This is a genomic window from Paenibacillus sp. MER 180 (assembly GCF_023713665.1).
Taxonomy (GTDB): Bacteria; Bacillota; Bacilli; order Paenibacillales; family Paenibacillaceae; genus Paenibacillus_B; species Paenibacillus_B suaedae.
Window position 1 is genome coordinate 1 of record NZ_JAMAVT010000026.1, and the last position, 57,671, is coordinate 57,671.

General features: G+C 47.3%; 52 protein-coding genes, 9 tRNA genes and 1 rRNA gene (1 of these 62 running past the window's edge). 56 read left to right on the forward strand and 6 right to left on the reverse strand.

Annotated features, from left to right (window positions below; translation table 11 throughout):
• From M3661_RS27070 to M3661_RS27125, 12 genes are all read left to right on the forward strand, one after another.
• Positions 1-114: ribosomal RNA gene (locus tag M3661_RS27070) — 23S ribosomal RNA — on the forward strand; the annotation flags it as partial.
• Positions 115-226: 112 nt separating this feature from the next.
• Positions 227-315: transfer RNA gene (locus tag M3661_RS27075), tRNA-Ser, on the forward strand.
• A 33-nt stretch (positions 316-348) separates the two neighbouring features.
• Positions 349-425: transfer RNA gene (locus M3661_RS27080), tRNA-Met, on the forward strand.
• Positions 426-448: 23 nt separating this feature from the next.
• A tRNA-Val gene (locus tag M3661_RS27085) sits at positions 449-524 on the forward strand.
• 6 nt (positions 525-530) lie between these two features.
• Positions 531-606, forward strand: a tRNA-Thr gene (locus M3661_RS27090).
• Between the two features lie 13 nt (positions 607-619).
• Positions 620-696: transfer RNA gene (locus M3661_RS27095), tRNA-Asp, on the forward strand.
• Between the two features lie 53 nt (positions 697-749).
• A tRNA-Phe gene (locus M3661_RS27100) sits at positions 750-825 on the forward strand.
• Between the two features lie 9 nt (positions 826-834).
• Positions 835-920 (forward strand) — tRNA-Tyr (locus M3661_RS27105).
• 5 nt (positions 921-925) lie between these two features.
• Positions 926-1,001, forward strand: a tRNA-Lys gene (locus M3661_RS27110).
• 77 nt (positions 1,002-1,078) lie between these two features.
• Positions 1,079-1,276, forward strand: a complete 198-nt coding sequence (locus M3661_RS27115) for a hypothetical protein (protein ID WP_142545123.1) — start codon at positions 1,079-1,081, stop codon at positions 1,274-1,276.
• Between the two features lie 107 nt (positions 1,277-1,383).
• A complete protein-coding gene (locus M3661_RS27120; protein WP_251490085.1) occupies positions 1,384-2,502 on the forward strand; it encodes a PucR family transcriptional regulator in 1,119 nt (372 codons plus the stop codon).
• A gap of 112 nt (positions 2,503-2,614) precedes the next feature.
• Positions 2,615-3,736 carry an ABC transporter ATP-binding protein gene (locus M3661_RS27125; protein ID WP_021252862.1) on the forward strand — a complete coding sequence of 374 codons (1,122 nt, stop codon included), beginning with the start codon at positions 2,615-2,617 and terminating at the stop codon, positions 3,734-3,736.
• A gap of 174 nt (positions 3,737-3,910) precedes the next feature.
• Here M3661_RS27125 and M3661_RS27130 read toward each other — a convergent pair whose 3' ends face one another.
• Entirely contained in the window at positions 3,911-5,734 is a 1,824-nt protein-coding gene (locus M3661_RS27130; protein WP_083189301.1) for a fibronectin type III domain-containing protein, read from the reverse strand.
• Positions 5,735-6,112: 378 nt separating this feature from the next.
• On the opposite strand from M3661_RS27130, the gene hprK reads away from it, so the two are divergent.
• The 22 genes from hprK (at position 6,113) to M3661_RS27240 (ending at position 28,609) form a co-directional block, all read left to right on the forward strand.
• Positions 6,113-7,051: an HPr(Ser) kinase/phosphatase gene (gene hprK / locus M3661_RS27135; RefSeq protein WP_021252860.1), complete on the forward strand. Its 939-nt coding sequence runs from the start codon at positions 6,113-6,115 to the stop codon at positions 7,049-7,051.
• A gap of 38 nt (positions 7,052-7,089) precedes the next feature.
• Positions 7,090-8,256: a prolipoprotein diacylglyceryl transferase gene (lgt, locus tag M3661_RS27140; RefSeq protein ID WP_251490027.1), complete on the forward strand. Its 1,167-nt coding sequence runs from the start codon at positions 7,090-7,092 to the stop codon at positions 8,254-8,256.
• 9 nt (positions 8,257-8,265) lie between these two features.
• Positions 8,266-8,913, forward strand: coding sequence for a pyrophosphatase PpaX (ppaX, locus tag M3661_RS27145; RefSeq protein ID WP_251490087.1), 648 nt, complete (start codon positions 8,266-8,268; stop codon positions 8,911-8,913).
• Between the two features lie 2 nt (positions 8,914-8,915).
• On the forward strand, positions 8,916-9,425 hold the full coding sequence (locus tag M3661_RS27150; RefSeq protein ID WP_251490029.1) for an acyltransferase: 510 nt from the start codon (positions 8,916-8,918) through the stop codon (positions 9,423-9,425).
• A gap of 157 nt (positions 9,426-9,582) precedes the next feature.
• Positions 9,583-10,812, forward strand: a complete 1,230-nt coding sequence (locus M3661_RS27155) for a polysaccharide deacetylase family protein (protein WP_251490031.1) — start codon at positions 9,583-9,585, stop codon at positions 10,810-10,812.
• 92 nt (positions 10,813-10,904) lie between these two features.
• On the forward strand, positions 10,905-12,083 hold the full coding sequence (locus M3661_RS27160; RefSeq protein ID WP_251490034.1) for an acyltransferase: 1,179 nt from the start codon (positions 10,905-10,907) through the stop codon (positions 12,081-12,083).
• An 89-nt stretch (positions 12,084-12,172) separates the two neighbouring features.
• The gene (locus tag M3661_RS27165) at positions 12,173-13,354 is read left to right on the forward strand and encodes an acyltransferase (protein ID WP_251490036.1); all 1,182 of its coding nucleotides are present in this window, start codon (positions 12,173-12,175) and stop codon (positions 13,352-13,354) included.
• 277 nt (positions 13,355-13,631) lie between these two features.
• Complete coding sequence (locus tag M3661_RS27170) at positions 13,632-14,849, forward strand: ATP phosphoribosyltransferase regulatory subunit (RefSeq protein ID WP_251490038.1); 1,218 nt, start codon at positions 13,632-13,634, stop codon at positions 14,847-14,849.
• Positions 14,850-14,869: 20 nt separating this feature from the next.
• On the forward strand, positions 14,870-15,523 hold the full coding sequence (hisG, locus tag M3661_RS27175; RefSeq protein ID WP_251490040.1) for an ATP phosphoribosyltransferase: 654 nt from the start codon (positions 14,870-14,872) through the stop codon (positions 15,521-15,523).
• 72 nt (positions 15,524-15,595) lie between these two features.
• On the forward strand, positions 15,596-16,924 hold the full coding sequence (gene hisD / locus M3661_RS27180) for a histidinol dehydrogenase (RefSeq protein WP_251490042.1): 1,329 nt from the start codon (positions 15,596-15,598) through the stop codon (positions 16,922-16,924).
• 443 nt (positions 16,925-17,367) lie between these two features.
• A complete protein-coding gene (gene hisB, locus M3661_RS27185) occupies positions 17,368-17,976 on the forward strand; it encodes an imidazoleglycerol-phosphate dehydratase HisB (protein WP_251490044.1) in 609 nt (202 codons plus the stop codon).
• Positions 17,977-17,979: 3 nt separating this feature from the next.
• Complete coding sequence (hisH, locus tag M3661_RS27190; protein ID WP_251490046.1) at positions 17,980-18,624, forward strand: imidazole glycerol phosphate synthase subunit HisH; 645 nt, start codon at positions 17,980-17,982, stop codon at positions 18,622-18,624.
• A 33-nt stretch (positions 18,625-18,657) separates the two neighbouring features.
• Entirely contained in the window at positions 18,658-19,401 is a 744-nt protein-coding gene (hisA, locus tag M3661_RS27195; protein WP_251490049.1) for a 1-(5-phosphoribosyl)-5-[(5-phosphoribosylamino)methylideneamino]imidazole-4-carboxamide isomerase, read from the forward strand.
• Between the two features lie 24 nt (positions 19,402-19,425).
• Positions 19,426-20,184 carry an imidazole glycerol phosphate synthase subunit HisF gene (gene hisF / locus M3661_RS27200; protein WP_072730305.1) on the forward strand — a complete coding sequence of 253 codons (759 nt, stop codon included), beginning with the start codon at positions 19,426-19,428 and terminating at the stop codon, positions 20,182-20,184.
• Positions 20,181-20,888 carry a bifunctional phosphoribosyl-AMP cyclohydrolase/phosphoribosyl-ATP diphosphatase HisIE gene (gene hisIE / locus M3661_RS27205; RefSeq protein ID WP_251490051.1) on the forward strand — a complete coding sequence of 236 codons (708 nt, stop codon included), beginning with the start codon at positions 20,181-20,183 and terminating at the stop codon, positions 20,886-20,888. The genes hisF and hisIE overlap by 4 nt, the downstream gene beginning before the upstream one ends.
• Before the next feature lie 414 nt (positions 20,889-21,302).
• Positions 21,303-23,114 (forward strand): tetratricopeptide repeat protein, encoded by a 1,812-nt coding sequence (locus M3661_RS27210; RefSeq protein ID WP_065292228.1) that lies wholly within the window; start codon positions 21,303-21,305, stop codon positions 23,112-23,114.
• 39 nt (positions 23,115-23,153) lie between these two features.
• Positions 23,154-24,119 carry a thioredoxin-disulfide reductase gene (trxB, locus tag M3661_RS27215; RefSeq protein ID WP_065292229.1) on the forward strand — a complete coding sequence of 322 codons (966 nt, stop codon included), beginning with the start codon at positions 23,154-23,156 and terminating at the stop codon, positions 24,117-24,119.
• A gap of 288 nt (positions 24,120-24,407) precedes the next feature.
• Positions 24,408-25,358 carry an ROK family glucokinase gene (locus M3661_RS27220; protein WP_021252842.1) on the forward strand — a complete coding sequence of 317 codons (951 nt, stop codon included), beginning with the start codon at positions 24,408-24,410 and terminating at the stop codon, positions 25,356-25,358.
• Positions 25,359-25,388: 30 nt separating this feature from the next.
• Positions 25,389-26,285, forward strand: a complete 897-nt coding sequence (gene rapZ, locus M3661_RS27225; RefSeq protein ID WP_021252841.1) for an RNase adapter RapZ — start codon at positions 25,389-25,391, stop codon at positions 26,283-26,285.
• A gap of 12 nt (positions 26,286-26,297) precedes the next feature.
• The gene (locus tag M3661_RS27230; RefSeq protein ID WP_021252840.1) at positions 26,298-27,284 is read left to right on the forward strand and encodes a gluconeogenesis factor YvcK family protein; all 987 of its coding nucleotides are present in this window, start codon (positions 26,298-26,300) and stop codon (positions 27,282-27,284) included.
• 6 nt (positions 27,285-27,290) lie between these two features.
• Positions 27,291-28,223: a DNA-binding protein WhiA gene (whiA, locus tag M3661_RS27235; protein WP_021252839.1), complete on the forward strand. Its 933-nt coding sequence runs from the start codon at positions 27,291-27,293 to the stop codon at positions 28,221-28,223.
• A gap of 119 nt (positions 28,224-28,342) precedes the next feature.
• A complete protein-coding gene (locus tag M3661_RS27240; RefSeq protein ID WP_005545782.1) occupies positions 28,343-28,609 on the forward strand; it encodes an HPr family phosphocarrier protein in 267 nt (88 codons plus the stop codon).
• 207 nt (positions 28,610-28,816) lie between these two features.
• Here M3661_RS27240 and M3661_RS27245 read toward each other — a convergent pair whose 3' ends face one another.
• On the reverse strand, positions 28,817-29,311 hold the full coding sequence (locus M3661_RS27245; protein ID WP_251490053.1) for a hypothetical protein: 495 nt from the start codon (positions 29,309-29,311) through the stop codon (positions 28,817-28,819).
• A gap of 285 nt (positions 29,312-29,596) precedes the next feature.
• Between M3661_RS27245 and M3661_RS27250 the strand changes: the two genes are divergently transcribed.
• The 6 genes from M3661_RS27250 to M3661_RS27275 all read left to right on the forward strand — a co-directional run bounded on the left by M3661_RS27250 (position 29,597) and on the right by M3661_RS27275 (position 34,742).
• Positions 29,597-30,364, forward strand: coding sequence for an SIMPL domain-containing protein (locus M3661_RS27250; protein WP_065292232.1), 768 nt, complete (start codon positions 29,597-29,599; stop codon positions 30,362-30,364).
• 454 nt (positions 30,365-30,818) lie between these two features.
• Entirely contained in the window at positions 30,819-30,959 is a 141-nt protein-coding gene (locus M3661_RS27255; protein WP_175400538.1) for a hypothetical protein, read from the forward strand.
• A 7-nt stretch (positions 30,960-30,966) separates the two neighbouring features.
• Positions 30,967-31,938 (forward strand): ABC transporter ATP-binding protein, encoded by a 972-nt coding sequence (locus M3661_RS27260; protein ID WP_028533457.1) that lies wholly within the window; start codon positions 30,967-30,969, stop codon positions 31,936-31,938.
• Positions 31,935-32,786 carry an ABC transporter permease gene (locus tag M3661_RS27265; protein ID WP_021252835.1) on the forward strand — a complete coding sequence of 284 codons (852 nt, stop codon included), beginning with the start codon at positions 31,935-31,937 and terminating at the stop codon, positions 32,784-32,786. Before M3661_RS27260 ends, M3661_RS27265 begins: the two co-directional genes overlap by 4 nt.
• Entirely contained in the window at positions 32,783-33,601 is an 819-nt protein-coding gene (locus M3661_RS27270; protein WP_065292234.1) for an ABC transporter permease, read from the forward strand. Before M3661_RS27265 ends, M3661_RS27270 begins: the two co-directional genes overlap by 4 nt.
• A 94-nt stretch (positions 33,602-33,695) precedes the next feature.
• A complete protein-coding gene (locus M3661_RS27275) occupies positions 33,696-34,742 on the forward strand; it encodes an ABC transporter substrate-binding protein (protein ID WP_044354024.1) in 1,047 nt (348 codons plus the stop codon).
• 74 nt (positions 34,743-34,816) lie between these two features.
• Here M3661_RS27275 and M3661_RS27280 read toward each other — a convergent pair whose 3' ends face one another.
• The gene (locus tag M3661_RS27280; RefSeq protein WP_065292235.1) at positions 34,817-35,497 is read right to left on the reverse strand and encodes an alpha/beta fold hydrolase; all 681 of its coding nucleotides are present in this window, start codon (positions 35,495-35,497) and stop codon (positions 34,817-34,819) included.
• A gap of 457 nt (positions 35,498-35,954) precedes the next feature.
• Between M3661_RS27280 and M3661_RS27285 the strand changes: the two genes are divergently transcribed.
• The 3 genes from M3661_RS27285 (at position 35,955) to M3661_RS27295 (ending at position 39,664) form a co-directional block, all read left to right on the forward strand.
• Complete coding sequence (locus M3661_RS27285) at positions 35,955-36,911, forward strand: ABC transporter permease (protein WP_021252831.1); 957 nt, start codon at positions 35,955-35,957, stop codon at positions 36,909-36,911.
• Between the two features lie 18 nt (positions 36,912-36,929).
• The gene (locus M3661_RS27290; RefSeq protein WP_021258708.1) at positions 36,930-37,841 is read left to right on the forward strand and encodes a carbohydrate ABC transporter permease; all 912 of its coding nucleotides are present in this window, start codon (positions 36,930-36,932) and stop codon (positions 37,839-37,841) included.
• A gap of 215 nt (positions 37,842-38,056) precedes the next feature.
• Positions 38,057-39,664 (forward strand): extracellular solute-binding protein, encoded by a 1,608-nt coding sequence (locus M3661_RS27295; RefSeq protein ID WP_251490055.1) that lies wholly within the window; start codon positions 38,057-38,059, stop codon positions 39,662-39,664.
• 108 nt (positions 39,665-39,772) lie between these two features.
• Here the strand turns inward: M3661_RS27295 and M3661_RS27300 are convergent, their stop codons facing one another.
• On the reverse strand, positions 39,773-42,082 hold the full coding sequence (locus tag M3661_RS27300; RefSeq protein WP_251490058.1) for a helix-turn-helix domain-containing protein: 2,310 nt from the start codon (positions 42,080-42,082) through the stop codon (positions 39,773-39,775).
• Between the two features lie 696 nt (positions 42,083-42,778).
• On the opposite strand from M3661_RS27300, the gene M3661_RS27305 reads away from it, so the two are divergent.
• On the forward strand, positions 42,779-43,945 hold the full coding sequence (locus M3661_RS27305; protein ID WP_251490065.1) for a cytochrome P450: 1,167 nt from the start codon (positions 42,779-42,781) through the stop codon (positions 43,943-43,945).
• Positions 43,946-44,051: 106 nt separating this feature from the next.
• Here M3661_RS27305 and clpP read toward each other — a convergent pair whose 3' ends face one another.
• Together clpP and M3661_RS27315 are read right to left on the reverse strand one after the other, a co-directional pair.
• Positions 44,052-44,633, reverse strand: a complete 582-nt coding sequence (clpP, locus tag M3661_RS27310; protein ID WP_021252826.1) for an ATP-dependent Clp endopeptidase proteolytic subunit ClpP — start codon at positions 44,631-44,633, stop codon at positions 44,052-44,054.
• Between the two features lie 203 nt (positions 44,634-44,836).
• A tRNA-Arg gene (locus M3661_RS27315) sits at positions 44,837-44,911 on the reverse strand.
• Between the two features lie 674 nt (positions 44,912-45,585).
• Between M3661_RS27315 and M3661_RS27320 the strand changes: the two genes are divergently transcribed.
• From M3661_RS27320 to rnr, 12 genes are all read left to right on the forward strand, one after another.
• Positions 45,586-46,635 (forward strand): sugar-binding transcriptional regulator, encoded by a 1,050-nt coding sequence (locus tag M3661_RS27320; protein WP_065292240.1) that lies wholly within the window; start codon positions 45,586-45,588, stop codon positions 46,633-46,635.
• Between the two features lie 41 nt (positions 46,636-46,676).
• A complete protein-coding gene (gap, locus tag M3661_RS27325; protein ID WP_021252824.1) occupies positions 46,677-47,681 on the forward strand; it encodes a type I glyceraldehyde-3-phosphate dehydrogenase in 1,005 nt (334 codons plus the stop codon).
• A 279-nt stretch (positions 47,682-47,960) separates the two neighbouring features.
• Complete coding sequence (locus tag M3661_RS27330; protein WP_021252823.1) at positions 47,961-49,142, forward strand: phosphoglycerate kinase; 1,182 nt, start codon at positions 47,961-47,963, stop codon at positions 49,140-49,142.
• A 60-nt stretch (positions 49,143-49,202) separates the two neighbouring features.
• Positions 49,203-49,955: a triose-phosphate isomerase gene (gene tpiA, locus M3661_RS27335; protein WP_251490067.1), complete on the forward strand. Its 753-nt coding sequence runs from the start codon at positions 49,203-49,205 to the stop codon at positions 49,953-49,955.
• Position 49,956: 1 nt separating this feature from the next.
• A complete protein-coding gene (gene gpmI / locus M3661_RS27340; protein ID WP_072730292.1) occupies positions 49,957-51,495 on the forward strand; it encodes a 2,3-bisphosphoglycerate-independent phosphoglycerate mutase in 1,539 nt (512 codons plus the stop codon).
• Between the two features lie 67 nt (positions 51,496-51,562).
• Complete coding sequence (eno, locus tag M3661_RS27345; protein ID WP_072730291.1) at positions 51,563-52,849, forward strand: phosphopyruvate hydratase; 1,287 nt, start codon at positions 51,563-51,565, stop codon at positions 52,847-52,849.
• A 393-nt stretch (positions 52,850-53,242) separates the two neighbouring features.
• Positions 53,243-53,584, forward strand: a complete 342-nt coding sequence (locus M3661_RS27350; protein ID WP_094183167.1) for a PadR family transcriptional regulator — start codon at positions 53,243-53,245, stop codon at positions 53,582-53,584.
• Between the two features lie 14 nt (positions 53,585-53,598).
• Entirely contained in the window at positions 53,599-54,336 is a 738-nt protein-coding gene (locus M3661_RS27355; protein ID WP_251490089.1) for a DUF1700 domain-containing protein, read from the forward strand.
• On the forward strand, positions 54,333-55,268 hold the full coding sequence (locus M3661_RS27360; RefSeq protein ID WP_251490069.1) for a DUF4097 family beta strand repeat-containing protein: 936 nt from the start codon (positions 54,333-54,335) through the stop codon (positions 55,266-55,268). The genes M3661_RS27355 and M3661_RS27360 overlap by 4 nt, the downstream gene beginning before the upstream one ends.
• A gap of 83 nt (positions 55,269-55,351) precedes the next feature.
• Positions 55,352-56,173, forward strand: a complete 822-nt coding sequence (gene pdxK, locus M3661_RS27365) for a pyridoxine/pyridoxal/pyridoxamine kinase (RefSeq protein ID WP_251490071.1) — start codon at positions 55,352-55,354, stop codon at positions 56,171-56,173.
• A gap of 165 nt (positions 56,174-56,338) precedes the next feature.
• On the forward strand, positions 56,339-56,575 hold the full coding sequence (gene secG, locus M3661_RS27370) for a preprotein translocase subunit SecG (protein WP_021252815.1): 237 nt from the start codon (positions 56,339-56,341) through the stop codon (positions 56,573-56,575).
• 203 nt (positions 56,576-56,778) lie between these two features.
• A protein-coding gene (rnr, locus tag M3661_RS27375; RefSeq protein WP_251490073.1) for a ribonuclease R crosses the window boundary here: on the forward strand, positions 56,779-57,671 show its 5' portion. The gene runs 2,329 nt beyond the window's last position; only the first 893 of its 3,222 coding nucleotides appear in the window; its start codon is at positions 56,779-56,781; the stop codon falls past the right edge of the window.

Consider the following 57,671-nt stretch of genomic DNA (forward strand, 5'->3'; position numbering starts at 1 on the left):
ATGAGATTTCCCAATTAGTAAGACCCCTTGAAGACGACGAGGTAGATAGGTTGGAGGTGGAAGCACAGCAATGTGTGGAGCTGACCAATACTAATCGGTCGAGGGCTTATCCTATTGATTCAGAGCACGACACTTTCGCATTCAGTTTTCAAGGTTCAAACCTTGTAATTGTATCATGAATCGCGTATAATACGGTGGACAAGCGTATTGCGCACCTTAACGAATTGGAGAGATACCCAAGAGGCCGAAGGGGACGCTTTGCTAAAGCGTTAGGGTGTAACAGCCGCGAGGGTTCGAATCCCTCTCTCTCCGCCAGTTATATTCTGGTGATACAATTGATGATAATATGGCGGTGTAGCTCAGCTGGCTAGAGCGTACGGTTCATACCCGTGAGGTCGTGGGTTCGACTCCCTCCGCCGCTACCATATTACCTTTCTTACAACAACATGGACGCTTAGCTCAGCTGGGAGAGCATCTGCCTTACAAGCAGAGGGTCGGCGGTTCGATCCCGTCAGCGTCCACCATAATATGCCGGTGTAGCTCAGTTGGTAGAGCGGCTGACTTGTAATCAGTAGGTCGAGGGTTCGACTCCTTTCGCCGGCACCATTTTAACCATCCTGGAGCTGTGGTGTAGAGGCCTAACATGCCTGCCTGTCACGCAGGAGACCGCGGGTTCGAATCCCGTCAGCTCCGCCATTTTTATCTCAAGTAAAAGTGGAGGTCAACCCCCACTTTTTTTAATTGAATACGGCTTGGTAGCTCAGTCGGTAGAGCAAAGGACTGAAAATCCTTGTGTCGGCGGTTCGATTCCGTCCCAAGCCACCATTGCAAAATGGAGGATTAGCGAAGTGGCCAAACGCAGCAGACTGTAAATCTGTTCCCGTCCGGGTTCGGTGGTTCGAATCCATCATCCTCCACCATTTGCGAGCCATTAGCTCAGTTGGTAGAGCACCTGACTTTTAATCAGGGTGTCGAAGGTTCGAGTCCTTCATGGCTCACCAGTTTATTCAATCAATCTCAGCGGAAGCTGAGGTTTTTTTGTATGTTCACAACTATACCGAATGTAGGTGAAGACAGCATGAACAAGTGGATCATACGAGTGATTGTGTTTGTAGCAACTACGTTTATTGGCTTTGGTATTGCAAAATGTTTTGACGCAATCGGGAAGCCAAGGATAGCGGGTATTATTTATGCGTGCAGTATAGTGGCCGTGTTGGCTGCAGAAGAATGGATGAGAATGAAACAAAACAAACAGGCTGCTAAACAACGCATATAACACTCATCATACATAAGTACCGGACTGGGAGTAGCCAGTCCGGTTTTTTTGTATCTTGATATGGTACAATGGAAGTAATTTATGCTGGATGAAATGGGTTGAGAGCGATGATGGATAAGCAAGCATTACAACTGCAAATCGAGCGACTAACAGGTATGCGCTTAGAGTCGCAACACATATCAACGGCACAGTGGGAAGATTGGATATCAGCAGCTGTGGGAGTGAAGGATGGAACTCCATCTCCTCGTACGATGGTGAAGCATGATGAGGAATGGTATTTGTTATGGAAGCAAGGTAAGACAACCACCGAAGTCATGAAGCTGCAAGGGAAATCGCTATCGGGACAAGAGCTGCAATGGCTTGAATTAGTGCTGTTGATGCAGCATCAACCGAAATCGGGGATGGATACGGTTCATGTCACGGATGAGCAGCAGGCCTATCTAATCGGTCAATGGATCATCGAGCACATGCGAGATGGAGATACGGCCGCGGAAATTCCGGACTCCTTCTCATGGAAGACGAAAATGTTCACACAGACAGTGCCTTTCTTGCTTGTTGCGGAACATGCTCATCGAGATGGGCCAGGGTACAAGCATTTATATAAACTGCTCAAGTCTTATTTTGGCGGAGAATTGATCCTCCTTCCTTTATCGGATAAGGAGTGGCTGATCTTATGTCCCGAGCAACTGATTCAAGTTAGTGAGGCAGATGAGGATGTAGAAACGAAGGAGACGATGGAAGAGCAACTTACTTCTTTTTGTCTGGGACTGTATGAGCTGGTGGCCAGTGAATGGGTAGGTGACAGCCAGCTGTCCATTGGGTATCCTTTTGCACCGGTGAAGGGTATGCCGTCGGTCGTTAGCCAGCTGAGAGAAACGATGTACTTGGGGCGGACGTTCCATGTCACAGACAATATTCATCTTCCATGGGAGCTGCATCTAGAACGGCTTGTCAACAGTATACCAGATGCGGTTCGTAAGCAGTTTCTGCAGCGTGTCGTTACGAAGGCAGACAGCTTCAATGATGTAGAGACACTGTCTACGCTGGATACGTTCTTCCAGCATGACTGTAGTGTAAGCGAGACAGCCAAGCGTCTCTATATCCATCGTAATACGCTATTATACCGATTAGATAAGATTAAACATGAGACCGGGTTGGACGTTCGTCAATTTACGGATGCTGTGTTGGTAAAATTGATATTGCTATTGTACAAAGTAACAAAATAGGCCATTCATTTTTTGTGCAGTTTGTGTATGGTCATTTGTACAGGGTTCCGGTAAGATAAATGTATCGAAAGTAACCGATTACATTGTATCTAACTATAAGGGGGAAACGCACATGGCAGGCGTACGTTTAGAACATATTTACAAGAAGTATTCAGGTTCAGATAATCCAACAGTTAAGGATGTTAACCTGGACATTCAAGACAAAGAGTTCCTCGTATTGGTAGGCCCATCTGGTTGCGGTAAGTCGACAACACTGCGTATGATCGCAGGTCTTGAAGAAATCTCTGAAGGTAAATTGTTCATTGGCGACCGCCTTGTGAATGACGTTGCTCCTAAAGATCGCGATATCGCGATGGTATTCCAATCTTACGCGTTGTACCCGCATATGAACGTGTATCAGAACATGGCATTCGGTTTGAAACTGCGTAAGTTCAAAAAAGAAGATATCGACAAGCGCGTTCGTGAAGCAGCTCGCATCTTGGACATCGAGCACTTGCTTGATCGCAAGCCTAAGGCTTTGTCCGGTGGTCAGCGTCAGCGTGTTGCCTTGGGTCGTGCGATCGTTCGTGAACCACAAGTATTCTTGATGGACGAACCACTTTCCAACTTGGATGCAAAATTGCGCGGTCAAATGCGCGCGGAAATCTCCAAGCTTGCTAAGCGTTTGCAAACAACTGTTATCTACGTAACGCATGACCAAATCGAAGCGATGACGATGGGTGACCGTATCGTTGTTATGAAAGACGGTATCATTCAACAAGCAGCTTCCCCGGACGTATTGTACAATCATCCGGTTAACATGTTCGTTGCAGGATTCATCGGATCCCCTACAATGAACTTTATTACAGGTGTATTGTCTGAAGAAGGCGGCAACTTCCGCTTCAAGGCGACTGGCTTGGATGTAGCAGTTCCTGCAGGCCGTGCACAAATTTTGAAGGAAAAAGGATATGTAGGCAAAGAGGTTATTCTCGGCGTGCGTTCCGAAGATATCCATGAAGAGCCGGTATTCTTGGAAGCTTCCCCTAGCAGCATCTTCTCTGCAGCTATCGAAGTTACAGAGAACATGGGTCATGAAATGTTCTTGTACTTGACAGGTGTAGGCAAGGAAACGGTTATCGCTCGTGTAGACGGACGTTCTAACGCGAAAGAAGGCCAAAACGTGAAGCTTGCTATCGACATGAACAAAATCCACATTTTCGACAAAGATTCCGAGTTGAACTTGTTCGAAAGCTAATTGGATTCAATAAATAGAAGGCTGGCCCTGAGGGCCAGCCTTTTTTGCATGTTTTTGTTTCGCAATCTGTATGTTCAGTGAAGTATGGATGTTCGGATCGTGGAAGATTGAACCGCTTTTATTTTTGCTCAAAATCGAGGCCAGTTTTTTGAATGTCTTAGATCCATAGTCTTTCTATTGCTGCAAGCCATTCAATGTGGTGCGAACAGGCTGGGAGAAGTTGTTCCCACTTGCTTGATCCCAGTTGATGGACCAGGTCATGACTCCGCGGAAGTTACGATAGCCTGAGGATTTTATCAATTGATAGGTACCTCCGTATGCCGTTCCCTTGACGAGATATTGCAATGCCTTATCGATATTTGCAGGTGACGTATAACCGCCGCCTGCTGCAGCTGGAGCAGCTGGCAAGCCGATGGCGATTTGGTCTTCGCGCAATGCTGGGAATCGGTTGGATGCGTTGCCGTTGACCGGGAAGCCTTGCAGCAGCATTTCAGCCATAGCTACTTGGAAATCCGCTGTGCCCTGGCTATAGGAACGTCCATCCAGTGCGGTTATGGAGCCTGTATTGTAATGTTGAACATGAAGGATGTTCAAGCGATCATTAAACGCATAAATTACAGGCAGATAAGCTCCCCATGGGCCACCGTATGCAACCATGCCACCCTGTACATATGCAGTTTCTGGCGCCATAGTTAGCATGAAGTCTGAGGATTTTCCTTGTAGAATCGTCCGGATTGCGCTAATGAGATTAACAATCTTCGGTGTTGTTGGGTATTTAAAGTCGGTATCGGCACCAGTCAAGGCAAGCGAGCTTCCTTCCAAATCAATGTCGATTCCGTTGAATCCATATTCTTGAATGAGATCATTCATAGAGCGTACGAAACTATCTCTAGCTGTGGTAGAGGTGAGTTCGACGGTTCCATTTGCCCCACCAATCGAAATAAGCACTTTTTTGCCTTGGGATTGAAGTAAAGCGATATCAGCCTTGAATTGTTCCTTCGTTGCGTTGTAAGGAGTGAAGGCCATCGTTACTCGATCGCCGATTGGCTCAGCGAATGCAACCTGGATGATATCGTAGCGCGGAGATATATCCTTTAAGCGGATATTGGTCGATCCATTATCGAAGTTATGCCAGTAGCCGATTAATTGTTTTGAGCCGCTGCCAATCGGAACTTGAGGGGTATCAGCAGTAAGAATGTTGCTGTCCGCAGAACGATTGCCGGCAGCGTCGTAGGCACGAACGAGAATCGTGTAAGAGGTGGCTGCAGTGAGCCCAGTCAATGTGTAGGTCGTGTTGGATGTTGAAGCAGCGTTGGTTCCGTTAAGGAGAACATCATATCCGGCGACGCCAATATTGTCGGTCGATGCATTCCACGAGAGGGTTAAACTGGTTGGTGTAGCAGACAACAGTTGTAATCCTGTTGGGGCAGTTGGGGGTTCTGTATCCACAGGGGCCATATTCGTATGGACGGCCAGACTGTTGCTCGCTTCTGACCGGTTGCCAGCAGCGTCGAGGGCTTTGATACTGAATGAGTAGGCTGAGTCTGGGGTAAGTCCTTTGGCAGTGTACGATGTGGTATTCGTAGTGCCTGCCAGTTGTGAGCCATTATACACTTCGTAAGATACGACGCCCACATTATCCGTAGCTGGGTTCCAGGCTAATACGACTTCAGTAATGCCAATTGAAGATGCGCGCAGATTGGTTGGGGCTGTAGGAGGTGTCGTGTCAACAGGCTCATCTGCTGACAGCTTCCATAAAGCAGGGACATTCGGTGGTTCCCAGCCGGTTAGTGAAGTATGCGGCTGAATGCAAGCATAAGTCTTGCCGCTATAGGAGACGAGATCCCCGGTTTTGTAGGCGGTATTCGGTGACCATGGGGCTGCTGCCCCTAAGACAGTGGCAGGGAAGAGTGACAACAAGAGGATAAAGACGAGAGCAAGGGATGAAAATGATTTTGGAAGCGGATTCATTGACAGACGTAAGGAACTTCGTTTCATATGATTGCCTCCTTCGTTCAAATATAAGGTTATGGACGAATGGGTCTGACAAGGAAGTCGTCATAGGTGGATTTCGGATTCATCGTCCTGCTCGCTTAACCTATTTATCAGCCAGGTACGGGAATCGGGATAAATATCATACACCTCCTTATCGATAGGTAGTTTGGAATATTCGTGGAGATAGGGTGATTTTCCTGCATCCCTTCAACAAATATGGAAAAAATCGTGGAATATGCCAAGGTTGTGCTTGCGAAAGAAGGAACGTTGAAAAAAGCTAGTTTTTCCTATACGATGAATACAAAGAGATACGGCATTATTGGCATCATAACAGGACGTAATCGATTGTGAGCAATGCCGGAGACGAAGGAGTGAACGACGATGGCCAAAAAGGTAAAGGTCTCCGAAATGGTGGAACAGTTCCACCTGGAGGTGCTGGCTGGCGATACAGGCTTGAAGCGAACAATTACTGTTGATGATTTACATCGCCCAGGCCTCGAGATGGCCGGATATTTCGAATATCACCCGAAGGAACGAGTACAGCTTCTTGGTAAGACTGAGCTTGCCTTCTTCGAAATGCTCTCCCCCGAGACGAAGCGAGAGCGTATGCAATTGTTCTGCTCGGAAGAGATGCCTTGCATCATCGTAACAAGAGGACTCGAGGTTCCGCAGGAAATTCTCGACGTATGTCAGGAGCAGGGAGTGCCTCTGCTGCGCTCGCGCACCGCAACAACGATTCTATCGAGCCGCATTACGAGCTTCCTTGAGAAAAAGCTGGCACCAACGGCTACCATTCATGGTGTACTGGTCGATGTATACGGTGTTGGTATGCTAATTACTGGCGGCAGCGGGATTGGTAAGAGTGAGACTGCCTTAGAGCTGGTTAAACGCGGACATCGTCTAGTAGCGGATGACGCGGTAGAGATCCGTCAAACTTCTGACAATGTATTGCACGGTTCGGCACCAGAGCTGATCCGCCATCTGCTTGAAATTCGCGGTATCGGCATCATCAACGTGATGACGTTGTTCGGGGCAGGTGCTATTCGGAACAATAAGCGAATCAGCGTGGTCATCTCTCTAGAGAATTGGCAGCAAGATAAGCAATATGATCGTCTTGGCATTGATGAAGAGACAACGAGAATTATTGATACGGATGTCCCTCTCGTTACCGTACCGGTTCGCCCAGGTCGGAACTTGGCCGTTATTATTGAAGTAGCAGCCATGAACTATCGCCTCAAGCGTATGGGTTACAATGCGGCATTGCAGTTTACGAACAAGCTGACGGAAACGATTGCCGAAGATATGGACGATTTCGATTGATCATCAGTGTAGCCTAATATAATGAAGGAGTGTAGAGCATGGCAACGATGCTGCTAGACCCGATAGCCATTCAGCTCGGACCATTGAAAGTGCATTGGTACGGGATTATTCTTGGTACCGCTGCACTGGTTGGGCTGCTGCTTGCGATTCGGGAAGGGAAGAGATTTGGCATATCCCAAGATTTCTTTATGGATTTGGTATTGTTCGGTGTACCCTCCGCATTGATCGGGGCACGCGCGTATTATGTCGCGTTCAAGTGGGATGAATATAAGGATAATTGGGTAGATGTCTTTAAAATATGGAACGGGGGCATTGCCATCTACGGTGCTCTCATAGGTGCAGTCATCTGCGCGCTCATCTATGTCCGTAAGAAAGGATATACTTTTTGGCGGATTGCAGATATTTGTGCACCAGGACTTCTCATCGGACAAGCGATTGGACGGTGGGGGAACTATGTGAATCAAGAAGCATATGGAGGGCCGGTTGAGGAATCATTTTTGCGCAATAGCTTGCACCTCCCTGATTTTATTGTGAATCAAATGAACGTCCAAGGCACATTCCATCACCCAACCTTTCTGTATGAGTCTCTGTGGAGCTTCATAGGAGTGTTGCTATTATTCGGCTTGCGACGTCTGCGCAGTGTTCGCAGTGGTGAAGTATTCATCAGCTACCTTATCTGGTATTCCATCGGCCGATTCTTTATCGAAGGCCTTCGCACGGATAGCTTGGCTTACCAAGGTTCAGACTGGGTAGTGTCGCTTATTGATGGATTGTGGTCGCCAATGACGGTCGTATTCGAGCCAGGCTTCCTTGATCCTGCGTATGGAAATGTACGTATCTCGCAGCTGCTTGCGATCTTCTTGATTGTAGCCGGTGTAATTACGATTATTATTCGTCGTATGACTGGTGCCGCGCGAGTTCCTTATCATGCGCCGATTGTGTCAACCCTTGGTACGGAGGCTGCTGCTGGTAGCACGGAAAAAGCGGTGACTACACAGGTGGATAAGGCCGAAGAGAATGTACATGAGACAGGGGCATCTGCGGAAGAGCATTCAGACAATGCACAATCGGAAACTGTGAAAACCGAAACTGCACAAACCGAAACTGAACAAACCGAAGCTGTGCAGGAATCATCAGACATTGATGATGCGAATGAAGCGAAAGATAATCAACAAAAAGATCATAACGAGAGCAAGAAGGAGTAATTAATGAAAATGATACGAACGGTACTGTTTGACTTAGACGGCACGATTATCGATACGAACGAGCTGATTATCGAGACATTTCTCCACGTTCTGCGGGACAAGACGCCGTCACCGTTCACTCGTGAACATATTATCCCGAGTATGGGATTAACGCTTGAAGAGCAGCTTCGAATTTTTACAGGGCAGGATCAGGTGGATGAACTGGTAGCAGCATATCGTAAATACAATTTAGCACGCCATGATGAGCTTGTTCGTGAGTTTCCTTATGTGAAGGGAGTGATGGCGGACTTGCATGCATCAGGCATTCAGCTTGGTGTCGTGACGACAAAAATGCGGGCGACAACAGAGCGGGCGCTGCGTATGTTCGGACTCATTGATTACTTAAGCACGATTGTTACTGTACAAGATGTCAATCATCCGAAGCCGCATCCTGAACCGGTGCTGCGAGCCGTTGAAGCACTGCAGGCAAATCCTGCACAGACGATTATGGTTGGTGATAGTCCGGCTGATATTCTATCTGCGAACGCTGCCGGCGTAATATCATGCGGCGTAGCTTGGTCGCTGAAGGGAGAAGCTGTCCTTCGCCAATACGAGCCACGCCATATTATTCATGACATGCGGGATCTGTACGCATTGGTCGGATTGGAGCGGAAATAGAAGTGAGAGATGTGGAGCGGCATCCTGTCGAAGGGTCGAACAGTCTATGGCAGATCTACCGAACCGTCAGTCCTTGGAAGGGAATGTGGAATTTCATTTGCATTCAACTTGCACGATACAGCCCCTCCTTGCGTATGAAATTGTGGATTTATCGCAAGCTGCTGCGCATGAAAGTAGGTGAATGCACGGCCTTCGGTTTAATGGCGATGGTGGATGTCTTTTTCCCTGAACGAATCGAGATTGGGGATAATACGATAATCGGCTATAATTCCACGATCTTGGCACATGAGTATTTGACACACGAATATCGGCTTGGAACGGTTCGGATTGGCAGTCATGTGATGATTGGAGCTAATAGTACGATCTTGCCGGGTGTCACGATTGGGGATCACGCTGTTGTCGCGGCGGGAACGGTCGTGCACAAAGACGTATTGCCTGGTCAAATGGTTGGCGGCAATCCCATGCGGGTTATTCGTGATGCAGCTCCCATGATAGAAGCATCCTCACAATAGAAGGATAAGCTGAGAAGTGGTAGGAAAGGGGTTCCCCACCTGCCACTTTTTTTGGTATTTACAAACAATTTGAATACGGAAACAAAAATGACAACACTTGCGAAGTATGTTAGATTAAAATAAATGTAATGTTACTGGAAGAAGAGGGAAGTTCGACATGCGAAAGAAACGCACTGTAGGTGTCATATTGCTCATAGCTCTTCTAAGCAGCACGTTGTTCTTGAATACGGATGGGGTACAGGCGCTATCACATCGTATTGTATGGGACGGGTACAACGGTTCGGAAGAGCAGGCATTGTTAATGGGGAATGAATGGTATGTCCCAGCCGACGCCCTGAAGAAAGCCTTCGGCATTCAAGTGCGTACGACAGACAAGCAATTAGACCTGGCACCAACAAATAATCTGGACTCACAATGGGTGTATACACCAGTACATTATCGTGATGAAGTAGTGACACTGATGTACCACAATGTTCAGAAGAATCCGGATAACGTCACATTTATTTCACCGAATCAGTTGGAAGAGCAGATTCAGGCTTTACTCCATAATAACTATCATTTCATTTCCATGGATCAGTATATGAACTTTATGCTTCATGGGGGGGCGGTTCCACCGAATGCGGTCTTGATGACCTTCGACGATGGGTACGAATCTTTCTATACAGAAGTGTACCCGATCATGCAGAAGTACCATATACCTGCGACGAACTTCGTCATTGTCTCTACGATTGACAATCGCAAGAGTGCCGGACGACCGAAGCTGACATGGGAACAGATGCGTGAGATGAAGAGAAATGGAATGAGCTTCTTCAGCCATACGTACAATTCGCATGTATATACGGTGGTTAATGAGCAGGGTTCCTTGAGACCGATGTTGTCCAAGCCAGAATATTTGAAGAAGCTGCATCGCAAGGAGACACGCACGGAATTTACAGCGAAGGTTAAAAAGGATCTTAAGCGAGCTGAAGATCGCTTAAAGCAGATGCTTGGCAATACGTATAGTGTGGTTGCTTTCCCGTACGGGGCGTATAACAAGGATGTATTGGAAGTGTGCAAGCAGCTAGGTATTCATGTTACCTTCACGGTAAAGCCAGGTATCAATCAACGGACGACAACAAATGGATTCCGTATAAATGCAGGCAATCAGAAAATTCGAACATCAGAATTATTAGAACGCATGGGGAACAAGGGGAAAAATGTGCAGCTTGGGCGTGCAAAGACTTCCTATACAGTAAGTTGGGATCAAGCACCCATATATTCCGAGCTTACGCCGGTTAAAAAAAAGGACATTTGGTACCTGTCACTGCACCAGCTTCATCAACTGTTCGGTATAAAATACGAAATTGACGACGTTCAACAAATTGTGAGGTTGTTTCCCGGGAAATAACCTCGAACGTTGTCTTACGATAAACTTATTATTTGCCGAGTACCGCTTAGATTCGACACCCTTGATTCCTCGGTATGGGGAGAATAGATGACATGAGCAATAAGTCGAGCATTTCATCTTTATCGATATATAGAGCTATCGCGATGATGGCAGTTCTGTGCATCCATGCAACATCTCAGACGATTAAGGCGACACAGACAACCGATTCATTTGTTGTCTATAATTTTTTAAATGTGTTCAGCAAATTTGCTGTTCCTGCTTTTTTGCTGCTGACAAGCTTCGTCATGTTTTATAATTATTGTGACAAAGGATTAACTTCATGGATCTCCTTAAAGGAATTCTACACTAAACGATTAAAACTAATTCTTCTTCCTTATGTAATCTGTTCTACTTGCTATTTTTTGTTGAATCATTGGCTTGCCTATCGCAGTCGTGGTCTGGGAGATACTTTACAGGCCTATGTTGTCAGCTTAATTAAAGGAACAGCATACACACACCTATACTATGTCATTATTCTAATTCAGTTTTATTTGATATTTCCGGTTATATTGTACTTCTTTCGCTCCGTAAAATCAGCGATATGGGCCATTCCTATTGGCTTTGCCCTACATTGGGGCTTTGTCATTTGGAACAAGCTAGACCTGCATATTGTATACAAGGGGAGCCTGCTTGTGTCCTACTCGATCTATGTCATGGTAGGGGCGTTCATCGGTGTGTATTGGAACCGCATACAAGGTTGGTTCAATGCACTAACTCCTGAAGGCAGCAGACGTGATCGCTGGATTACAGCGCTGGTGTGGCTCGTGTGGATTGCGGCTTCACTCGGCCATGTCCAGCTATGGTATGCAACTTATAAATATGGTATGCGCTTCAATACGTTATGGTATGAGGCAGCTTGGAATGCTCACGCTTTGCTGTCGTGCGTCGTACTCATTCAATTATCTCAATACATTGAACGCAGATTTCCTGAGAGATTCGTGAAGTTAATTACTAGATTCGGAGATGTCTCATTCGGCATTTATCTGATTCATCCCGTGATCTTATATCTCTATCGCAAGATTCCGCTAGGAGGCGGAGACTCGATTAGTTATGCGCTGTATATCGGGGGAGGGTTCTTGTGTGCGTTCCTTCTATCTTGGGCTATTGTAGAATTATGCCATCGCTATATTCCGTTCAGTTGGATGTTCTTTGGGGCGGTTCCGAAAAAAAGAAGCGGGAGTGTGCAGAGGCAGAACCAACCAACACAGACGACAGTGCATCCTCCCAATTAGGTTATCACAATACACGCAAAGGCAAAGGTCTATCCTCATGAAGTTGGATCGTATAACGAACCCCACAAAGTGAATGGAGGGATGCAATAGTGGCACGGAAAGAACGGATTTCGACTCTTTCTATCGTGCGCGCACTTGCCATGCTTGGTGTTATCAGTGTTCATGCAACTTCGGAAACCGCAGCGATGATGAAGACATCAAGCTTATTTTACGGGTATACCTTTTTCAACATCTTTTTCAAGTACGGTACACCAACATTTATTTTACTTAGCAGCTTGGTGCTCTTCTATAACTATGGTGGTGGAGATAAGTTGCAGCCTCAGGCGCTGGGGAAGTTCTATAAGAATCGATTTCGCTATGTATTCATACCTTATCTAATCTGCTCAGTCTTCTATTTTATGCTTGTGCAGGTAACTTGGTATCCAGATCGTTCGTGGAGTGAAGCAGTGCCTGTGTTCGTTACGAAGCTATTAACAGGAACTGCTTATACGCACTTGTATTTTGTGTTTATTAGTATACAGTTCTACTTATTGTTCCCGTTGCTGCTAATGCTATTTCGCTCCCGGCGAGTTGTCGCTTGGGCCATCCCACTCGGCTTGGTCTTGCAATGGGGGTATGTATTATGGAACAAATATGGCGTGCAAATTCCGGCAAAAGGGAGTATTTCGCTGTCATACATAAGCTTTTATTTTGCAGGTGCTTACTTAGGAATTAACTTTCATAAAGTACGCCCTTGGCTTGATTCTTGGGGACGAGTCTGCTCGGTACGCTATAAGCTGATAACAGGTTCAATCTGGTTGTTATGGCTTGGATTCGCGCTGCTGCATGTGCAGATATGGTATTGGACACGCTCCACGGGCAAAGAGATGAACTCACTTATTTATGAACTGCTCTGGAACGGACATACGTTGTTATCTGCAATTGTACTCATCCAACTTGCCTTCTATCTGGAACGCCGTCTACCAGAGCTCGGAAGAAGACTACTGTCTCAGCTTGGGGATCTATCCTTCGGCATTTACCTCATTCATCCCGCGTTCCTTGCCCTGTATCGACAGTTTCCGTGGCATAAGGGGAGCGCATCGTTATATCCAATATTCATCTTTATTGGTTATGTGTTCGCCCTCGGGATGTCATGGATCATCGTGTATGGGGCACTTCGATTTATACCGGGCGCTTCATTTGGATTAGGGGCCTCGCCACGCGATTGGATGCAGAATCGAAAGAATCCAGCTGCAGCAGTTGAAATGATTAGGAGCACGAATGCTTCTTAACGTCACCGGAAGAGCAGAAAATGTATACATCTTCTACACTCAAGGAACACCCTGTATTCTTGCAGATTGCAAGAATACAGGGTGTTCCTTTTCTTTTATGGAGGAAGCTCGGGCTAAGGATTGTAAGGGAGGCAAGAGATGAAGGGAATTGCGTTGAAAATGGATTGACGATGAGAATATTACGTGATAATATTACCAGTAAAATTTCTTTGGTTTGCTAATAAGGTAACATGTTAACATATTAACTCATTAAAGCATCTAATTCCGAGGTGACGCAATGACAAAGCCGAGAATGTTCGAGAAGCCTTCGGGTGTTCGTGATTATTTGCCAGAAGCTGTGCGCCGGTTGCGTGCAGTAGAAAGGAAAGCACTATGCACAATGGATAGCTGGGGCTATGCGCAAATTATTACACCGACAATGGAATATTACGAGACGGTAGGTACGGCGAGCTCTACCTCTGATCACAAGCTATTCAAGTTGTTGAATCAACGCGGCACAACAATGGTGCTTCGTTCTGACATGACTGCACCAATAGCGCGAGTTGTGGCATCCTTGCTCGGCAAGGAACCGTACCCTATTCGATTGTCTTACCATGCGAATGTGTTCCGCTCAATGGAGGAGGAGGCGGGACGTGAAGCTGAATTCTACCAGACAGGGGCAGAGATGATTGGGGATGGGTCTCCTGATGCTGATGCTGAGGTAATAGCGCTGTCGATTGCTTGCTTAGAAGCAACGGGGATTGAACGGTTTAAGGTCGCACTGGGACATCATGGCTTTTTGAAAGGGCTGCTCGAATATGCACTCCCTCAGCAGGACGAGGTACAGACACAATTGAAGCTGCGCCTAGTGCAACGGGATGTAGTTGGTTATCGAGAGCTCATTCATAACTTGCCTATAGATCAAGAGCATCGAGGCTGCCTGGAGCAAGTGCTGCACTTGCGGGGAGTCCGAGATGTACTGAAGTCAGCTCGCGGTATAGCTGATGTGCCAGCGATGATGGAATCCATCCATCATTTAGAGAAAGTGTGGGATGTGCTGGAAGCCTACGGGGTGGAAGACCATATAGTATTGGATTTAACGATGCTAGGTGACTTTTCCTACTATACAGGTACGATATTCGAAGGTTATGCGGCGGATACTGGATTCCCTGTCTTAAACGGAGGACGATATGATAATTTGCTGCAGCAGTTCGGTCGCTCGGCGCCCGCAACTGGCTTCGCCCTTCAGACGACTCGTATTGTGGATGTTCTGTCTACCAGTGGTGATGCAACAGATGAAGATATAGCAACACTCACCATTCAATATGATGAATTTCACCGTCAGGAGGCATTCCGGGAAGCGGCACGTCTGCGGAAGGAAGGCAAGAAAGTGGTAACGCAATATATCGATTCTGAAGGTGAGAAACGATTGGATGGAAGTGTTGAGCCGGTGGTGCAGCCCGATGCATGTGGTAATCGAGGAAGCAAGGTGCTTGCCTTCACGAATCGCGCTTGACGACGAAGGAGGAACGACTTATGGAAGATTGGCTTAAGGTTGCAATGCCTAAGGGCCGCATTTACAAGCAGGCATCTGCCTTGTTCCGTCAAGCTGGACTCTATGTTCCAGAGGATGAGGATGAGTCGCGCAAGTTGATTATAGATGTGCCGGAAGCGAGCATGCAGTTCATTATGGCGAAGCCTGTTGATGTCCCGACTTATGTGGAGTATGGAGCGGCTGATATCGGCATCGTCGGCAAAGATGTATTAATGGAGGAAAACAAGGACGTATACGAGCTGCTGGATCTAGGGATTGCACGCTGCCGGATGTCGGTCATCGGATTGCCATCATGGAAGCCGGTCAGCCACTTGCGGGTCGCAACGAAGTATCCGAATGTAGCCTCTCAATATTTTCGTGAGCAAGGTCAGCAAGTAGAGGTGATTAAGCTCAATGGTTCCATCGAGCTGGCTCCCTTGATTGGTCTGGCTGATCGAATTGTGGATATGGTGGAGACAGGCAAGACACTGAAAGAGAACGGCTTGGTAGAGCTAGAGGAGATGTTCGGCATTACAAGCCGACTGATAGCCAATCAGGTAAGTTATCGCATGAAGAGCGAGGCCATTCAGAGCTTGTGTGAACGGCTTCAACGGATTGTGCCCCAGACATTGGAGAAGTCAGCGGCCATTCGTTAGGATGTTCTTAGTCATCAGTATGGATGAGCAACGAAGTCTATTGCAGCAGAGGATTAGGAGGGAGAGAGTGAGATGCGGATCATACAAGCAGCGGATTGGAGCCTGGATCGGAAAATTGATTTCGGCACCCCCGAGCAATTGAGCAGCGTAAAGCGGATTGTGAGCGATGTGCGGCATGAGGGAGATGCAGGACTAATCAAATATACTAGGGAGTTCGATAAGACCGTCCTTACCCAAGAACAGCTTCGTGTAGAAGAGTCGGATATTGCATTGGCTTACGAGCAGGTTGATCAAGCGTTCTTAGTGGCCATTCGTCAAGCTGCAAGCAACATCAGACGGTTCCATGAGCGACAAAAGCGGACATCATGGATGGAGTTCGAACCAGATGGGACTCTGCTTGGACAGATTGTGCGTCCACTGAAGCGCGTAGGTGTATATGTGCCAGGCGGCAAAGCTGCATACCCGTCATCTGTTCTCATGAACGTGATCCCTGCTCAAGTAGCAGGTGTACCGGAGATCGTAATGGTCACTCCTCCAGCTACTGGTGGGACAGAAGGGATCAATCCATACATACTCGTAGCGGCTGCCGAAGCGGGTATAAAGGAAATGTATCGGGTTGGCGGTGCACAGGCGATTGCTGCATTAGCTTATGGGACGGATACAATTGCCCCAGTAGATAAAATATGCGGCCCGGGGAACATCTTCGTAGCATTAGCGAAACGCGAAGTGTATGGGGTCGTTGATATCGATAGTATGGCAGGGCCCTCAGAGATTGTCGTGTTAGCGGATAAGCAGGCTAATCCTGTATTTGTGGCAGCTGATTTATTGTCCCAGGCTGAACATGACGAGATGGCATCGGCTGTCCTGGTGACAGACTCCATGGATCTGGCTCAAGCTGTGTCAATCGAGGTTGAACGTCAATTGAAGGAACTGCCTCGCCGTCACATTGCCTCTGCTTCTATAGAACAATACGGGGCAATTATCGTGGTTGAGGATCTGCGCGAGGGCGTCAAAGTCGTGAATCGATTGGCTCCTGAACATTTGGAAATTATGACAGAAGAGCCGATGGAGTGGCTCGGGCTCATAGAGAATGCTGGGGCAATCTTCCTTGGTGCTTACAGCTCTGAGCCGGTTGGAGATTACTTCGCGGGACCGAACCATATTATTCCGACGAATGGAACCGCGCGCTTCTCTTCCCCCGTCGATGTAGATATGTTTATGAAGAAGTCGAGCTTAATTCGTTACAGCAAGGAAGCATTGCTGACGAATGGGGCGGCCATTATCGAACTGGCTCGCCATGAAGGGCTAGAGGGGCATGCCAGGGCAATTGAGGTTCGTCTGAGAGAGCAGGCGAACGTGGAGTTTGAAGCTACGCATAGCGTCATAGAACAGTTGCGATAGGAGTAAGAGTAGGATTAAGAGAAACAGCTAGCAACAGAAATCGCAGGAATTACAGCAGTACTATATCAATAACGATAGTAAGGATAGTGGCAACAAAAGGAGATAGTAGAGAGCAGCGATAGTAGAAATAGTGGAAACGGCTGATTTAGCAGACATACCTGATTTAGCAGACATACCTGATTTAGCAGATATAGTAGGAATAATAAATTATAGAAATATTAGAAATCATAGAGACCATGGAGATAGAGTGGAGAAAATAGAAACCTGAAGGAGCGGCATGGAAAGTAAAGAGAGACAGTGAAAGACGGGGAACAGTGGAGAAGGAACCGTGAGAAGCTAGGTGCAGTCAACGAGCTGCGAAGCTTATATTGGAATAGCGGATTCTTAGATCATAGAAAGTAAGAATAAAAACTGCAATCTTCAACAGAAGGGCGGAACTTTTAATGGTACAGGAAGCGATTAGCCGTATACGTCAAGCGGATATTGCCCGCAAGACGAATGAGACGAATATTCAGTTGACATTCTCGATTGATGGGACGGGAAAAAGTGAGTTGGATACTGGCGTTCCGTTCCTTACGCATATGCTGGATTTATTTACGAAGCACGGTCACTTTGATCTGAAGGTCGATGCTACCGGTGATATCGACATCGATGATCACCATACAGTTGAGGATATCGGCATTTGTCTTGGGCTTGCATTAAGAGAGGCTTTGGGCGACAAGTCGGGGATCAAGAGGTATGCGTCTGTGTTTGTTCCGATGGATGAAGCATTGGCTCAAGTGGTTATCGATGTAAGCAACCGACCTCATTTCGAATACAGAGCTTCCTATCCATCCGCCCAAGTGGGCACGTTCACCACGGAACTTGTGCATGAGTTTCTGTGGAAATTAGCGCTGGAGGCGAGAATTACACTTCATGTCATCGTTCATTACGGTCAGAATACGCACCATATGATTGAAGCGGTATTCAAGGCGTTAGGGCGGGCGCTTGATGAAGCGACATCGGTTGATCCGCGGGTACAAGGTGTTCCTTCTACGAAGGGAGTGCTGTAGCTCATGATCGCCGTGGTCGATTATGGGATGGGGAACCTTCACAGTGTTAGCAAGGCAGTGGAGCGATTAGGATATGAGGTCGTCCTGACCAGTTCCCGTGAGGAATTGCTGACTGCTGACGGCATCATTCTTCCAGGGGTTGGGGCATACGGAGATGCCATGCAGGCGCTTCGGGGAAGCGGGCTCATTCCCACTCTGCAGGAGGTAGTTGAAGGAGGCAAGCCAATGCTCGGCATCTGCCTAGGCATGCAGCTGTTGTTCGAGGGAAGCGATGAACATGGCTACCATGAGGGATTAGGCATGCTGCCAGGGCGTGCGGTGCGTTTCGAGGGAGGATCTTATAAGGTGCCGCATATGGGCTGGAATGAGCTGATGTGGAAGCAAGCAGCACATCCATTGGCGGGAGAGGCTGAGAATGGTTATGTGTATTTCGTACATTCCTACCGAGTAGTTGCGAAAGAGCAATCAGATGTACTTGCGACGTGCAGCTATGGAGGCGTTGAAGTCGCGGCAATAGTAGGGCGCGGCTCTGTATATGGAATGCAGTTTCATCCGGAGAAGAGCGGAGCATTGGGACTGCGCCTGTTAGGGAGATTTTTGGCGCTGACTGGCTCGGGCAGGCAATCCATACAACTGGCCAGATCATAGACAGGAGAATGATGGGAGAGGAAGGCGAGGCAGATGGCAGCGTTCACGATATATCCAGCAATCGATATTCGCGGGGGAAAGTGTGTCCGGCTTGTACAAGGGGATTATGGGCAAGAGACGGTCTACGATGAGCGCCCTGTAGAAGTAGCGCAGCGTTGGGAAGCGAATGGCGCTTCTTGGATTCATCTGGTGGACTTGGATGGAGCGAAGGAAGGGCGCCCGATCAATGCGGAGCTCATTGGTGAAATTGCACGGTCTGTAGCGGTTCCGGTACAGGTTGGCGGCGGCCTGCGCACGCTTGAGGACATTGAGCAGCTGCTGGAAGCGGGTGTGGCGCGTGTCATATTGGGCACAGCGGCAATAGAGGATCGTGGCTTCGTTGAAACCGTACTTGGCAAGTATGGCGACCGCATTGCGATTGGCATCGACGCCCGCAATGGATTTGTTGCCACACGTGGTTGGCTGGAGACCTCGGAAGTGAAGGCGGGCGTGCTTGCGGCTGAGCTTGCTGCGGCAGGGGCGAAGACGTTCATCTTCACGGATATCTCTCGAGACGGCATGATGAAGGGGCCGAATATCGAGGCAATTGTACAACTGGCGAAGGTCTCGGGGCAGACCGTAATTGCTTCTGGGGGCGTCAGCAGTATGGATGATATTCATGCTCTATCCAAGTATGCGGTTGATGGTGTAGGTGGAGCAATTATTGGCAAGGCACTCTATACAGGCAGCATTGATTTGGCAGATGCAGTACGGCTGGAGGCAGCCGTACGAAGATAGCCATACGGAACGGGGGCGATTGCGGTGTTGGCGAAGCGTGTAATTCCTTGTCTAGATGTGAAGGATGGCCGTGTTGTAAAAGGCGTCAATTTTGTTCAGCTTCGTGACGCTGGAGATCCGGTGGAACTTGCTGCGTTGTATGATCAGGAGGGCGCAGATGAACTGGTGTTCCTTGACATCTCCGCGTCTATCGAGGGTAGGGCAACGATGGTGGAGGTAGTACGGCAGACCGCAGGAGAAATCTCGATTCCTTTTACAGTGGGCGGCGGGATCTCTTCTGTCGATGATATGATGCGCATGCTGCGTGCAGGTGCGGACAAGATCGGCATAAATACAGCGGCTGTGAAGCAGCCAAGTCTCATAACGGATGGTGCGCGGCGATTCGGGTCGCAATGCATCGTAGTAGCCATCGACGCCAAGTACAATGAGACCTGGGGAGAATGGGAAGTGTATATTCACGGTGGGCGTACACCTACTGGATTGCGTGCAGTGGCTTGGGCACAAGAGGTGGAGCGGCTTGGGGCAGGGGAATTGCTGCTGACAAGCATGGATGCGGACGGAACAAAGGATGGCTTCGATAATAAGCTGACACGTGCAGTATCCGATGCTGTCGGCATCCCCGTTATTGCTTCAGGCGGTGCAGGGCGAGCAGGTGACTTTGTGGAGGCATTTACGGAAGGACATGCCGATGCTGCGCTTGCAGCGTCAATATTCCACTATAAAGAAGTATCGATTGCAGAAGTGAAGGAGGCGCTTCACGCAGAGGGGGTACGTGTACGATGACGCAACAAGCAATAGCAGATGGAGAACGCTTGGCTGCATCCATCCGTTGGAATGAATACGGCCTCGTGCCGACTGTTGTGCAGGATTCCATCACGAAGGAAGTCCTGATGGTGGCGTATATGAATCAGGAATCCTTGCTCTTGTCGTGCGAGACAGGAGAGACAGTATTCTGGAGCAGGTCTCGTCAAGAACTGTGGCACAAGGGCGCAACGTCAGGCAATACGCAGCGAATCGTATCCATAGCCGTGGATTGTGATCAGGACACACTGCTCGTGCAGGTCAGTCCAAGCGGACCGGCTTGCCATACCGGAAGCCGTACTTGCTTCGAAAGTGGCCATATGGGATATGTGAGGGAAGAAGAGAGTCATGCGCCAGTTGTAAATTCGGTGCTGGCAGAGCTGGAGAACCTTATAGCACAGCGGCAGATTGAGCGTCCTGAGGGATCATATACAACCTACTTGTTCGAGAAGGGTCTCGATAAGATATTGAAGAAGATAGGCGAGGAGTCTACCGAGGTTGTGATCGCAGCGAAGAGTGACAACAAGGAGGAACTAGTTGGGGAGATTGGAGATCTGCTGTTCCATATGCTTGTTCTGCTACGCGAACGCAACATTGCGCTGGGAGACGTGTTATCCGTACTGGAGGCGCGCCACCGTGGGTCTAGACGGGATACGTATAATCAGAATGGGAAAGTAAAGTCGTGAATACAAGCTGCATAGGATGGCGGGCGATGTCATGTGTTCCTTATGAGAGGTGCGCAATGAAATTGCCCGCCTATTGTTCGTTGTTTGCGTGGTTGTGAACTTGAATATAAACATATCTAAATAGGGGTCAACAGATTGCCTGTGATCAAGATTTGAGTTATAATAAGATAAGAATTATTATTATATAAAAATAATACATCGAAGTTGATAATGTATTACCGATGTGCTTCTTCTGAATCTCCGGCCCTTGCGGTTATGGGAAATATAGAGGCTTGTGCCTGAATCTACAGAGAAACGCGAGGTTTGAATCTGTCCCTTGGAAAGACTTCGCGAAAGGGATGCAGGAATTGAGCGTCAATATGATATACTGTTGGGTATGTGTACAGTATATGAGTGTCAGGAGGGGCCTTGGCGATGGCAGAACAGAACAAGGTAGTTATGTTCCCGATGGATGCTGCTTCGTTCTCTGAACGTGCAGTACAATCGTTGGAACGACTGCACTACGACAAGGCGTTGACATATTTTCGCAAGGCGGTGGAGTGCGAACCGGACAACCCTATCCTGCAGTGCAATCTAGCAGGAACGCTTGCAGAAGCGGGGCGGTTCGAAGAGTCTAACGATACATTGCACCACATCTTACATGAACTCGATCCGAATATGAATGAATGCTACTATTATATGGCGAATAACTTTGCTTATATGGAGCAGTTCGAGGAGTCGGAGGCGATGCTTGAGACGTATTTATCCCGTGATCTCACAGGAATGTATACGGAAGAAGCGGAGGAAATGCTCGAAATGATTCGTTTCGAGGGGAAGCAGTCTTCTTCATCACAGCATCGCGGTGAGCAGAATGTGGGAGCTCAATCGTCGGCTGCGAAGCTGCCGTCAGCGCTGAGCGACGAAGAGATGGGAATCTCTGAGCAGGCAGAGGATGAGCATGCAGAAGCACGCATGCTGCTCGAAGCAGGCCGGTTCGTAGAGGCAGAGAAATTGTTGAAGCGGGTTGTGGATTCGGATCCAGATTATTTGGCCGCATGGAACAACCTGGCGTTAGCTTATTATTATATGGGGCAGTTCGATGAAGCGCGGGAGGCACTTGATGCCGTGCTTGAGAGAGATCAAGGGAACTTGCATGCATTGTGCAACTTGGCGATATTCGAGCGCCATGCCGGCAATGAAGCTGTCGTCCAGCAGCTTATTGCGATGATTGGCAAGATTCAGCCCTTCTATCGGGAGCATCTGTTCAAGATTGCGACTACGATGGGTATGTTGGATGAGCATGAGCTTGCTTATCAGCATTTGCGCCGCTTAGTAACAGGCCATATGCTGCGGGAAGCGAGTATTTACCATTATGCGGCTGTAGCGGCTTGCCGCTTGGGTCGATATGAGGAATCATCTCGCTGGTGGGCAGTATGCCGCAGACTGGATCCCAATTCCGGCATTGCAACGTACTATATGGAACGATTGCAGCAGCGTGGTGAGGGAGATATCGATCCTATGCCAACCTATCATTATCGTCTACCTTATGAGGAGGCTAGCCGTAGGGCTGCTTCGAAGGCTGCTTCAACTGATGGCAGTCGTTCGAGTCGTTCAGGGGACGGCAAGGATTGGGAGCAGCAGCTCAAGAAAGATCCGCTTGTACGAGCTTCATTGTTCTGGGCACTGCGATTCGGTGAGCCGGATGTAAAGCTTCAGGCACTCCAAGCGATGAGCTTACTCGGTGACGATGAGGCAAATGATGCGCTTCGCTCTATGCTGCTGGATCCAGATCAGGATGCATATATGAAGCAGGTTGCCGTATATGTGCTACGTATGCACGGGGTAGAAGATCCAATTGAGGTAGAATGGAAGGGCGAGTACATTCAAGTTCACCGTAATCATATTGCAAATCGTCTGCCGGTCTGGGAGTCGCAATGGCAGCAGGTACTGGATATATTGCGTGATTCTATGAAAGAGCGATACGATCTGTTTCAGATGCATGATGCAGAGACGCTTTGGATTGAATTTATTACGCACTTATATCCCGACGAGGTGCCACGAATTGGCAAGGCGGGAAGCTGGGCTGCAGCGATCGAATTCATTATCGCGAAGATGATACGCCGTGAGATGTCCTATCAGCTTGCAGCAGAGCAATATGGTGTTTCGGCAACTACCGTTGCCAAGCATGTGAAACGAATGGAAGACACTTGTCAGGTAGAAGCTAAAATCAAGCAATCCTTTACATGAAGATAAAATAAATACTTGATTATAAGGGAGGCCAACCCCATGGAGAACAAAGTATATAAATCAGTTGTTATCGGCACAGGACCTGCTGGTTATACAGCAGCGATTTACTTGGCTCGCGCCAGCTTGAACCCGCTTGTGATCGAGGGACCTCAACCAGGTGGACAGTTGACGACGACTACAGAAGTTGAGAACTTCCCTGGGTTCCCAGAAGGCATCCAAGGTCCTGAATTGATGGACAATATGCGTAAGCAAGCTGAGCGCTTCGGCACGGAGTTCAAGACAGGCTGGGTAAACAGTGTTGATGTATCTAGCCGTCCATTTAAGCTTCAAGTTGAAGGTGTAGGCGAGATTGTCACAGAAACGTTGATTGTAGCAACAGGCGCTTCTGCGAAGTATATGGATATTCCAGGTGAGCAAGAGAACTTGGGTAAAGGGGTCAGCGCTTGCGCGACATGCGACGGATTCTTCTTCCGTGGGAAGAAAATCATCGTTGTTGGCGGTGGCGACTCTGCGATGGAGGAAGCTAACTTCCTGACTCGCTTCGCATCCGAGTTGACACTTGTTCATCGTCGTGATGAGCTTCGCGCATCGAAGATTATGCAGGATCGCGCGAAAAATAATGAGAAGATCAAATGGGGCTTGAATCGTACTCCAATTGAGGTCGTATCTACAGGCATGGGTGTTACAGGTCTCAAAGTGAAAAACAATGAGACAGGCGAAGAAGAAATTCTTGAAACAGACGGCTTGTTCGTTGCTATCGGCCACAAGCCAAACACAGATTTCTTGAAAGGCCACATTGAACTGGACGATCATGGCTATGTAATTGTGAAGCCAGGTTCTACGGAAACGAGTGTACCAGGCGTATTTGCTGCAGGTGACGTGCATGATACGAAGTATCGCCAGGCGATTACAGCAGCAGGTTCTGGCTGCCAAGCAGCTTTGGACTGCGAGAAGTTCTTGGAAGGACATATTACGCAGGACTGGAGCCAGTCTTTGAATCAATAAGGTACAAAAGTACTCACTATTCGAAAGTTGGGAGCCAGTAGGCTCCCTCTTTGTTTTCGTATGATTAGTGCAGGAGGTCGAACGGGAAAAGTGGGGACAGGAAGCGTGTCGAACGGACTGGAATGTATGGCCGAAAATTAGGCCGCAGGATGGGTTTGTACGCGCTTCTGGCGCGGCTTAACAACGCTTGGCTAGGGGCTCCGTTCTCTTGACCTGACTAGTGGGTTCGCGTATAGTGGGTACTGAAAGTACCATAATTCGATTACGTATATAAAAGGTGGATGACGCATGTCTGAGCAGATCTACGTGGGTGTCGATTTGGGCGGTACGGCCATTAAAGTTGGAATCTGTGATGCGGAAGGCAAGCTTCTGCATACATTTGAGGGGCCAACTGAAGTAGCTAAGGGTCCGGATACTGTCATGGATAATATCGAAAAATATGTTCGTCTCATTGTGGAACAATCTCCTTACGATTGGAGCCAAGTGGCTGGCGTCGGCGCAGGAGTCGCAGGATTTACGAATGTAAAGGAAGGCGTTATCATCTTGGCGCCCAACGTAGGATTCAAGGATGTGCCGATCCGTTCCATATTAGAAGAACGTCTAGGCAAGCCTGTTAAGATTGACAATGATGCAAATGTTGCCGCACTTGGCGAGGTGTGGAGCGGCGCAGGCAAGGGCATTGACCATTGTGTTTGCTACACGCTCGGAACGGGTGTCGGCGGAGGCATTATTATTAACGGTAGAATTGTACAAGGATTCTCAGGTCTAGCAGGAGAGCTTGGCCATATGGCGGTTATCCCTGATCTGGAAGCGATCCAATGTGGATGCGGCAAGATGGGATGTTTGGAGACAGTATCTTCGGCTACAGGTATTATTCGGATGGCGAATGATGCAGTTGAACGCGGAGATCGCACTTCCTTATCCTTGGTAGAGAGCATTACAGCAAAGGATGTATTCGATGCGGCGAAGGCGGGAGATGAGGTCGCAGTGCGCATCGTATCCCGCGCAGCTTATTACTTAGGCAAGGCGATGGCTGCTGTAGCAGTGACGCTGAATCCAGAGCGGTTCATTATTGGCGGAGGCGTATCGAAGGCAGGCGAGTTCCTGTTCGAGCAAATTCGTGAAACATTCATGAAGTTAACACCTGACCCGGTTACGCGCGGCGTATCCATCGTTCCAGCAGAGCTAGGCAATGATGCGGGTATGATTGGTGCGGCAGGCTTGTTCTTGCGTTCGTAGCCGAATCTTGTAAGAAGGAGAGGACGAACGATGATGGAATCGACAGAGATGACAGCTCTTGCGAAGCTGGTTATCATTACGGGGATGTCTGGTGCAGGGAAGACAATAGCTGTACAGAGCTTGGAGGATCTCGGTTTTTTCTGCGTGGACAATTTGCCGCCAGTACTTATACCGAAGTTTGCTGAACTCATCGAGCAGTCCAAGGGTAAGATTGGCAAGGTAGCGCTTGTCATTGACTTGCGCGGCAGAGAATTTTTCACGGCCTTATCAGAATCCATTAATTATATTCGGGATCACTTTACCATTAATTGTGAAATATTGTTCTTGGATGCAACGGATGCTGTTCTCGTGCAGCGTTATAAAGAGAGCCGTCGTCGTCATCCTCTCAATCCAGGCGGCATGCCGCTTGAAGGAATTAAGCAGGAACGCACACTGCTGGAAGATTTGAAGGGTTGGGCGACACAGGTTATTGATACGAGCAATTTGAAGCCTGTACAATTGAAGGAACGAATTGCGGCACGATTCACGCACGCGGATCAGAATATGATGTCGGTGAATGTGACTTCGTTCGGTTTCAAATATGGGGTGCCGATTGATGCGGATCTCATTTTTGACGTACGTTTTTTGCCGAATCCGCATTATGTGGAGCAATTGCGCCCGAGAACTGGACAGGATATTGAAGTTTATGATTATGTCATGAAATGGCCAGAAACACAGGCGTTCCTTGCTAAGCTGCTTGATTTGCTGAATTTCCTTATGCCGCAGTATCGCAAGGAAGGGAAAGGTCAGGTTATCATCGGCATCGGATGCACAGGCGGCAAGCACCGATCAGTGGCCATTGCAGAATATTTAGGTCGTACAATCGGAGCGAGTGATACGGAGGTTGTCCGTGTCAGTCACCGTGATGCTGAGAGAGATCGGCATTAGTGGAGGGTCGTTATGGCATGTGAAAAAGAAGAGCGCGTAAACCCACGTATCGTAGTTATGGGCGGCGGCACAGGGCTGTCGGTCATGCTTCGAGGGTTGAAGGAGAAGCCGCTCGATATTACCGCAATCGTTACTGTGGCGGATGATGGAGGCAGCTCTGGTATATTGCGCAGCGAGCTGCAGATGCCCCCGCCAGGAGATATACGCAATGTATTGACAGCGTTGGCTGATGTGGAGCCATCGCTGTCGGAAATGTTGAAGTATCGCTTCAAGAGTGGATCTGGACTTGCAGGACATAGTCTGGGCAATTTGCTATTGGCGGCGATGACGGATATTACCGGCGATTTCGTTGCAGGCATTCGGGAGCTGAGCCGCGTACTTGCGGTTCGGGGCCGGGTACTGCCTGCAGCCAATCAAGCAGTTGTCCTGAAGGCCGAGATGGAAGACGGGTCTATTGTGTCTGGCGAATCATCAATCCCGCAAGCCGGCCAGCGCATTAAGCGTGTGTTCTTAGAACCGGAACAGGTGGAGGCGTTGCCTGAGGCAGTTGAGGCGCTCCGTCAGGCGGATGCCATCCTGATTGGACCAGGAAGCCTGTATACGAGCATTATTCCTACCTTGCTCGTACCGAAGCTGGCACAGGCAGTATTGGAATCAAATGCGGTAAAGATTTTTGTATGTAATGTGATGACTCAGCCGGGAGAAACGGATAACTATTCCGTGAGTGATCATTTGGAAGCTGTTCAGCTTCATGTCGGCACTCAATTGTTTGATTATGTTATCGTGAACAATGGGGAGATTCCGCCACAAGTTCAGGATAAATATGCCGAACAGGGGGCGAAGGCTGTCCATTTGGATATGGAAGAAGTGACGAAGCGTGGATATCAGGTAATCGCGGATTCCTTAGTGCTGTTCCGCACCTATCTGCGTCATGACGCGGATAAGCTTAGTCATCATATTTATCAGCTTGTGGAAAATTGGATGTTACGAAAGAGGTGAGCCGCTATGTCTTTTGCAGCACAGACAAAAAAAGAATTAACCATGATCGAATCCGAGTCGTGCTGTGAGAAGGCGGAACTGTCTGCGCTAATGCGCATGAACGGTTCTGTGCAGCTCTCGTCCAACCGCAAGGTAATATTGGACATTTCTACAGAGAATGCAGCGATCGCACGCCGCATTTATACGCTTGTTAAAACGTATTTTCAAGTGCATACGGAGCTGCTTGTACGCAAGAAGATGCGCTTGAAGAAAAATAATGTGTACATTGTACGTATTCCGACGCGTGTGCAGGAGATTTTGCGTGACCTGCACATTGTATCGGAAGGGTTCTTGTTCACGGACGGCATTGACACGCAGATTGTTGAAAATAACTGCTGCAAACGCGCATATTTGCGAGGAGCATTCATGGCAGGAGGATCGGTGAATAATCCAGAGGGATCTTCCTATCACTTGGAGATATCCTCGATGTACGAGGAACATTGCCGCGCATTAGTTGATCTGGCGAATGAGTTCCAGTTGAATGCACGATTCATTGAGCGCAAGAAGGGCTTCGTCCTGTACATCAAAGAGGGCGAGAAAATCATTGAGTTCCTCAATATCATCGGTGCTCACCAGGCGCTGTTCAAGTTCGAGGATGTCCGTATTATGCGGGATATGCGCAACTCCGTGAACCGAATCGTCAATTGTGAAACGGCTAACTTGAATAAGACGATTGGTGCGGCTGTGCGCCAAATCGAAAATATCCGTTATCTGGATAGGCATCTTGGATTAGATAAGCTCCCAGATAAGCTGAGAGAAGTTGCCGAGGTCAGATTGGCACACCCGGATATTAATCTGAAGGAAGTGGGAGAGCTTCTGGGCGGTAAGGTTAGTAAATCCGGTGTCAATCATCGACTGCGCAAGATAGACGAGCTGGCTGAGCGAATGCGCAACGGATAGCGAGATAAACTTTATTCCTCGCTTAAAATCGTTTATAATGCTAATATGTGATGAAATAGAGCAAATTAGCGTAAATTTGTGTAATGTAAACTACATGGAATATAGGGGGTATGATTCGCATGGCTCAACAACCAATTGTCGTACGTTTGAAGACTGGACTGCACGCAAGACCTGCGGCCTTGTTCGTTCAAGAAGCGAATAAATATTCTTCGGATATCTTCGTTGAAAAAGAAGATAAGAAAGTCAATGCTAAGAGCATCATGGGTATTATGAGTCTCGCAATCAGCACCGGCACGTCAATTACCATTACTGCGGATGGCGCGGACGCCGATCAGGCTGTAAGCGCTTTAGTCGGGCTTGTGAGCAAGGAAGAATTGGACAGCTAATCTGTAGCTGACATCGTGTTCAATCATAGTGGAAGCAGCGAGCTGCTACTGTGATCAAGAGAAGAGCCATAATGGCTCTTTTTTTATTATGGTAAGCTTGTTGAATGGTGCATCAGATGAACGGTATGAAATGTGATACAGCCTGATCTCCTTCAAGAGATCAGGCTGTGTTTGTGTGCCGCTGTTACGATTAATTGTTGAACGCACCTATTCTCTATAGACGTCAACAGATCCTTTTACATTCCCATTAATGCGCAGACGATATGTATTGCCTGGCTTGAGCTTATAGAAGTATACAGGAGCATTTTGATAACCTACACTAAGTTCGCGTGATTCTTCGATCAAATAACCTGCCCAAGGGTAGTACATCTCTAATTCGACCTTGAATTTTTCATTGCTACCGGTATTTTTCTCAGAGCTGACGTTCAACTGGAGGGTAGTGCGGAGAGTATCGATAGGAACTACGATGTCTTTCTTAATTTGTTGTTGGGTTGTCGTGGAGAAATCAGCTGACCATTCGTATACAGCGATATATGCCTTAGCAATGTCTTGTTTTTGGTATACCTTCGAATACCCCGATTCCGGTCCGTACTTCTGTTCGATCATCAATTCATCAGCAGATTTGGCTGATAATGATGCAGGAGCAAGCATGCTCAATGCAAGAGCAACAAGTAAAGCGAATTTTCCTTTGTTACGAATCACATGTATTCCTCCTCAGACGTCTTTTAATGGAAATTACAGCTCTACCATATCATGGTTTTTCACCGATCGACAGGTCGAAATAAGCATAAAATGACAAAAATTGTATAAAACTGTAGATTAATGATTATAAAAATGAATCTGCAGCGTTACATTTGTACCGACTCAATAACTGCAGAAAATCATCTAAAGTTATGGCCGGACTTGCAACAATATTTACCTTGTTAACGTTTAGAAGACAAGAAGCAAGTCAATTTTACATTCTATAACGTGATGGAGGAATGGATTATGACGCAATTGACAGGAAGAATGACATGGCGCCGAATGACGATGGCGGTTATGCTTACAGGAGCGCTGCTTGTGGGGGCAGGAGTTGCAGCACCAGTGCCTGTGCATGCAGCTGCGGCAGAATTCAGTGTGAAGGATACAGTGAACGTGTCGGGCATGGGGGAATTGGAAGTAACGCCTGATGTGGCTTATGCGGAACTTGCAATAGATACACGTGGGAAAACAGCGGCTGAAGCACAAAAGCAAAATGCAGTGTTATTCGAAAAAGTGAAACAGGTGCTTACTTCGAAATATGGTGTTCAGGAAAAGGATCTGAAGACGGTCAATTTCTCGGTTAATCCTGAATATAAATACGTGGAAAATAAAGAGCCTCAAATCATAGGCTATCAAGCTCAGCATGCTGTGCGTGTGACGTATCGCGATTTGAATCGACTAGGGAGCTTAGTAGATGCAGCTACTGATGCAGGTGTGAACCGAGTAGTCCGTATTCAATTCGATACGGAGAAGCGCGCTGACTATGAGGCACAGGTGCTGGAGAAGGCAGTGCAGCATGCAGCGAAGAAGGCATCCACACTCGCGAAAGCAGCAGGCCGTGAAGCAGGTGCAGCACTTACGATTACAGAGTCTGGGGCGGATTGGTCCCCGATACGCGTGATGTACGACGCAGCAAGCCCGTCGGATATGAAAAAGGATGTTGCTTCAACTTCTTTGCAGGGCGGCCTTATTAAGTTGAATGCACAGGTGCAAATTCAATATCAATTGAAATAAAGCACGCAGCAACAACTGAAATGAAGCGTGCAGTAACAGCGTCGGCATGGATGAAAGCCTTCTGTTAAATCAATGAAATATTCCCAATTAGGCGGGTAGGAGTACATCAGAAATGGCGCTGTATCAAGGGGCACTCGTGTCAGAAATGACATAGTGCCTTTTTGTATGGAAGCCATCTTGGATTAGGGGTTGTATTTTAGGGAACAAAGCCCTAGAATGTAACAGGGGAAATGAATATTATCGTATTCTCCGATAGTTCGAATGTAAATAAGTGCCTCATGGCCTGATCGCTATTGGAAATAGGTCGAACCGTTGAAGAGAAATGTATGTTTTTGTCGAAATTACGTTAAAATAAGTTGTATCGTCAGACAAAACGATGTATATTGGATATGCAAAAACGCCAACGTGAACGGGACGTAGAAGCCATACCAATGGATATGGCTTTTTTTGCTTAATGAATAAGAACGTATCCTATACACTGCGCGCATTCTTGTTCATCCCATTTGGGGTGGTGCTGCAGAGCGTGTTAGCTTGCCATTGCGATGGCATGCTGCATGCAGGAACAGCTGCTCCAATTGGCAGACTGACGATGTAAGGGGTTGATGCTAATGATTGAACTGGTAAATGTGGAGAAGCATTTTGCCGGGCAACCCGTTGTGCATCCTCTGTCGCTTACGATTGGCGAAGGGGAATTTTTGACGCTGCTCGGTCCGAGTGGTTGTGGGAAGACAACCATTTTACGCATGATTGCTGGCTTTGAACAGCCTTCATCTGGCCATATCCGCCTAGATGGAGAAGATGTTACGAACTTACCTCCGAACAAGCGGAATTTGAATCTTGTATTTCAACATTACGCGTTGTTCCCTCATATGACGGTCGAGCAAAATATTCAATTCGGCCTAAAGATGAAGAAAATTCCGCAAGCTGAACAGCGCAAGCGTATTGATGAAGCCATTCGCTTGACGCAGCTAACAGCACTTGCGAAGCGTTATCCACATCAATTGTCTGGTGGACAGCAGCAGCGTGTTGCGATTGCACGGGCAATTGCTAACAAGCCGAAGGTGCTGCTATTGGACGAGCCGCTTGGTGCACTTGATTTGCAGCTGCGCAAAAATCTGCAGGCTGAACTGAAGCAATTGCAGCGGAGCTTGGGCATTACATTCGTATATGTAACCCATGATCAAGAAGAAGCGATGATGATGTCGGATCGAATCGTGATTATGAATAACGGACGTGTCGAACAGATCGACTCTCCTAAAAATATTTACGAACGCCCGGAGACGTTGTTTGCAGCTACGTTTGTAGGGGAGAACAACGTATTCCATGAAGAGAACCTCTTCACCGTACGTCCAGAGAAAATTCATGTGACAGCGGATGTGGAAGGTGCGCCTCGTACTGGAATTATTCAGGATATCGTTTATTTGGGGAACATCCACAAGCTGATCGTGCACTTGGATAACGACCAAACGAACGTATCGGTTGTGCTTGACTTCAAGGACGAGCGGACGTGGGAGATTGGCCAGCATATTGGAGTAAGCTGGAGTAAGCAAGATGAGGTGATGATCGGCTCATGAAACGCTCATTTGGCATCATTGCGCCGGTCGTATTGTGGCTGACGATATTCCTTGTCGTGCCGATGATCGCGGTCATCGCTGTATCCTTCATGCAGCGAGACGAGCTCGGAAATATCGTCTTTTCGTTTACGCTGAACAATTATGAACGATTTTTCGATCCCTTATACTTGGGTATTTATTGGGATACGCTGTGGCTATCCGTGCTAACAACGGCAATTTGCTTGTTGTTCAGCTATCCGCTTGCGTATTATATCTCGACGACGAGCCCGGCGAAGCAGAAGCTGCTGCTCATTCTCATTACGGTTCCGTTCTGGATTAACTTCCTGATTCGGACATACGCATGGGTACTCTTGCTGCGTACGCAAGGGGTCGTTAATCAGACGCTCCTTGATCTGGGATTGATCGCGGAGCCTCTGCAAATGCTCTATACCAAGGGAGCAGTACTGCTTGGAATGGTCTATACGTTCATTCCGTATATGGTGCTTCCGATTTATGTTTCTTTGGAGCAAATGGACAAGCGATTGCTTGAGGCATCCAGTGATTTGGGTGCTACGAAGTGGAAGTCGTTCTGGCATATTACGCTGCCGCAGACGAAGTCTGGCATGATGACAGGCAGTGTGCTTGTCTTCGTGACAACAGCGGGGATGTTCGTTGTTACAGACATTCTGGGCGGCGCTAAGGCGCAAATGCTCAGCAATATTATACAGAATCAGTTCCTAGGTGCGCGTGACTGGCCATTCGGTTCCGCGCTGTCAGTCGTGTTCGTGATCAGTTCCCTAATTATTATTGGGCTGTTCAACCGAGCACTCCGCTCCAAATATGATGCATCGAAGGAGGCGGGGGCATGAAGGCAGCAACCAAAAAGAAGCAGAGTCCGCTTCTTGCGCTCCATTCGATACTGTTAATTCTATTTATTTATATACCTGTATTTTTGATTATCGCGTACTCGTTCAACAATTCGCGGATTAATTCGAATTGGAGCGGCTTCACGTTCAAATGGTACAGTTCACTATTCGACAACCGGCAAGTAATGGAAGCACTCAGCAACAGCTTGTCAATCGCGTTGATATCTACAGTCATCTCGACTGTGCTTGGCACGATAGCTGCAATTGCACTTCGCCGAATGACTGCCAAGGGCAAGCAAGGCGTAATCGGATTGTTGTACTTGCCGATTATTGTGCCGGATATCATTATGGGCTTGTCCCTACTGGTGCTGTTCAGCCAGTTTAAGATTGATCTGGGCAAAATGACGGTTATTATTGCACATATCACGTTCAGTATTTCATACGTGTACGTAATCGTTGCTTCCAGACTTGCCAACATGGGCAAGCAGCTTGAAGAAGCAGCATCTGACCTTGGTGCTACACCATGGCAGACATTCCGCTATGTTACGCTGCCTTCGATATGGCCAGGCGTGCTTGCCGGAGCGATCATGGCTTTCACACTGTCGATTGATGACTTTATGATCAGCTTCTTTGTTGCCGGACCGAACTCGACAACTTTGCCGATTTACATTTATGGTTTGGTAAAACGGGGGATCTCTCCAGAGATCAACGCCTTGTGTACGCTAATGATTATCTTGAGCGTTGTGCTGATCGTACTGGCGCAATGGTTGTTGAACCGCGGTAACGGAGAGAAGAAAAGCTCTATGTTGCCGTTCTAATTCACTGTTCACCCGATGTGAGCAAGTGAATTTGAATCATAATAATTAATACATTCTAAGGATCTGTTGCAGGATCAGAGAGGGGTAACAAGAATTGAACAAAAAGAAATGGTTCGCGGTCGTATTGGCCGGGATGTTGGCACTAACTGCACTGGCAGGCTGCTCTTCTAAGCCGGAGCAAACATTGAATTTGTACAGCTGGGCAGATAACTTCGATATGGATATGATCAAGAAATTCGAATCGGAGAATAACGTAAAAGTTAACTATGCGATTTTTGCCAACAACGAGGAACTGCTGGCGAAGTTGAAAGCCGGCGGCGCGAATTATGATTTAATTCAACCGTCCGACTATATGGTGGCTAGCATGATTAAGCAAGATTTGCTGGAGCCACTTGATTTAAATCATATTCCGAATTTCCAATACGTCACGGATCGTTTCAAAAACCCTGAATTTGATCCTGGCAACAAGTACTCTATCGTATATACATGGGGTGTTACAGGCATTGCCTACAACACAAAATATGTGAAGCAAGCTCCAACCGATTGGGCGGATTTGTGGAAGGATGAGTACAAGGGTAAAGTACTTCTTCTGGATGACAACCGTGAGATCGTAGGTATGGCGCTGAAGAAGGCAGGCAAATCGAACAGTTCCCAAAATGAAGCGGAAATCAACGCGGCTGTTGATGACCTGCGCAAGCTTGTTCCGAACGTGCTTGCCTTCGATACGGACAACATCAAGCAGAAGATGATTGCGGAAGAAGGCTGGATTGGTACGGTATGGTCTGGCGATGCATCTGTCATTCATGGTGAGAACCCAGATGTTGCATTCATGATTCCGAAGACAGGAAGCACGATCTTCTCGGACAACTATGCGATTCCAAAGGGTACGAAGAATAAGGAATTAGCGGAGAAGTTCATCAACTTCATGCTTGATCCAGAGAACAGTGCGAAGAACTATGAGGCTATCGGTTACAGCAATCCTGTGACGAAGGCGAAAGAGCACCATAGCAAAGAGTATCTGGACAATAAAATGATCAACTTAACTGACGAAGAACTGGAACGTACAGAATGGCTCGGTGATGTTGGTAAAAATCTGCAATTGTATGATCGCTTGTGGACGGAACTGAAGAGCGGAAGATAATCGCATATCATTGATTCAACATAAAAATGCCCTTAATCCACACTTAATGTGGATTAAGGGCATTTTTATGTTGATTATAGATTCAGGAGCAGCTTGGACAATGGTTCGGGTTGAGTCTTCATGAGCCAATGCCCTCCTTGCTCGAGGCTCATATAACGCCAGCCAGCATCCTGGGCGCGCAAGGCCATCGCACGGAAAAAGGCAGCCATCGGCCAACTATCAGGATGATCCAGCGGTTCTATGTAGATGCGAGGAAGGGCAGCGGCACGCTCATTGGTAATAGATAGCTCCTGCATATACGAACGTGTCGGCATTGGCGATTTACGCGGATCTGTTAAGTTAGGTGGTGCAATAAACGCCGGTGTGTCGCCATCTGCAGTACTTGGATAGGGATTATCCAAGTATGGAGCTGAGAGAGTCGCAACAGACTCTCCATGCCGGGGAAGCATGGCATCAACATAAACCAGCTGCTTGATTCGATCAGGCACAATTTCAGCTACACCGGTGATTACCATTCCGGAGAAGCTGTGTCCAACAAGAATAACATCCTCGAGCTGTTCATAAGTGAAGACCCCTACAATATCCTGAATGAATGTATGGAGATCAATGTCTGGATGAGCTAGATGTGTTCGCTCTCCAAGTCCAGTGAGGGAGGGAGTGTACACATCATGACCAGCTTGTCGAAGCAGGGATGCGACTTCCCTCCATACAAATCCGCCATCCCATGCTCCGTGGACAAGAAGATAAGTAGACAATTGAATCATTCCCCTTTCTTATACATGTGTCCATGTATGTAAGTTTATAAATTCATTAGTTCTATGATCATAGAACTATCATACATCCTGATGTAGAATTCAGCAATAGATGGAAGGGTTGGAAGCGGAACATTAAGCGTTGTATTCAGCCTTGTTCGATATGTTTTTCCTGACAATGTGTAATATATGGTGTGTGATCGGTAACATCAAAATGTACCAATTTCGCCTGCAACTGAGGTAGTACCGACGCAGGGTGCGTGATCAAAAAACGCGCAGTGGCGCGGTTGTAAAGGATATGTTAACGACAATGCGGAATCGACATATTTACGATATTGGTAAAGGATGCCTAAAATGTTCTCATGAAAGCGTTAGCATGGCTTCATGCACAGTTCATCGTTTCATCAATGAAAGTGACTGTGCCAACCATGCCATCATTTGAAGGGAGGGAGTGGACACGATGCAAGGAAATGGACAGAGTGCCCTTTCAATGAACGTGGTTCCAAATAAGAAGAAACCGACGTGGAAGAAGATGCTTCAGAATTGGGAGTTGTATTTATTTATTGCTCCTGCATTTTTGTACTTCCTCATTTTCCATTACGGCCCGATGTACGGGATTCAAATTGCATTCAAAAACTTCATCCCAGCGAAAGGGATTATGGGGAGCCCATGGGTCGGATTCGACCACTTCGAGCGCTTCTTCAACTCGTACTACTTCTGGGATCTGCTGTGGAATACGCTGAGCATCAGCTTGTATGAGCTGGCGATAGGCTTCCCGCTGCCAATTATATTGGCGCTTGCCTTTAATGAAGTTAAGGATGGGATATTCAAGCGAACGGTACAGACGATAACCTATGCACCGCACTTCATTTCCGTTGTCGTCATGGCAGGTATCATTATTACGTTCCTGTCTCCTTCAACTGGTATCATCATTCATATCATTAAGTTCTTCGGATTTGAACCGGCCTCTTTCCTTACGGATCCGGCATGGTTTAAGACAATGTATGTCTTGTCTGGTGTGTGGCAGGGTACAGGCTGGGGGACAATCATTTATTTGGCAGCCTTGTCCGGTGTCGATCCACAGCTGCACGAAGCAGCCGTCGTGGACGGTGCGAACCGGTTCCAGCGTATCTGGCATATTAACATTCCGGCAATTATTCCAACGATTACAATCTTGCTCATTTTGAACATGGGCAGCATTCTTGGTGTCGGATTTGAGAAAATATTGCTCTTGCAAAACCCACTTAACATGGAATCTTCTGATGTCATATCGACATTCGTATATCGTTCAGGTCTAGTAGATGCGCAGTACAGCTTCTCCACGGCAATAGGTTTATTTAACTCGATCGTTAATGCTATTTTGCTCATCGTTGTTAACCAAATCGCGCGACGCACGAGCGAAACAAGCTTGTGGTAGGAAGGAGGGGAATGGAACATGGCTGCTACTGTGAAAGAAACGAGAGCGGACAAGATTTTTATCGTATGTAACTATATTTATTTAACGATAGCTTTGATTCTTGTATTGTATCCGGTGTTGTATATTCTAAGCGCGTCTATCAGTGATCCGAAGATGGTAGCCTCCGGTGAAATGTGGCTGTTCCCAAAAGGAATCACATTTGACGGATACGCACGCGTGTTCGAGAACTCAAAGATATGGAGTGGTTATGGGAACACCATTTTATATACCGTTGTAGGTACTTGCGTTAACCTAGCCGTAACTTTACCGGCAGCATACGCATTGAGTCGATCGGATTTCATTGGACGCAATTTCTTTATGGGGATGTTTCTGTTTACAATGTTCTTCGGTGGCGGATTAGTTCCGGGATATCTGTTGATTAAAGAATTGGGGCTAATCAACAGTATGTGGGCGTTAATTTTGCCGGGTGCAGCATCAGTCTGGAACATCATCGTGGCACGGACATTCTTCCAATCCACGATACCTAGAGAACTTCAGGAAGCAGCAAGCATTGACGGCTGTACCAACATGCGGTTATTCCTGCAGATTATTTTGCCGTTGTCAGCTCCGATCATAGCCGTTATGGCATTATTCTATGGGGTTGGACATTGGAACAGCTACTTTGGCGCTCTCATTTATTTGAATGAAGAGTCGAAATATCCACTGCAAATGATCCTGCGTCAAATTCTTGTTCTGCAGGAAATGTCGGCAGAAACGACTGGTGCTGCGGTAAGTAGTTCGGTTGCCGCTGCGCTAAACAACAAGGCAGAAATCGCATCGCTCGTCAAATATTCGGTCATTATTGTTTCGACGTTACCGGTTATCGTGGTATACCCATTCTTGCAGCGGTACTTCGTGCAAGGGGTTATGATTGGATCGGTCAAAGGATAGCTTGAACAGACTGTTGCAAATTTTAGAATGCGCTTGTGAATGTATCCAGAGTAGAATTCATCAGTAACGAATCTCTCTATTTCGTCTAGTGAGCATGAAAGATATGTACGTTGTCATTGTCGAATCTATGAACGGTAATAAACGAAGGCTCGCCTTTGCTTATTATAGAAGCAGGACAAAGAGTATAATAATCATCAAAAGGGAGGATCATTGCCATGCAAAAATGGAAAAAAACGTGGGCATTGTTGATGTCTATGACCTTGATCTTCACAATGCTCGCAGGATGCGGATCGTCAGACAAGCCTGCCGCAGAGGGAAGCAAAGGTAGCGAGGAAGCACTTAGCAACTTAAATCAAGAAGGCTTCCCGATCGTCAAGGAACCTATTACACTTACGATGATGGGACAAGACGTAGGGATTCAAAACTGGAAGGATATGGCCTTGCTAAAGCAAATGGAAGAGAAGACTGGCATTAAGTTTGAATACCGAAATGCACCTCTCGACAGCTTTGATACAAAGCGCAACCTTGTATTTGCTAGTGGCGATTATCCTGATGTGTTCTTCTCCGGTCAATTGCAGTCTGCAGATGAAATCAACTATGGAAGCAGCCAAGGCGTACTGATTCCTTTGGAAGGACTTATTGAGAAGTATGCACCGAATTTGAACAAAATCCTGAATGACAATCCAGATATTCGCAAGTCGATTACGACGCCGGATGGACATATCTATTCCTTGCCAAGCATTGACTTGGATGCAGGCTGGTATCGTGGTCCATTGTGGTATAACGGCAAGTTCTTGAAGAAGCTTGGCATGGACAAAGTACCATCCACAACGGATGAACTATACACATACTTGAAACGGGTAAAAGTAGAAGATCCGAACGGAAATGGCAAGAAGGATGAAATTCCGCTTGTTTCCGTTAAGCTTGACGACATTCGCATGTGGTTGTTCGGCTCTTGGGGGATGTATGGCGAATTCATCTATGCGGATAAAGCAGGAAAAGTTCACTACTCTCCAATGGAGGAAGGATACAAAGGCTATCTTACGTTCTTGAACAAGTTGTGGAACGAAGAATTGTTAGATCATGAAACCTTCTCCCAAACGGATGAGCAAAAGAAAGCAAAAGGGAAAAATAATCAAGTGGCATTGTTCGCTGATTACCATGCCTACTTCACATTGGGCGGCGAGCCTAGCATGACTGACCCGATGTACGCTCCTGTGAAAAGCGAGATGGGCGAACCGGTCGCAGCGAAGCATCCAGGTTTGATGAAGGGCGTATTCGCGATTACGAACAAGAACAAAAACCCAGAAGCAACCATGCGTTGGGTAGACTTCTTCTATTCGGTAGAAGGCTCTGAATTGCTTAGCTATGGCCCGGAAGGCACGCTGTGGGAGTATGCAAACAAGGATGACCATACAAAGAAACAACTTCCGGTACCGGATGGTAAGGATCGTGAGGACTATCGTGCAACTTTGACGCCGGACTACGGTACGATCGTTCCGAAAGTCATGACAGAAGAAGTGAAACGCGGATTCGAAGGCGAATTCGAGAAGTGGTTGAAGAAAGAAACAGAGGAAAAAATCAATCCGATCGCGAAAGTTCCATTCCCGAGCGTATATTTGTCCGAGGCTGATCAGCAGCAAGTATCGAGCTTGCGCTCTGACCTCGACACTTACGTGAAGCAAATGGAAGCGAAGTTCGTAACAGGGCAAGAACCGCTTGCAAATTGGGATAAGTATGTAGGTACATTGAAGAAGATGGGCGCTGAGAAAATCGTTGAGATTTATCAAAAAGCCTATGACCAATGGAACACTGGGAAATAAACACTAGTTGTAACCTCGTAAATTGTGAAATAAGCTAATCGGAAAGAAAACGAGCACCTTAGGCTTCCTATTCTGCCTTTGGTGCTCGTTTTCTTTGTACGTATGCACTTAGCTTATAGATTCATCGTCCGCATCTGCGGCAGCCTTTGCTTGCTCGCTTGAAGCATGAAGCTTTCGGTATTGGCCTGGTGTATATCCCGTCTCTTTCTTGAACTTTCGAATGAAGTTCGGTGTATCCAAGTATCCGACCCTGACGATGATGTCCTTCAGCGGATCACTAGTCGTCAACAGCTGGCGAATGACCTCATCCATGCGGCGCTGCCATATATATTGAGAGAAGTTGCTGCCTGTCTTCTCCTTGAACGAACGGCTGAGATAAGAGGACGAGATAGAGAACTTCTGTGCGGTCGCTTCCAAGCTCAAGCTGTAGTCGGTATACTGTTGATCGACGTATGCAATGACGCTGTCCATTAAAGAGAGCTGTTCATTTTCCGAGTTGCGCTCTACTTGTTCGCAAATATGTGCGGCCAGGAGCTGAAGCTTCTTCTCAAGCTCCTCCAGTGACTCGAAGGAGGTGAAGCTCGGAATATCGCGAATTAACTCGTTCAAGCCGAGCTCAGACGCTGTCTTCAGCAAGGTATTCATAATATCGAAGCAAATACAGCGAAGGAGAGAGATCGATACGCGCTCTGCCTTCAGCTTGTTGAATATCGCTTCAATCATTTGCATTGCAACGGTATCATTGCCCTGCTTCAAGCTTTGTGTAAGCTTAAGCAGGGAGTCCTTAGCGATCCAGAACGTATCGTTTGGCGTATGGGACAGCTTGTTGAAATACGTAATGCTGCCCTTGCCGTTCGCCATGCGATACTCCAGCGCAGAAGCTGACTCGATATAAGACTGATTCAAGAGGGCGGCATCCTCATAGGCATTACCAACACCTATGGATGGGATGAGGTGCGTGCTCTCCATCACGATGATTCGAAGAGCTTCAACGATTTGTTCCATCTGGTGCTCCACGGCGATTCTTGAGTCCTCATTCATACTGACGATGAGGGCGAATTGATCAAAATGCGGCAGCTCAATGCCATATGCGTGTGCACCGTATTCCGGAATTTCGATCTCCTCGAGCAACTCTACAATCTGCTGACGATGCTGCAATGCATCTGTGACGCCAGGATACTCATCCCAAGAGATTGCAATGATGAAATAGTACTTGCCTGTCAGTTCAATGCCGATCATCTCCATAATATGTGCAGATTCTGAGTTGTCCAGCTTCCCATGCTTGAGCAGCATGAGCAGGAATTGATTTCGGGCAAATGGCTCTTGAATATCGACGCGGGCACTATAGTCATGCAGAGTTTTACGAATCCACTCCAACTCATTGCGTCTCTTAGGTGCTGGCTGTGCAGCAGAGGCTTCTTCATTCAACAAGGCAAATTCCATGAGATCATGGATTGGATGGTATTGCTTGCGTGCCAGGATTATGGCTGCTAGAATGCCGGCGATGACCACTACAGCGAACGCGAGCATGAAGAAGGTCTGAATATGGAACACACGGCTGAAGAATTGCTCGCTTGGCATAGCCGTCACATAGGTCCACCCATTCATGGAAGATTTAACAGAAACAATGGATTGCTGCATATTATCCAGCTTCAAGCTATGGATGCCGGGCCCGAGCTCTGACAGCAAGTGAATCTCAGTTTTCGGGATAGGCTCCCCATGATTATTCTGGGTAAGCACACGGCCCTTATCGTCGAAGATGTAGGTATTGCCTTTGAATCCATTTAGAATAGTGTCCATAAGCCCCGTTAGCTTCGATTCCTCCATCAGGAACAGCACGGTTCCGTGTGGGGACGAGCTGTTAGGAGTGATTGGGATCATGTACGCAAGCATGGATTTGGTAATATTCATGCTCAAGTTAACGGATTCCGCTGGTCGCACGACAGGATAGAGCTCAGTTTCCAGCTCCTTAATAATATCCTTCTTGCTCCAGTCCTCGAATAGATAGTATTGATCAAAGAGAACATCTACATTGGTCATTCCTTTTGATGAGTAGATGGCATGACTGTTCCTGTAGAAAAGGAATAGCTCTTCTAGAATGGAACTGTTCGCTTTATATTTGCCGAGCGCGGATATCGCATCGCGGCTGTAATAGGGATGCCGTATCATATAAGGAGTCAATTGTTCATCATAAGCAATGCGAGAAGCGATGTCTCGAAGCTCCGTCATGCGAGAATCGATGTTCAGCTTCACCTGATTGAGCTGGTTCACGTTCGATTGCTCAATTTCGGAACGAAGATTGTTTACGGCATTTTGATAGATAAAGATCGTAAGAACCACTAATGGGATGAGAAAAATCAATATATACGACCATATGTACTGTAAAAGCAGCTTCGACCGAAAATAGTTCCAACTCATCCTGACAAGCCTCCTAGTAGTCTCTTGATGTAATCTTGCTATGAAGTGAATCTGACAATTAGTAAGAAGACAATTTTAATAGAGAAGAAATGTTGATGATTTGTAATTATTGTATACGTTTCGCTTCATCTGTAAAGCGAGAAATTGAAAAAAAGCGGCAATATTCATATTGTAAACGATTCCAATCGGAAATGGAATGATTTCCTGGTGTGTACAACAATTTCTGTAGGGTGGACATTATAGGTGTATTGCCATTGAGGGAATTGCTTTTTATCTTATTTTAAGGTTCGGTTCAGTTTTCTTTAATGTAACTCTAGTATTCTAACAATGGACCGAATGACAGATGAGTTCTTGCGAAGGAGGGTTGCCGGCAGCGATTACTGACCTTGGTCAACCGGAGTCTTCCGTTGCACAAGGTGATCCGTTTCATCTTTCTCATGGTTTACAGTTTACCCCTAGAACATATATAGACCGCATCGGCGTTTGCGCGATGCGGTCCTTTTTTTGTAGCTAAATGAATTGAATTCGGTTTGTAACAGGTCGACCCGAAGTTGTTTCAGTGCATACAGGCCTAGGTCTATGTAGGTTATTATTTACATATATTAGTTTTAATGCAAGATATTATTTCGAATCCCTGTAAATGAGGAAGAGTTGTGACTGAAGCTATGTTGCATGGTTAAGGAGGGGAGAGGTTGAATGATGAAATGGATTCAAGAGCATGAAGTGCTGCCATTATCTCATTACAAAACTATGCGGTCAGAGAGTCCTTTGTTGTGGTCAGAGAGCTCTCTGTTGCGTTCAGAGAATCCTCAGCTGCTGGGGGGAACGTTCTGGCATGCGTACCGATACGATCATATTAAGAGGATATTTGCTGATTACAATCATTTTTCCTCCGAATTGCGAAGCGAAGACAAGCGGCCGATCGAATACAGCATCCTCCGCACTGATCCGCAGAAGCATAGCCAGCTTCGAACATTAGTCTCGCAAGCCTTCACACCTAGATCCATTGAAAAGATGATTCCACGAATTGAAGCATTGGCGGATGAGCTTCTAGATAAGGTGGAAAGCAATGGACGAATGGATGCAGTTCAAGACTTCGCAGTTCCGCTCCCGATTATTGTAATCGCAGAAATACTCGGCATACCGGTACACGATCGAGATCAGTTTCGGGAATGGTCGGAGGCATTGGTGAGTGGTGACATTGACCGCAATAGCAATTGCCAGAAGGAGATGGCTGTATATTTCGAGGCGATCGCAGAAGAACGCCGCCGTAATCCACAGGATGATCTGATCACTAGGCTTGTGCATGCAACGTCAGACGGAGAACCGTTGTCCCCCTTTGAACTCATTGGGTTCTGTATTTTGCTGCTAGTAGCTGGTAATGAAACGACAACGAATTTGCTCTCTTCTGCTCTAGCGTGTTTCGACAGTGAGCGCATCGCATGGGACGATATTAGATCCGATCGTTCTTTACTGCCTGGCGCTATTGAAGAAGTGCTGCGGTTTACCTCGCCGGTACAGTTAATGTTTCGCCGTGTGAAGAAGGATGTGGAAGTAGATGGCATGATGTTAACTGAAGGGCAGTTCGTCATGTTGTGGATCGGGTCAGCGAATCATGACGAGTCTGTGTTCGAGCAGCCAGATCTCTTCCATATTCGCCGTCAGCCAAACCCGCATTTAGCGTTTGGTCATGGTATCCACTTCTGCCTGGGGGCCCAACTTGCACGGCTGGAAGCGAGGATAGCGTTGAATGCAATGCTCGATCGTTTCCCGAACTACCAATGTGATCATTCCAAGCCGTTGAAGCGCATCCAGAGCGAGTTTATGTTCGGTTTCGAGTCAGTGCCAATCATTCTTACCTAAGTAAACCTAGCTTTTCGTTATTCATGTCAGTTGAAATAAGCAATAAAAAACAGCCTCTCTACATGCAAAATAGATCGCATGAGAGAGGCTGTATCACGTTTACTGTTTACTCTTTGCCAAGAACCTTATCAACCAGACCGTATTCATACGCTTCTTGGGCAGACATGAAGTAGTCGCGATCCGTATCGCGCTCCACGCGCTCAAGTGGTTGACCTGTGCGATCCGCCAAAATTTTGTTCAACGTGTCGCGCATCTTCAAGATGCGCCGTGCGCGAATCTCGATATCGGACGCTTGCCCTTGTGCTCCGCCAAGCGGCTGATGAATCATAATTTCGCTGTTCGGCAGGGCGAAACGCTTGCCCTTGGCACCTGCATTAAGCAGGAACGCTCCCATGGAAGCTGCCAAACCCACGCAAATCGTAGATACGTCCGGCTTGATGTGCTGCATTGTATCGTATATGGCCATGCCGGCTGAGATTGAACCGCCTGGGCTATTGATGTACAAATGAATATCCTTCTCCGGGTCATCTGCAGCCAAGAACAACAGCTGGGCGATAATCGAATTCGCCACGAGATCGTTCACTTCTGTTCCGAGGAAGATGATGCGATCCTTCAACAATCGAGAGTAAATATCATAGGATCTTTCGCCACGATTCGTCTGTTCAACAACTACGGGTACATAACTCAAGATAACCCCTCCTAACTAATATCATTACACATTCAATATAAAGGACTTGAAACAAAAAGTCAAAGATGGTCAAACTATGTAGAGAAAAAAACATCTATCGTTTCGCTTCTGCAAAATTCAAGATGTTACTTCCGTGCTTATTCACCTAAATGTATGCGTAACGTAGCTTCTTATCCTGTACCAAATAAGGACAGGAGTGTAAATGGCGCGCCCGCAAGGAATCGAACCTTGATCTCAGGCTCCGGAGGCCTACGTCATATCCATTGGACCACGGGCGCATTCATACAAGAGCAAAATTTATTATATAAGAAAGCGTATAACAAAGTCAAGTGAGCGCCACTGAATATTTATTTTAAAATGGGAAGTTTGGAAGTGCCCACTGATTAGTGGGATACAGAGATGATTGTATTGGCACCGCAGAAAGGATCCTTCGACCATAATTAAGGTTTTAACTTTTAAGGAGGGAACGGTTGAATTCTTTCTATAATAAGTGGACGGTGCCGAATAAGGTGGATGTTGCCCGATCTAAGTGAGCAATGTCGATGGCTAAACTACATGGGGACGTGGAGAGCGAACAGGATGTGAAGGAAAGCTCAAAACTTTTGTAAACACAGGTACGAGCAGGGCATGATGTCCGTCATTAATGTCTATACTGAGGAATGTCTAAAATTTTTGCGAAATATGTATTAACTTGTCGCATTTTGGGTTAATTACATCATAGGCATTCGTATGCCCTTCTGGATATGTTGTCTGATAATGAATAACTTCGATATTGCTTGCTTATTATAGAAGTTGTTTATAGGCGGAAAATTCGCGGTTTTGGGCGCAAAATCAGGGGTTCAGGATACTTGCAAGTTGCTGCGTTATTCGGTAGAATAGTGGTGGGACAAAAAATGTAGAGATGGGACGTTTTTAGTCCAATGGTTGCTTATGGGAAGCAGGAGTGGAGAGAATGCGTGAGTGGTTAGAAATACAGAAGCGACTTCTACCTGAACTCATTGAACTGTTGAAGAAGCGTTACACCATCCTGCATCAAATCATGTTGTCCGACTCCATTGGGAGAAGAACGCTGGCAACGTCATTGCAGATGACCGAGCGTGTGCTCCGTGCAGAGACCGATTTATTGAAGGCGCAAGGCCTGATTGATTCGGATAACACGGGTATGCGAATCACTGATGAAGGCCGGCAACTTGTCCGGAAGCTGGAATCCGTGATGGGCGAATTGCTCGGGATGCGCCAGCTGGAGGAGAGTATCCGCCAAGCATTCGGTTTGAAGCAGGTCATTGTCGTACCCGGCAATTCGGATGTATCGCCTGCCGTGAAGCAAGAACTCGGGCAAGCGGCTTGTAGAGCGCTCAGCAGCGTAATGGACAAGGAAGATGTCGTGGCGGTGACAGGCGGCTCCACATTGGCTGCAATGGCAGATCAATTGACGAGTTCATCACCGTTGAAAGGCAATTGGTTCGTACCCGCACGTGGGGGACTTGGGGAGAGCTTGGAATACCAAGCGAACACAATCGCATCCACGATGGCGAAGCGCGTAGGCGCTCAGTATCGGCTCTTGCATGTGCCGGATTTGCTGAGTGAGGAAGCGTACCAGTCGCTTAAGCAGGAACCGAACATCCAAGACATTTTGCGAGTAATTCGCCAAGCACGCATTGTCGTGCATGGCATTGGAGAAGCTCTCGTTATGGCGAAGCGCCGCCGTGCGGATGAAGAGACGATCCAGCAGCTGCTCGAAGAAGGGGCGCTTGCAGAAGCTTTCGGGTATTATTTTGACCGAGACGGGCATGTCGTTCATACGATGCTAACACTGGGCCTTCGCCTAGAGGACATCTCTCGTATGGAGGTAGTCATTGCCATTGCTGGAGGTCAGAGCAAAGGCGAATCGATTACTGCAGTGCTTCGTGCAGGACACGAAGACATTCTCGTTATTGATGAAGCAGCAGCAGTTGAAGTATTGAAACATTGTGGTCTCGATGTGCCTTACAGGCCGTCTTGAGATATATAAAAAAATTGCGAAGGAAATGGGAGGAATCATCAATGGTTAAAGTTGGTATTAACGGCTTTGGTCGTATCGGACGTAACGTATTCCGCGCAGCATTGAACAATTCAGAAGTAGAAATCGTTGCAATCAACGATTTGACAGATGTAAACACTCTGGCTCACCTGTTGAAATATGACACAACTCATGGCAAATTCGAAGCTACAGTAGAAGCTAAAGAAGGCGCTTTGGTTGTTAACGGCCGCGAAGTGAAAGTATTCGCTGAGCGCAACCCTGAGAACTTGCCTTGGGGCGCTAACGGCGTTGAAATCGTTGTTGAGTCCACTGGTATCTTCACAGCGAAAGACAAAGCTGAAATGCACTTGAAAGGCGGCGCGAAGAAAGTTATTATCTCCGCACCTGCTACTAACGAAGATATCACAATCGTTATGGGCGTTAACGAAGATAAGTATGATGCTGCAAGCCATACAATCATCTCCAACGCTTCTTGCACAACAAACTGCTTGGCGCCATTCGCTAAAGTATTGAACGACAAGTTTGGTATCGAAAAAGGTATGATGAACACAATTCACTCCTACACTAACGACCAAAACGTTCTTGACTTGCCGCACAAAGACTTGCGTCGTGCTCGTGCAGCAGCTCAAAACATCATCCCTACTACAACTGGTGCTGCTAAAGCGGTATCCCTTGTATTGCCTGAATTGAAAGGCAAATTGAACGGTATGTCCATGCGCGTTCCTACTCCTAACGTGTCTGTTACAGACTTGGTAGTAGAACTTAAGAAAGACGTTACTGTTGAAGAAGTAAACGCAGCTTTGAAAGAAGCAGCTGAAGGCCCATTGAAAGGCATCTTGAACTACACTGAAGAGCCATTGGTATCCAGCGACTTCAACGGCGACCCAGCTTCCTCCACTATCGATGCTTTGACAACGATGGTAATCGGCGGAAACTTGGTTAAAGTTGTATCCTGGTACGACAACGAGTGGGGCTACTCCAACCGCGTTGTAGACTTGGCAGCTTTCATCGCAAAAAAAGGTCTGTAATCGCATAGCACTTACAATCAAAGAGGAGTGACCGTTCAGGCCTCCTCTTTTGATCCTTATAGTGCCTAGAGCATATCGAGAACCAGTGCGGACACAGATTTTTAGATATACAGAGATAGAGAGTACAGAGAGAAACCAGAACATACTAACGAACGATATACGATATATAGAGAGAAAGATTTAGATGGAACCCATACAGAACAAGAACACAGAACATACCGAACAACACACCAGAGAGAGGCGTGTGCCGGTGTAATCGACGATAGGAGGAACACGGGGATGAACAAGAAAAGTGTGCGTGATGTAGAAGTTAAGGGTAAGCGCGTATTTGTACGTGTAGATTTCAACGTTCCATTGGAAAATGGTGTGATTACGGATGATACACGTGTACGCGAAACGCTGCCGACAATTAACTATTTGGTGGAACAAGGTGCGAAAGTTATTTTGGCAAGCCACATGGGTCGTCCGAAGGGCGAAGTTGTGGATTCCATGCGTCTGACACCTGCAGCAGTACGTCTTGGCGAACTGCTTGGTAAGCCCGTTAAGAAGCTTGACGAGTCAATTGGTGAAAACGTAAAAGCTGAAATTGCAAAAATGGAAAACGGCGACGTTGTCGTGCTTGAAAACGTTCGTTTCCACAAAGGCGAAGAGAAGAACGATCCAGAATTGGCTAAAGCCTTCGCAGAACTTGCGGACTTGTTTGTGAACGACGCGTTCGGCGCGGCTCACCGTGCACATGCATCCACTGAAGGCATCGCACATCACTTGCCAGCCGTGTCCGGTCTGTTGATGGAGAAAGAATTGAATGTACTTAGCAAAGCGCTGACAAACCCTGAGCGTCCATTTACGGCAATCGTAGGTGGTTCCAAGGTTAAAGATAAGATCGACGTTATCAACAAAATGTTGGAAATCGCCGACAATATCGTGATCGGTGGCGGCCTGACATACACATTCTTCAAAGCACAAGGCAACGAAATCGGGAAGTCGCTTGTCGACAACGAGAAGCTTGATGTTGCTTTAGGCTTCATCGAGAAAGCCAAAGAACTTGGCAAAAACCTCTACTTGCCAGTAGATATCGTAGTTACAGATGACTTCAGTGCAGATGCAAACACACAAGTGGTAGCGATCGACAGCATTCCTGCTGAATGGGAAGGCATTGACATCGGTCCGAAAACTCGTGAAATCTATGCTGACGTTATCAAGAATTCCAAGCTTGTTGTATGGAACGGGCCTATGGGCGTATTCGAAATCGAGCCGTTCTCTCATGGTACGCGTGCGGTAGCAGAAGCATGTGCGGAAACTGCTGGTTACACAATCATCGGCGGCGGCGACTCTGCAGCAGCGGTTGAGAAGTTCAAGCTGAAAGATAAAATGGACCACATCTCCACAGGCGGCGGCGCTTCCCTTGAATTCATGGAAGGCAAAGCATTGCCAGGCGTGGTTGCATTGAACGATAAGTAAGAGAGCAAGTAAGGGGATGACGGCTTCGGCCGCTCCCTTATGCGTAAAGGAGTGAATCGTGTGAGACAACCGATTATCGCAGGGAACTGGAAAATGTTCAAAACGGTATCGGAAGCTGTCGCTTTCGTATCCGAAGTGAAAGGCAAAGCAGAAGTGGAAGGCGTAGAGAGCGTACTCTGCGCACCATTTACAAACTTGCCAGCATTGGTTGAAGCAGTGAAAGGCACGAGCATCAAGATTGGTGCGCAAAACCTTCACTTTGAAGATTCCGGTGCATTCACAGGCGAAATTTCCGGCGCTATGTTGAAAGACCTTGGCGTAGACTACGTCATTATCGGTCATTCTGAGCGTCGTGCATACTTCGCGGAAACTGATGAAACAGTAAACAAAAAAATGCATGCAGCATTCCGTCATGGTTTGACGCCAATCGTATGCGTAGGTGAATCGCTTGAAGAGCGTGAATCCGGCAAAACGAACGACGTGTGCAAGGTGCAAACAGAAGCAGCATTCCAAGGATTGTCTGCTGAACAAGCAAAAGAAGCTGTCATCGCTTATGAGCCAATCTGGGCGATCGGTACAGGAAAATCCTCCACAGCAAAAGACGCGAATGAAGTTATCAGCTACATCCGCAGCGTTATGAAGGGCTTGTACAATGATGAAGTTGCTGCTGCTGTTCGCATTCAATACGGCGGAAGCGTAAAACCGGAAAATGTACGTGAATACATGGCAGAAAGTGATATTGACGGCGCATTGGTAGGTGGCGCAAGCTTGCAACCAGCTTCCTTCATCTCCTTGGTGGAAGGGGCGAAGTAAGATGTCCGCACCTAGACCGGTAGCACTTATCATCATGGACGGATTCGGACTTCGCGATACACTAGTTGGCAACGCAGTCGCGCAAGCGAACAAGCCAAACTACGACCGTTACATGAGCCAATTCCCTCATACGACACTGACAGCTTGCGGCGAAGCGGTAGGCTTGCCAGAAGGTCAAATGGGGAACTCCGAGGTAGGTCACTTGAACATCGGTGCAGGCCGCATCGTATATCAAGACCTGACTCGTATTACAAAATCGATCCGTGAAGGCGACTTCTTCTCGAACGAAACACTGCTTGCAGCAGTGAAGACTGCGAAGGAGAACAATAAGGCGCTTCACATTTACGGATTGTTGTCTGATGGTGGCGTACACAGCCATATCGACCACGCGCTTGCGATGCTCGATCTCTGTGCGCGTGAAGGCTTAAAGGACGTATACATTCACGCATTCTTGGATGGCCGTGATGTTGCGCCTGATAGCTCCCGCGGATATATCGAAAAGCTGCAAGCCAAAATCGCTGAAGTTGGCATAGGCCGTATCGCTACGGTTCAAGGCCGCTACTATGCGATGGACCGCGACAAGCGCTGGGAACGTGTTGAGAAATCGTACCGCGCAATGGTATACGGCGAAGGCCCAAAATACCGCGATCCAATTGCTGCAGTTGAAGAATCTTATTCCCAATCCGTATATGACGAGTTCGTTATGCCTACGGTAATTGTGGATGAGAACGATCAGCCGGTTGGCTTGGTTCAAGAAGGCGACTCCGTCGTATTCATGAACTTCCGCCCAGACCGTGCGATCCAGCTTGGCCAAGTGTTCACCAACGATGATTTCCGCGGCTTCGATCGTGGCGACAAGTTCCCTAAGAACTTGCATTTCGTTGCGCTTACGCTGTTCGCAGAAACAGTTGGCGGATATGTTGCTTACTCTCCAAAAGAGTTGGACAACACGCTTGGTGAAGTGCTCGTGCAGCATGGCAAGAAGCAGCTTCGTATTGCGGAAACTGAGAAGTATCCGCACGTAACGTTCTTCTTCAGCGGCGGCCGTGACGTTGAACTTCCTGGTGAGAAGCGTGTGCTTATCAACTCGCCTAAGGTAGCAACTTACGACCTGCAGCCTGAAATGAGCGCTTACGAAGTTGCAGAAGCAGCAGTGAACGAAATCAACTCTGACCAGTTCGATACGATTATCCTGAACTTCGCGAATCCTGATATGGTTGGTCACTCCGGTATGCTGGAACCAACAATCAAGGCCGTAGAAGCTACGGATGAGTGCATGGGCAAGGTAGTTGAAGCGGTATTGGCGAAAGGCGGCGTCTGCCTCATTACGGCGGATCACGGAAACGCGGATATGGTATTCGACGAGCAAGGGCGTCCATTCACTGCACATACGACGAACCCGGTTCCATTCATCGTTACTTCGAATGACGTGGAATTGCGCGAAGGCGGCATCTTGGCAGACATCGCTCCGACGATTCTTGACTTGATGAACGTTCCTCAGCCAGCAGAGATGACTGGACAAAGCATGATTAAGAAGTAAGTTTTACAACTTACTTAGATATATAGTAATTTATCTATAAACAATCAAAAAAGGAGTTGTACACACCATGACAATGATTATGGACGTATACGCACGTGAAGTGCTTGACTCCCGTGGTAACCCTACGGTAGAAGTAGAAGTAAAATTGGAATCCGGCGGCTTCGGCCGTGCAATCGTACCTTCCGGTGCATCCACTGGTGCTCACGAAGCAGTTGAGCTTCGCGATGGCGACAAAGGCCGCTACGTTGGTAAAGGCGTAGAGAACGCTGTTAAAAACGTAAACGAAATTATCGCTCCAGAAATCATCGGTTACGATGCTCTTGATCAAGTTGCAATCGATAAAGCGATGATCGAGCTTGATGGCACGCCTAACAAAGGCAAATTGGGTGCTAACGCAATCTTGGCTGTATCCATGGCTGTAGCTCGCGCTGCTGCACATGCATTGGATATGCCTTTGTACACGTACCTTGGCGGATTCAACGCGAAGCAATTGCCAGTACCAATGATGAACATCATCAACGGTGGTGAGCATGCTGACAACAATATCGACGTTCAAGAGTTCATGGTATTGCCAGTTGGCGCACCTAGCTTCAAAGAAGCACTTCGCATGGGTGCTGAAATCTTCCACAACCTGAAGTCCGTATTGAAGAGCAAAGGCTTGAATACAGCTGTAGGTGATGAAGGCGGATTCGCTCCTAACCTTGGTTCCAACGAAGAAGCGCTTCAAGTTATCATCGAAGCAATCGAAAAAGCTGGCTACAAGCCAGGCGAAGAAGTATTCTTGGGTATGGACGTTGCGTCCACTGAGTTCTACAAAGACGGTAAATACACATTGGCAGGCGAAGGCAAGTCCTACACATCTGCTGAGTATGTTGACCTTCTTGCTTCTTGGGTTGACAAGTACCCAATCATCACAATCGAAGACGGCATGTCCGAAGACGATTGGGATGGCTGGAAGTTGCTCACTGAAAAATTGGGCGGCAAAGTACAACTCGTTGGTGACGACTTGTTCGTTACAAACACGGAGCGTCTTGCTCAAGGTATCGAAAAAGGAATCGGTAACTCCATCTTGGTTAAAGTTAACCAAATCGGTACGCTTACAGAAACATTCGAAGCGATCGAAATGGCAAAACGCGCTGGCTACACAGCTGTTATCTCCCACCGTTCCGGTGAGTCCGAAGACAGCACAATCGCTGACATCGCGGTTGCAACAAACGCTGGCCAAATCAAGACAGGTGCTCCTTCCCGTACAGACCGCGTTGCGAAGTACAACCAATTGCTTCGCATCGAAGACAACTTGGGAAGCACAGCTCGTTACGACGGCTTGAAATCCTTCTACAACTTGAAAAAATAATTAGCTTGCCGCACAAGCGGCCTGCTGATTCGATAGAAGCCAGACTCCCTTGAAGGGGTCTGGCTTCTTTTTTATGACCCCATATCCATATGTGAGGTAGGCATATTGTGCTCTTCCTTTAATCTACCTTTTACTCTTGCTTGCCTTTCGTACTTGTCCTTCTTGTCTTCCCTTATTTCTCTTTGTTCTTCCCTAGTTCTGATCCTTGTGAAATTATTCTTCATCGATTCGCTCCGACTAGAGATGGGTTTTACCTAGACCTGAGGCTAGTTTTGGAAATAACCTATTGTGGAACACTATTCCAGGGGATATAATCATCGTGTACTACTAATCAATATACAATACTGAATCATAAATTATAATTCATCACGTTATGGAGTGGGGGTGACTCGATTGAAGGAAATCGTTCAATTTAAAAAAGGGGTGCTGGGACTGTGTGTCATGGTTCTCATTAACCAGAGAGACCGTTACGGCTTCGAGCTGGCCCAGCAGATATCCAAGCATGTGGAGGTTGCTGAAGGTGCTCTATATCCAGTTCTGCGGCGGATGGTTGCGGATGGTCACTGTACAACCTATTTGCAAGAATCTACCGAGGGACCGCCACGGAAATATTATAAGCTTACTTCAGTAGGCAAGGATTATATGAATGAGCTCGTGACCGAGTGGGATAAATTTGTGTCGGGAGTAGCCAATCTGCTTACCGAAGCGGAAGAAGAAGAATCCAAGGAGAAGTGAGAGAGGTGAACAACATGCATAAGCAGTTATTCATGCTGCAATTGAAAATGGGCCTACTGTCGCTTCCAGAGGCGGAGCGCAATGAAATATTAGCAGAGTATGATGCACACTTTGAATTCAGCAAGCAGCAGGGACGAACAGAAGAAGAGATTGCTAGAGAGCTTGGCGATCCGGAGGAGCTTGCGGCCGAGCTGCTGTTAGGTGAACGAGGGGATAAAGAGGTTGAACGGGAGCCGGTGACAGAGCCGTTTATTCCTAGTCATCAAGGTCAAGCTTCACAAGTGCCTCCACTCTTCGAGGATCCTAGCTTCCTGAAGAATGCTGAACAGCCATTGGATTTGAATCAGCATTATGGGGAACCAAATCGATATTCTCAAGAGTACGGCGGAATACCGAATACTGCTTACCCACCATATCAGCAGTCCGAAGGACGACGTCCCCGTTCAGCTATCGCCTATGCAGGTACGATCTTTATTAGCATTATGGTTGTCCCGGTTATGTTCGGGCTATGGGCAACGTGGTTTGGGCTTGGTGTAGCGGCTATAGCGTTATTGGCAACTCCTCTTTTGTTTGCATTCAAAATTGGGTTTGGCGGAGAGTTTTATCGTGCAGAGTTGTCGATCGTAGCGATTGCGTTCGGCATCGGAATATTTTTGATACAGGCGATAGTTGCTGTAGGACGTGCATATATGAAATGGAACCGAATCTATTTCCACTGGGTCGCCTATGAAGGAAGGAGCGAGGTTAGATGAATTGGAATCGTGCAACTATGAATATGGTCGGAATTGTGTGTATCGTGGCAGGGGTTGCGGGCTTAATCTATTACGGCCCAAATCAGCTATTTAAGTCACAACTTCCTTCTTATGAGTACCGTATCTCTGCGGAAGGTTCACAGGATGCATCTGGTCAGGAAAAAGGGGCAGATAAGACATCTGATTACGAATCTCGCATTGATGTAAGGGAACTTGAGAGTATAGCAATCAATGCGGATTATGGGGATGTTAAGGTGAGTTGGATCAATGATAACAAGAATATGATTGAGTTGAAGGGACAGGCGCCAGAAGCGGTTATTAATCGAATCCGTAATGTACAGGCGGAGAATGGAACGCTAGAGTTGAATTTTGAAGACACTGACAATGCAGGATGGTTAAATATCAACATTGGCAATACGCAACGCCGTTATCATGAAGTTATCATCCATGCATCGGAGAATTTTGTGCTCGACAATTTGTCGTCGAATGTGTCTGCAGGTGCGTTTGAAATGACAGGTGGGCATATTAAGCGACTTGAAGCATCAAGTAATCTGGGAAGGGTAAAGGTAAAGAACGTAACAGGGGATTTCGTTAAGCTTAGATCAGACTCAGGCCAAGTGGTGGCAGATAATGTCGATGCAGAGATCGAAGCAAGCTCTTCACTGGGAAGTGTTGACTTGAACCAGACGAAGAAGAATGTTCAGGCTTCAGCCAATGCAGGCTCCATCTCTATTGTTCAAGCTGCTGCACATCCGATTGATGCGGAAGGCCAGCTTGGAAGCGTGAATATCCGTGTTGTTCCTGAATACAACGGGAAGTTTGATCTGAAAACAGAGTTAGGAAGCGTCTCCGCACCGAATGAGAAACATGGAAGCGATATGGTTATAAAGGTGCGGACAGAAGCAGGCAGTATAAAGATTGTCGAAAAATAGTATCGGCTTCTCGGAAGATTCATGTGAATCGGTTATAATGTACTTATCTTAAATTGTTGATATCAGGTAAAGGGGTAAGATACATGAAACCGATTCATAAAGTGCTGACATTAGCTGGCTCGGATACGAGCGGTGGAGCTGGCATTCAAGCTGACCTAAAAACATTCCAAGAACGCGGTGTGTACGGCATGACCGCATTGACGACCATTGTAACGATGGATCCGGAAGAATGTTGGGCGCACCGGGTGTTCCCAATCGCGCTCTCCACGATAGAAGAGCAATTGAAGACAATCATGAGTGTCGGTATTTCAGGCATGAAGACTGGTATGCTGGGTTCTATCGATATTATTGAGCTGGCAGCACGTACCATTGAGAAGCATAATATTCCGAACGTCGTTGTTGACCCGGTTATGGTATGCAAGGGTGCTGACGAGGCACTTCACCCAGAGACGAACGATGCTTTGCGGGACATACTCGTACCGAAGGCTGTCGTGGTAACACCGAACTTGTTCGAGGCTTCACAGCTGGCAGGAACAGCGCCAATCCGTACGCTCGAAGATATGAAGGAAGCCGCTGCCCGCATTCAAGAGCAGGGAGCGAAGTACGTGTTGGTGAAAGGCGGCTCCAAGATTGGATTGCCTACTTCCGTCGATGTATTGTATGATGGCAAATCCTTTGAAATATTGGATGCTGATCTGATCGATACAACCTATACGCATGGCGCTGGCTGTACGTATTCAGCAGCAGTAGCAGCAGAACTGGCGAAAGGGAATGATGTACGTGAGAGCGTCCATAAGGCGAAGAGCTTCATTACGGAAGCGATCCGTCATTCCTTCCCACTTAATCAGTATGTTGGACCTGTGCGCCATAATGCTCTGCGCTTGCTGCAGCATGGCGAAGAATAAGTAAGCGACGTATTCATGTAAGAATGCCTGGTAACCTGAGGTAGCTTTCCGGAAGAGAAAGGAAAGGGAGAGAGGATAAGCCTTGCCTGCTTCTTATTCGTGTGATACAATAAAAGTACTGTTTTTGGCTTTTCGAACGTGTATCACGCATTAGGAGGTGTAACTGTGGAAATTTTCTTGAAAATTTTGCTTGTCATTTTTTCTATCGGTTTGATTAGCATTGTGCTTCTGCAGAAAGGGAAAAGTGCCGGCTTGTCAGGTGCCATCTCCGGCGGTGCGGAACATCTATTCGGAAAGCAGAAGGCACGCGGTCTAGACTTGTTCCTGCAACGTGCAACGGTTGTATTGGCAGGAGGATTCTTTATCTTGTCACTGATCGTAGCTTATTTCCTTAAAGGTTAATTCCCATTCGTAAGCAAAGCGAGGACATGCTCCTCGCTTTTTTTGTACCCATTTTTCCGGCGGAGACAAGAAACTTGTTACGATGTGGATCGAACGGAAAAAATGTAGGAAAAGCGCCGGGATGTAACGATTTTATTTCGTGTATACTAGGTTATATATTGTTATACTGTATCATGCAGGTCATGGCAAGGTGAGGTGAAGGAATGGTAACAGAACAACAGTTGTTGGACTTTATGCGTGAAACCGCTTATAAGCCGATGACCTATCAAGAGCTGGAGCAGCATTTCGATATTGAAGGCGCTTCAGAGTTCAAGGCATTTCTGAAAATGTTGAATCAAATGGAAGAAGAGGGTAAGGTGCTGCGCACTCGCACAGACCGCTACGGTGTGCCGGAGCGTATGAACTTGCTGCGCGGACGCTTGCAGGCGCATGCCAAAGGCTTCGCATTCTTGATTCCGGAAGAAACGGGGCACCCCGATGTATACATTCACGCAAATGATTTGAAGACTGCGATGCATGGGGATACCGTGCTTGTACGCGTGACGAATAAAGGCTTTGATGGCGCTCGATTGGAAGGCGAAGTTGTGCGCATTGTGAAGCGTGCAGTGGAGCGTGTTGTCGGTCTTTTCCAAAATTACGAATCGTATGGATTTGTCATTCCAGACGACAAGCGAATCAATCGTGACATCTTTATTCCAAAAGAAGATATGCATGGCGCGGTTACTGGACAGAAGGTCGTTGTCCATATTGTAAGCTATCCGGAAGGAAGAGCAGCAGCGCAAGGCATGGTGGCCGAAATTCTTGGTCACAAGGATGATCCTGGCGTTGATATTTTGTCCGTCATCCGTAAGCATCAGCTTCCGGAGGCGTTCCCTGATGAAGTGATGGCAGAAGCAGAAGCTGTGCCGGATTCCATAACCGAGGAAGAAATCATCAGTCAGCGACGCCGTGATTTACGGGGCATGAATATCGTCACGATTGATGGAGAAGATGCGAAGGATTTGGATGATGCGGTATATGTAGAGCAGCTTCCGAATGGACATTACAAGCTTGGCGTCCATATTGCAGACGTCGGCTATTATGTGAAGGAAGGTTC

What these genes read in the sequence shown, in the direction of transcription:
- hprK (WP_021252860.1), top strand. Translation starts at nt 6,113, where the DNA reads ATGGCCAAAAAGGTAAAGGTCTCCGAAATGGTGGAACAGTTCCACCTG.
- hisH (WP_251490046.1), top strand. Translation starts at nt 17,980, where the DNA reads ATGATCGCCGTGGTCGATTATGGGATGGGGAACCTTCACAGTGTTAGC.
- M3661_RS27265 (WP_021252835.1), top strand. Translation starts at nt 31,935, where the DNA reads ATGAAACGCTCATTTGGCATCATTGCGCCGGTCGTATTGTGGCTGACG.
- M3661_RS27295 (WP_251490055.1), top strand. Translation starts at nt 38,057, where the DNA reads ATGCAAAAATGGAAAAAAACGTGGGCATTGTTGATGTCTATGACCTTG.
- whiA (WP_021252839.1), top strand. Translation starts at nt 27,291, where the DNA reads ATGTCTTTTGCAGCACAGACAAAAAAAGAATTAACCATGATCGAATCC.
- M3661_RS27125 (WP_021252862.1), top strand. Translation starts at nt 2,615, where the DNA reads ATGGCAGGCGTACGTTTAGAACATATTTACAAGAAGTATTCAGGTTCA.
- rapZ (WP_021252841.1), top strand. Translation starts at nt 25,389, where the DNA reads ATGATGGAATCGACAGAGATGACAGCTCTTGCGAAGCTGGTTATCATT.
- hisD (WP_251490042.1), top strand. Translation starts at nt 15,596, where the DNA reads ATGCGGATCATACAAGCAGCGGATTGGAGCCTGGATCGGAAAATTGAT.
- M3661_RS27320 (WP_065292240.1), top strand. Translation starts at nt 45,586, where the DNA reads ATGCGTGAGTGGTTAGAAATACAGAAGCGACTTCTACCTGAACTCATT.
- M3661_RS27290 (WP_021258708.1), top strand. Translation starts at nt 36,930, where the DNA reads ATGGCTGCTACTGTGAAAGAAACGAGAGCGGACAAGATTTTTATCGTA.
- M3661_RS27160 (WP_251490034.1), top strand. Translation starts at nt 10,905, where the DNA reads ATGAGCAATAAGTCGAGCATTTCATCTTTATCGATATATAGAGCTATC.
- M3661_RS27170 (WP_251490038.1), top strand. Translation starts at nt 13,632, where the DNA reads ATGACAAAGCCGAGAATGTTCGAGAAGCCTTCGGGTGTTCGTGATTAT.
- hisA (WP_251490049.1), top strand. Translation starts at nt 18,658, where the DNA reads ATGGCAGCGTTCACGATATATCCAGCAATCGATATTCGCGGGGGAAAG.
- M3661_RS27210 (WP_065292228.1), top strand. Translation starts at nt 21,303, where the DNA reads ATGGCAGAACAGAACAAGGTAGTTATGTTCCCGATGGATGCTGCTTCG.
- gap (WP_021252824.1), top strand. Translation starts at nt 46,677, where the DNA reads ATGGTTAAAGTTGGTATTAACGGCTTTGGTCGTATCGGACGTAACGTA.
- trxB (WP_065292229.1), top strand. Translation starts at nt 23,154, where the DNA reads ATGGAGAACAAAGTATATAAATCAGTTGTTATCGGCACAGGACCTGCT.
- M3661_RS27355 (WP_251490089.1), top strand. Translation starts at nt 53,599, where the DNA reads ATGCATAAGCAGTTATTCATGCTGCAATTGAAAATGGGCCTACTGTCG.
- M3661_RS27285 (WP_021252831.1), top strand. Translation starts at nt 35,955, where the DNA reads ATGCAAGGAAATGGACAGAGTGCCCTTTCAATGAACGTGGTTCCAAAT.
- M3661_RS27220 (WP_021252842.1), top strand. Translation starts at nt 24,408, where the DNA reads ATGTCTGAGCAGATCTACGTGGGTGTCGATTTGGGCGGTACGGCCATT.
- M3661_RS27230 (WP_021252840.1), top strand. Translation starts at nt 26,298, where the DNA reads ATGGCATGTGAAAAAGAAGAGCGCGTAAACCCACGTATCGTAGTTATG.
- M3661_RS27360 (WP_251490069.1), top strand. Translation starts at nt 54,333, where the DNA reads ATGAATTGGAATCGTGCAACTATGAATATGGTCGGAATTGTGTGTATC.
- hisG (WP_251490040.1), top strand. Translation starts at nt 14,870, where the DNA reads ATGGAAGATTGGCTTAAGGTTGCAATGCCTAAGGGCCGCATTTACAAG.
- M3661_RS27260 (WP_028533457.1), top strand. Translation starts at nt 30,967, where the DNA reads ATGCTAATGATTGAACTGGTAAATGTGGAGAAGCATTTTGCCGGGCAA.
- M3661_RS27115 (WP_142545123.1), top strand. Translation starts at nt 1,079, where the DNA reads ATGAACAAGTGGATCATACGAGTGATTGTGTTTGTAGCAACTACGTTT.
- M3661_RS27120 (WP_251490085.1), top strand. Translation starts at nt 1,384, where the DNA reads ATGATGGATAAGCAAGCATTACAACTGCAAATCGAGCGACTAACAGGT.
- gpmI (WP_072730292.1), top strand. Translation starts at nt 49,957, where the DNA reads ATGTCCGCACCTAGACCGGTAGCACTTATCATCATGGACGGATTCGGA.
- M3661_RS27155 (WP_251490031.1), top strand. Translation starts at nt 9,583, where the DNA reads ATGCGAAAGAAACGCACTGTAGGTGTCATATTGCTCATAGCTCTTCTA.
- hisB (WP_251490044.1), top strand. Translation starts at nt 17,368, where the DNA reads ATGGTACAGGAAGCGATTAGCCGTATACGTCAAGCGGATATTGCCCGC.
- hisIE (WP_251490051.1), top strand. Translation starts at nt 20,181, where the DNA reads ATGACGCAACAAGCAATAGCAGATGGAGAACGCTTGGCTGCATCCATC.
- M3661_RS27240 (WP_005545782.1), top strand. Translation starts at nt 28,343, where the DNA reads ATGGCTCAACAACCAATTGTCGTACGTTTGAAGACTGGACTGCACGCA.
- M3661_RS27255 (WP_175400538.1), top strand. Translation starts at nt 30,819, where the DNA reads ATGAATAAGAACGTATCCTATACACTGCGCGCATTCTTGTTCATCCCA.
- pdxK (WP_251490071.1), top strand. Translation starts at nt 55,352, where the DNA reads ATGAAACCGATTCATAAAGTGCTGACATTAGCTGGCTCGGATACGAGC.
- lgt (WP_251490027.1), top strand. Translation starts at nt 7,090, where the DNA reads ATGGCAACGATGCTGCTAGACCCGATAGCCATTCAGCTCGGACCATTG.
- M3661_RS27270 (WP_065292234.1), top strand. Translation starts at nt 32,783, where the DNA reads ATGAAGGCAGCAACCAAAAAGAAGCAGAGTCCGCTTCTTGCGCTCCAT.
- M3661_RS27250 (WP_065292232.1), top strand. Translation starts at nt 29,597, where the DNA reads ATGACGCAATTGACAGGAAGAATGACATGGCGCCGAATGACGATGGCG.
- M3661_RS27330 (WP_021252823.1), top strand. Translation starts at nt 47,961, where the DNA reads ATGAACAAGAAAAGTGTGCGTGATGTAGAAGTTAAGGGTAAGCGCGTA.
- eno (WP_072730291.1), top strand. Translation starts at nt 51,563, where the DNA reads ATGACAATGATTATGGACGTATACGCACGTGAAGTGCTTGACTCCCGT.
- M3661_RS27305 (WP_251490065.1), top strand. Translation starts at nt 42,779, where the DNA reads ATGATGAAATGGATTCAAGAGCATGAAGTGCTGCCATTATCTCATTAC.
- ppaX (WP_251490087.1), top strand. Translation starts at nt 8,266, where the DNA reads ATGATACGAACGGTACTGTTTGACTTAGACGGCACGATTATCGATACG.
- M3661_RS27300 (WP_251490058.1), bottom strand. Translation starts at nt 42,082, where the DNA reads ATGAGTTGGAACTATTTTCGGTCGAAGCTGCTTTTACAGTACATATGG.
- M3661_RS27130 (WP_083189301.1), bottom strand. Translation starts at nt 5,734, where the DNA reads ATGAAACGAAGTTCCTTACGTCTGTCAATGAATCCGCTTCCAAAATCA.